Here is a 54,254-nt window from a genome sequence, read left to right on the forward strand (position 1 = left end):
CTGACCCACGACGCGACCACGCTGGCGCCGACGGCCGGGATGCTGGTCTTCGCCGGCTGGACGGTCCTCCTGCTGGGCGGCGCCGCCTACCGGCTCGCGCGGTCCGACGCTTGACGACGCCCACCGCCGGCGCGGCCCTCTGGGTGCCGTGCCGGCGGGTTACCAATCCGGCCAAAAGTAGGCCGACCCCCACGCGACACGTAACCGTTGCTACGAAGCCATGCGGCCGTGACTGTGGTCGGATTGGTCACGATCGGCACAGTCCGCAACGATGAGCAGGTGACGCCCGTGCCCGACGACCCAGCCGCGGTGCCGTCGTGGACCGGATCCCCGCTGGTCGTGCGCCTCACGGCGTACGGTCAGCGGCTGCGGCAGGCCGACCGGCGCCACCCGTGGGTCCTGGCCCTGGCGGTGGTCGCCGCGCTGTTCCTGCTGTTCTGCGTGCCGGACCTGGTCCAGCACGACGACGGGGACGGCCCCGACGAGCTGCGGCTCGCGTTCACCCACCTGCCGGTCGCCGGCACCCTCGCGCTGCAGGCCGGCTTGCTGCTGCCGCTGTTGTGGCGGCGCCGGGCCCCCTCGGTGGCGCTGGCCATGACCGCGGCGGTGTTCGTCGTCCAGTGGTCACTCGGGGTCTTCCTGCGCGCCGACGTCGCCCTGCTCGTCGCGCTCTACAGCGTCACCCTGCACGCCCGGCTGCGGCACCTGCCGTGGGCGGGCGCCGGGGTGGTCGCGCTCCTGCTCCCCGTGGCGGCCCGGGTCTCCCGCGCGGTGTCCGCGGTGTCGTTCTGGGAGGCGCTGTTCTTCCTGCTCACCGCGGTCACCGCGGCCGTCGCGCTCGGGCTGGCCGTCCGGATCCGCCGGGCCCAGCTGGCGAGCCTGCGCGATCGCGCGCGGCAGCTGGAGATCGAGCGGGACCAGCGCAGCAAGCTGGCCGCCGTCACCGAACGCACCCGGATGGCCCGCGAGATGCACGACATCATCGGCCACAACCTGTCGGTCATCATCACCCTGGCCGACGGCGGCGCCTACGCGGCCGACGTCACCCCCGAACGCAGCAAGCAAGCGCTCGAGCTGGTCGGCGACGCCGGGCGGCAGGCGCTGGGGGAGCTGCGGCGCATGCTGGGTGTCCTGCGGGAGAAAGCGGACGCGCCGGAGCTGAACCCGCAACCGGGCATCGGCGACCTCGACGCGTTGTGCACGAGGATCCGCGCCGCCGGACCGGAGATCTTCCTCCGGTCCGGCGGTGAGCTGGACACCCTCGATCGCGGGGTGCAGCTGATGACCTACCGGATCGTCCAGGAGGCGCTCACCAACACGCTCAAGCACGCCGGCCCGCGGACCCGGGTCGACGTCCTGATCGCCGTCGAGGGGCCGGCGCTGCGCATCCGCGTCCAGGACACCGGACCGCCCGACGCCGCTGCGCCGCTCGATCCACCCGCCGAGGAAGGGCACGGGATCGCCGGGATGCGGGAACGCGCGGCCCTGTACGGCGGCACGGTCACCGTCGGACCCACCGCCGGCGGCGGGTGGGTCGTGCAGGCGGTCCTGGATCTCACCCCGATCTCCGTCCCGCCCGGCGGTGCGCTGTGACGACCGTGCTCATCGTCGACGACCAGCCCCTGCAACGGTTCGGCTTCCGGATGCTGCTCGACGCGACGCCGGACACCGAAGTCGTCGGGGAAGCCGCGCACGGGGCCGAAGCGGTGCGCCGGACCGCGGAGCTGCGGCCCGATGTCGTCCTCATGGACATCCGCATGCCCGGCATGGACGGCATCGAAGCCACCCGGCAGATCCTCGCCACCGGCGGCCGGTCCCGCGTCCTCGTCCTGACCACGTTCGACCTGGACGAGTACGCCTACGCCGCGTTGCGCGCCGGAGCGAGCGGGTTCCTCCTCAAGGACGCCCATCCCGAAGAACTGCTCGCCGGTATCAGGGCGGTCGCGGGTGGCGACGCCGTCATCGCCCCGGCATTGACCCGGCGGCTGCTCGACACCTATGCCGAGCGGCTCCCGGACGGCAGCGCCGATCCGCCGTCCCGGACCGATCCTCGCTGGCTGAGCTTGACCGAACGCGAGCAGGAGATCCTGGTCGCCATCGGCAGTGGGTGGACCAACGGCGAGATCGCCGAACGTCTGGTGCTGTCGGAATCCACGGTCAAGACCCACGTCGGCCGGGTGCTGGCGAAGGTGGGTGCCCGGGACCGCGTCCAGGCGGTGATCTTCGCTTACGACCTCGGCTTGACCCGGCCGAATCCGCCGAGCTGACCCTCCATCCCGCGGTCGATCCGGGCGCAGACCAACAACAACGGCGGCTGAGCCCTTCCCGCTATGGTGGTGGTGAACCGGGAAAGGCGGGTGCCATGCGGCCGTATCTCGTGTTCGCGGCCGCGTGCGCACTCGCCTTGGCGGGGTGCTCGGCGGCGACCCCGGGGAGCGGCGCCCCCACGACGTCGGCCGCACCACCGCCGAGCCCGTCGGACACGGCGTCCGCCTCGACAGGGAACCCGGACCCGGCGAAGTTCGCCCCGCAGGTCGTCGCGCGGGCCCGGGAGGCGGGCGTCGATCCGCAGCTGGTGCTGGCGATCCTCTACAACGAGGACTACAAACCGCACGACCCGCAGCTCGAGCGGGCCTGGCAGAACCTCAAGCCGGACGCGGCGTTCGGGGTGGCGAACATGCACCGTGCGACGTTCGACGAGACCCGCCGCGGACGGCCGTTCGCCTCCCGGCAGTGGACGGAGCTGCCCGACGACCCGGATCTCGCCATCGAAGCCGAAGCCTGGTACCTGCACGACCTGACCGCCCAGCTGCCCGCGAAACACAGCGGCCAGTACACGACCGACGAGCTGCTGGCCCTGGGTTACAACGCCGGGCCCGGGAACATGAAGGCGTTCGCCCGCGGCACCAAGCCCGGCGCGCAGGCCCAGACCTACCTGGTGGACCTGCGCGCCGCTTGGGCGAAAGCCGGTGCGGCCGTCGGGAAGCGGTGAGCTCAGCCGATCGCCATCAGCAATGCGGTGAGGGCGGCTCTTTCGCAGGCGATTGCTCGATGTCGGAAAAGAGTTGCTGAATCGAACGCGAGGTTATCGCGAGGTCAGCGTCGACAAAGCAGACTTTTGCCTGACCGCAACGAAGGCGCGGTGAGCAGCGGCTCGGAACGCCCGCCGACGCCGTCGAACGCGGCGGGGTTGCCCGCCTCGTCGGCCGGGACAGGCGCGCCGCCGACGAGGGTCAGGTTCGCGCTGTAGGTCGGGGTGACGCCCGTGACCAGATATCCTTGGGACGCCAGGTCTTCCGCGATCGTCGTGTACTGCGGCGCGGCGAACCCCAAGCCGGGCAGCAGAACCACGACGGGGAACCGCCCGGCCGCGACCGGCGCGTCGGCGACGGAGTGGGCCCGGATCTTGTCGAAGCCGGTCTCGCTCCACGCGAGCGCACCACCGAGGTGCAGACCCGCCCACGCACCCGGGGTGGACGGCGCGGGCGCGGCCCGCGTAGTGCGCGCCGTGTACTAGTTTGCCGGACGTGCCATGCTGAAGCGATGAGTCGGCGTGGTGCGGTCGAAGCGAGTTGGCTGAGCGCCGTCTCGGTTGGTCTGTGGGTGGGCAGCTGGATCATCGTGTGGCACGAGATCTTCCGCTGGCACCACATGACGAAGACCTTGCGGTTCCAGGTGCGGGACATCCCGCCGGGCATACCCGAGCCGAAGCCGGGCCTACCCGTCATCGTGCTGCGGGCGGTGGCGATGTTGTCGCCGATCATCGCGGTCGTCAGCTTCGGCGTTGCGAAACGCCGGGCGAGGCGGGGGAGCGGCGGTTAGTGGCCGTCGCTGTCGGCCTGGGCGATCTCGATGCCGTCGTGGAGGTCGGCCGCGCTGTCGAGGGCGGTCTGAGCCGAGAGACCCGCGATTCCGATGACCAACGCGCTCAGCAGCACCACGGGCAGCAGACCGTGTGCCCCGGTCGTGGGAGTCAGCAGCGCCGATACGCGGCGGGGGACCGGTCCGCCGGTCGCGGCGAGCGCGAACCCGTGGTGCGGGCGGCCGGCGAGGGCGGCCTTGGCCACGGCGTGCGCGACGACCGCCCGGTCGCCGACCCGGTGCGCCGCGGCTTCGTCGGCCCAGCGTTCGAGGGCGAACCCGGCCGCCGCGCACAGCGGGCGCAGCAGTGGGTTCACGGCCGAGGACACCTTCAGCGCCAGCAGGAACAGGTGGTGCCGGGACGCGAGGTGGGCACGCTCGTGCGCCAGCAGAGCGGACCGCTCAGGCGGGTCCAGTGCGGCCAGCATGCCGCTGGACACGGCGATGCGGCCGCCGCGGCCGGGTACGGCGAACGCCACCGCTTCGGCGCCCGACAGCAGCACGACCCCGTCGCGGCCGTGTTCGTCCAGCTCGCGCGAGACGCGGCGGGCCCACCGCACGTACCGGACGATCGTGCGCGCCAGCAGGATCACCACCGCGGCCAGCACCGCGCCACTCGCGATCGACACCGGCACGTCCACGCCGCTCTCCGCCCGGAACGCTTGTGGCGACCAGCTGCCGAGGCTGGCGACCGCGGGGATCAGCGAGAGTCCGGAAAAGGCGAGGAGCGCCAATGCCGCGGTGCTGCCCGCGGCGAGGACCAGGCAGGCGCCGGTGAGCAGCCAGCTCGCCGCACGCGGTGGAAGTCGAGGTTCGACCAGCCGGGCCGCGGGCCACGCCAGCGACGGCAGCAGCAGCGGGATCAGCAGGTCGGTGGTCACTTTTTGCCGCGCAGCAGATCTCGCAGCAGGGCTTCGTCCGAGTCCGACAGCTGCGTCACGAACCGGGCCAGGACGCTGTCGCGGTCGGGCTCGCCGTCGAGGACCTTCGTCATCTTCCGGGCCGCGAGCCCGGCCTCGTCGTCGACAGCGTGGTAGCGGAACGAGCGCCCGTGCTTCTCTCTGGTCGCGACGCCCTTGTCGTGCAGCCGGCTGAGGATCGTCACCACGGTCGTGTACGCGAGGTCGTCCTCGAGCTGTGCCTGGACGTCGGTGGGGGACAGGGGTTCGTCCGAGCCCCACAACACGCTCAGCACCTCGGCCTCGAGTGCGCCGGGCGCGCGTCGCGCCGTGTCCTTCCGCCGGTTCCGCATCCTCCGAATCTACACGGCTGTCGTATCAGCGAAGGGTGAGCACGGCCAGCGCTCCGGCCCCGGCGAGCACGGAGTAGATCGCGAAGGGCGTCAGTGTCCGGGTGTGGAAGTAGCGGGTGAGGAACCGCACGGCAAGATAGGCGCTGACGAACGACGCGAGGCTGCCGACCAGCACCTGGCCGTGGATGCCGGCGCCGAGCGGGCCGAACAGGTCGGGGATCTTGAGCACGCCGGCCGCCAGGATCACCGGGGTCGCGAGCAGGAACGAGAAGCGGGCGGCGTCTTCGTGCGACAGCCCGCGCAGCAACCCGGCGACCATAGTCACGCCGGAGCGGCTGATGCCGGGCAGCAACGCGAGCACCTGCGCGCTGCCGATGAGGACGCCACGGCCGAAGGACATGCGCGACAGCCGTTCGTCGGCGGCGACCTCGGTGTCGGTGGCGGCGCCGGGTGAGTCGGCCGGCACCGGGGTCGCGGCGTTGGCCCGGCGCCGGAGGAGCTCGCCGCCGTACAGGACGACGCCGTTGGCGATCAGGAACGCCGCGGCCGGGATCGGCTTGCCGAGTGCGGTGCGGAACAGGTGTTCCAGCAGTAGACCGCTCACCCCGACCGGGATGGTCGCGAGGACGATCAGCCAGGCGAGCCGCTCGCCGGACGTCTGCACCCGGCGGTGCCGGATCGAGCTGAAGAACCCGCCGATGATCCGGACCCAGTCCCGCCGGAAGAACAGCAGGAGCGCGGCAGCGGTGGCGACGTGCAGGCCCACGATGAACGCCAGATAGGGCGACTCGGGCGTCGACACGCTCAGGTCCTGCGCCCACTTCCCGCCGATCACCGCCGGGAGGAGGACGGAGTGTCCGAGGCTGGAGACCGGGAACAGCTCGGTGACGCCCTGGAAGGCGCCGACGACGATCGCTTCGAAGTAGTCCAGCACGGTGCCTTCCAGGGGATCTCTACGATGATGTAGAAATACTACCCGACTGTAGAAGTTGCGTTACACGGCCACGACCTCCGCGAGCGGCCGGCCGGTCGGTCAGATCGGCCGGCTTCGCCGCTTCGACCAACCTGCGTTCGGGCATGCCGCACTGTCACAGGGAACGGGCAAGCGCCCGACCAATCTGAGTTGGCCGAGCGCTTACCCGGGATCGGTGATCGATTACGCCGCCTGACCGACGGTGGACGACGCAGGAATGCCCAGCAGGATCCGGTACTGCGCCTCGAAAGTCGCCAGCGCGTCGTCGATGTCGTGCCGGGCGACGATGGCCCGGGAAGCTTCGCCCATCCGGGCGCGTGCCTCGGAGCCGGCGGCCAGCTCGGCGATCCAGCGGGAGATCGTGGTGATCGCGCCCGGCTCGAACAGGTAGCCGTTTTCGCCGTGGTGGACCAGGTGGGGCAGGGCGAGCGCGTCGGCGGCGATGACCGGGAGGCCCGCGGCCATCGCTTCCATGGTCGCGAGGCTCTGCAGCTCGGCCGTGCCGGGCATGCAGAACACGGCGGCCTCGGCGTAGCGGTGCACGAGCTCGGCGTCGGAAACGAAGCCGTGGAAGGTCACGCGGTCGGCGATGTCCAGGTCCGCGGCGAGGGTTTCGAGTTCCTGGCGACGCGTGCCGTCGCCGACGAGGTCCGCGCGGACGTGGGGCAGCGGGGCGAGCGCGCGCAGCAGCTGGTCGATGTTCTTCTCCGCGTCGAGGCGCCCGACGAACAAGACCGACATCGGCCGGTCGCCCGAGCGGGCCGGCGCGGCGTAGTGGGCGAGGTCGATGCCGCAGGACACGACCTGGGCCGGCCGGTCGAGGCCGATTCCGGCGAGGACTTCGGCCGCCCGGGGTGTCGGCGTCGTGATGATGCGCGCGTCGCGGTAGACGCGCACGAGGTCCTTCCAGGCCCAGCGGGCGATCGTGTCCTTCACCCGGCGGGGGAACGGGGTGTAGCCGAGGAGGTTGTCCGGCATGAAGTGGTTGGTCGCCATGCCCGGAACGTCGCGGTCGGCCGCCACTTCGAGCAACGCACGCCCGACGCCGAAGTGCGCTTGGACGTGGACGACGTCCGGGTGGACCTGGTCCACGATCTCGCCGACGGCGGCGCGGATGCCACCGGGGGTGCAGAACCGGTAGTCGCGGTGGAACGGGATCGCGCGGGAACGGACGCGGTGGATCGTGTAACCGTCGCGCTGCTCGTCGCGGGCGGGGCCGTCGTCGGACGGGCAGACGACGTGGACGTCGTGGCCGCGGCCGGCGAGCCCGCGGGCCAGGCGCTCGGCGAAGAACGCCGCGCCGTTGATGTTGGGCGGGAACGTGTCGGCGCCGATCAGGACGCGAAGGCCGGTCGGGTGCTCGGGCACGGTTTTCTCCTCGATCTTCGGATGGGCTTGCGGAACGGCACCGGCGAGCACGCGCACACCGGCGAGAGCGACGACCGCGGCGATCGCCGCCGCGGGCTGGGGGACCTCGCCGTAGGCCAGAGCGGCGACGGCGACAGCGGTCAAGGGATCGAGCACCGTCGTCGTGCCGACGACGACGGCGGTGGGCCCGGCGGCGTACGCGCGGTGCAGGACCACGCCGCCGGCGCCGAGCAGTAGCAGAGCCTGCCCGCCGAGCAGCACCGCGGTGGCCAAGGGCTGGGACGCGGCGGCGTGCACGACCGACGAGCCGAGTCCGAAGAGGACGGCCGACGCGGCGGCCAGCGCGGCGCACCCGGCCCGGGCGAACCACGCGAGCGTCGCGATCACGAACCCGGTGACAGCCACGGTTTCGGCCGTCCCCGCGCTGATCGCCACGGCGGGGGCAGCCGAGGCGGCGAGGGCCACGAACCCGGCCACACCCGCCACCACGAGCACGACGGCGGTCACCACCCGGCGGTCGCGGGCACGCCGTCCGAACACCACGGTCAGGACCAGGCTGAACACCCCGAGTGGCTGGACCACCGGAAGCGGAGCCAGCGCCAGCGCGACGACGTGGAGCAGGCTGCCTCCGGTCGCCAGGCCGGTACCCGCCCACCAGCCGGGAGAACGCAGCAGCCGGGCGAGGGTGCGCAGCCCGGGCGTGCCCCCGGCGGCCAGGTCGGTGACCTCGGCGTGCTGCCGGGTCGCGGCCACCGCGAACAACACGGCAGCGACCAGGGCACAGACGATGGCGAGGGCTATCATCGAACGGCCTCCGGCGTCGCGACCGAGGGGTGCTGCGGACCACGGGCCGCGCGCCGCAGGGCGATCGCCATCGTGGCTACGATCAGGAACTCGGCCAGCAGCGCGGCGCGTTCGAGCAGCCCGGCCGGGAGCCAGCTGATCAGCTGCGCCGTGCCGAACGCGGCCGCGGTCACGATGCCGGCGATCGCGCCGCGCCGGAGCGCCGGTGCCGCGGGGTGCCAGCGGGGCTCGGCTCGCAACCGGGTGCTCAACGTCCAGGCCGCGAGCGGCAGGCTGGCGAACAGCACGGCCCCGCCGGCGCGGTGGATCTCGCCCGAGACGGTGGGGTCGGCGGCGCTGAGGCTGCTCCGGAAGAACAGGACCACCAGGAGCCCGGCCGCCCAGAGCAGGAAGAGGGTGCTCACCAGCGGGCCGCGGGGCAGGGCGGCCAGCTGCGCCGCGACCGCGAGCGCGGCCGCGCAGGCGAGCAGCAGCAGGATGGCGACGGTGAAGAGCAGCCGGCCGCCGCGGTGCCAGGCGTAGTCGCTGACCGGGTCGCGCCAGGGGCTGACGTTGCCGGCCAGCCCGAAGGTCAGCCCGGCGATGATCGCCTGCGCGACGGCGGCCATGACCAGCGTCAGCGTCGCCAGTGGCGTGGGCGAAAGCGCGGTCCGTGGGGTCACCCCTCAGACGTTGTCGCCCGTCCATGAGAGTTCGATGAAGATCGCGCTGAGTTTCCTTAAGAAGCGGCCAGCGGGAAGACGAGGTCGAACCGGGCGCCGCCGCCGTCGGCGCGGGAGGCCGAGGCCCGCCCGCCGTGCTGGGTGACGACCTGTTCGACGATGGCCAGCCCCAGCCCGGATCCCGGGAGCGCGCGGGCGGCGTCGGCCCGGTAGAACCGCTCGAACACGTGCGGCAGATCCGCCTCGGGGATACCGGGGCCTTCGTCGTCGACGCGGACGCGGACGGTCTCACGCTCGATCGACATGGTCACCCGCACCCGCCCGCCCGCGGGGGACCACTTCGCGGCGTTGTCGAGCACGTTCAGCACCGCCCGCTCGAGGGCGGCCGGGCGCGCGAGCACGTCGGCATCGGTCAGCTCGGCGCCGAAGGTGATGTTCGGCCATCGCGACCGGGTGCGTTCGACGGCCGCGGTGACGACGTCGGCCAGCGCGAGGTGCTCCTCGGCCTCGCTCGGCCGTTCCCCGGTGGACAGGTCGACCAGCTCGCCGATCAGGGCCGTCAGCTCGACGGCCTGGGTGTCGAGGTCGGCCAGCAACCGGGACCGGTCTTCGGCCGAAAGCTGCCGCTGCGGGTTCGCGTCGGCGTGGATCAGCAGCTCGATGTTGGTGCGCAGGCTCGTCAACGGTGTCCGCAGCTCGTGGCCGGCGTCCTCGACCAGCCGCTGCTGCTCGTCCCGGGAGCGGCTCAGCGCGGAGAGCATGGCGTTGAACGACGTGGCCAACCGTCCGATCTCCCCGGACGCGGTGACGTCGATCGCGGCCGAGAGTTCCTGCGTGCGAGCCACGTTCTCGGCGGCCGCGGAGAGGTCGTCGACCGGCTGGAGCGCCGAGCGGGCGATCGCCCGGCCGACCACCGTGGCGCCGAGCACCCCGGCGGCGGACACCACGAGCAGCCAGAAGCCCAGCCGACCCAAGCTGTCCTCGACGTCTTCGGAGTCCTGGGCGACCTGGACCGTCCCCCCGTCGGAGCGCGAGACCGTCCACATGCGGAATCGGTCGCCTTCGCCGCGGTGGACGTTGGCCGCCCGGCTGTTCGAGAACGGCGCTTCCGGCGGCGGTGGCGGGAGCTCCGGGATCGCGCCCGCGGTTCCGGTGACGGCGCCGGCGGCCGAGCGGAACTGGACGGTCAGGCCGTTGTTGCTCCGGTCGGGCCCGGGCTTCGTGGTGGTGGAACGCAGGGTCGAGAGCGCTTCTTCCGGCGAGGATGCTTTCGCGGCGAGCTGCGCGTAGGACTGCAGCCGGGCGTCGAACTGGTCGTAGAGGTCGGCCCGGGTGATGCCCCAGGAGATCGCCGAGACCGTCATGACGGCGAGCGCGACCGCGGTGGCGACGAGGACGCCGAGCCGGGCCCGCAAGGACAGTTTCTTCCAGCGAGGCCGTTTCACAACGGCTCCTCGCGCAGGACATACCCGACGCCGCGCACGGTGTGCAGCAGCCGCGGGTGGCCGTCGGCTTCCAGCTTGCGGCGCAGGTAGCTGACGTAGACGTCGAGCCCGTTGGACGCGGCCCCGAAGTCGTAGCCCCACACGTGCTCGAACATCACGGACCGGGTGAGCACGATCCGGGGGTGGCGCAGGAACGTCTCCAGCATCGCGAATTCGGTGCGGGTCAGGTGCAGGGCGCGGTCGCCGCGGAACACCTCTCGTGTTGCCGGGTCGAGTGCCACGTCCGCGAAACGCAGCGCGGCGGGAGCAGGCGGCGCGGCCGGCACGGTGTACTCGGTCCGTCGCAGCAGCGCACGGACCCGCGCCAGCAGCTCCTGCAGCGCGAACGGCTTCACCAGGTAGTCGTCGGCGCCCGCGTCGAGGCCGGCCACCCGGTCGCTCACGGCGGTGCGCGCGGTCAGCATCAGCACCGGCACGGTGTTGCCTTCGGCCCGCAGCACCCGGCAGACCTCGATGCCGCCGAGCACCGGCATGGTGACGTCGAGCAGTACGCCGTCGGGGTTCTCGTCGCGGATCAGGGTGAGCCCGGCCGCGCCGTCACCCGCGATCGAGACCGTGTAACCCTCGAACCGCAGCGTTCGCGACAGCGAGTCCTGCACAGCCGTCTCGTCGTCGACGATCACCAAGTGCACCCGGCGTCCCTTCGTCCCGCTACTGATGACACACGGTAACTGTAGTCGAGGTTTTCGCCCGGGCGCCGAACTCTCATTGAAGATTAACGTTCGCGGGCGTCCCGTTCCGATTTCCGCGGTTAGCCTCGGATGAAGTGATTTCGGACCGGAAGAGGAAATGATGAGCGAGAACGCGCCGGGCACCACGGTGCCCGAGGGGATCCGCTGCTCGGATGCGGAACGTGAGCAGGTCCGGGCCGCCCTCTACGCCGCGGCGGGCGAAGGCCGGCTGACGATGGACGAAGTCGAAGAGCGCCTCGGTCGCCTGGAGGCGATCCGCTACCGGCACGAACTGGCGTCGATGACCGCCGATCTGCCCCCATCGGAGGGCGATGCCCCCGTGGGATGGCGCCAGATCATGGCGGCCGCTCGCGCCGCGCTCGCCGCAGATGTCGCGGTGCTGCGCGGTCGGGCGGCCGAACCCGCACCCGGTCGTCGCCGGCTGCTGATCATCGTCACCGTCCTCATCGGACTCCTGATCGCCGCGGCGATCGTCGTGGGCGCGGTCCACGGTTTCGGCGCGGATGGGTTCGACGGGCACGAAATGGGCGCGATCGAGCACGGCCGCGGCGGCTGACCTTGCGCATTCGCGGTCATCGCACCGCTGATGCGCCATGGTCATCCCGCACATCCGACGTGTAGTGAAGCCCGCGGTCGCGCCGTGTCACCCGGTGCGTGAAGTCGCCTCATCGCCGGACGCCGGTGCCTGGCCGCACCTGTTTTCAGGATGTGGACGCGCTGGGCCCGCGGCGACCGGGCACGGAGGATGTCCCTGGCGGAAGGGGTGCGCGATGAAACGGCTGCTCGCTGCTCTCGGACGGGCGTTCACCGGTACCGGCTGGGTGCTGGTGCCGCCGGCCCCGCCGTTCGAACCCGGCTTGGCGGTGCCGATCCCGCGACCGGTGACGGACGTGCCGCGGGTGCCGTTGTCAAAGCGGGAACGGGACACCTTCTGGCACATCGTGTCCGGCTGAGGTCCAGGATCCGGAACCCGGCGGCGGCGTGTTGACCGGGATCGGTTCAAGGTCCGCTGACGCTGGTTGATCTTCACAGACGGTGGGGCCCGTCGGATCGCGTCCAGCGGGGAGGGCTCGCAGGGCCCCGTTGCTCCGGAGCGGGCAGGATGTGGTGCGGGGAGTCGTGCTCGTCGGACGCGCGATCCCGTTCCCGGCCCGAGGATTGGACGCAATTGGGACGCTCGTCGGTGTTCACTTTCCAGTACATCGCCATCGACACGGAGGCTGGTGTCACGCCGGAGGAGTTCGAGACCTTCGTGCGTGGTGAAGGCGTTCACCTGCCCTTGTACCCGGGGTGGCGGTGGACTCTCCTGCGCGGGTTGCGCGGGGAGCGGACCGGGCAGTACCTGATGTTGTACGAGATCGAGAGCGCCGAGCAACGCGACCGCTACGTCACGGCCCGGGGTGAGCAGACCGAACTGGCCCGGGAGTTCTGGGCGCGGCACCCCGAGGCGGACGCGGTGCTGGTGCGATGGCGGCGGCTGGGCACGTTCGGTGAGCTGCCGACGTTGTTCACCGACTACCGGCTGCTGGCCGACAATCCGCGGAGCACGGTCACGCCCGGCCCCCGCTACCGCGACCGCCCGGGGGAGGAGCCCGTCGCCCGGGTCGTCGGGATCCACAACCTGGCGTTGCGCGCCGGGGTGACCGAGGAGATGTTCGACCGTTTCATCGCCGAGAACCACCACCGGATCGACGACTACCCGGACTGGCGGTTCCACGTGCTCAAGGGCGAGCGGGGGAACCGCCTCGACCAGTACGTGATGATGATGGAGATCGCGAGCCTGGACGCGCTGGACGTGTTCTACCCCGAGCCCGACATCGCCACCGGCGAGGCCGCGGAGTTCGCGGCCGCCCACCGCGACACCAAGCAGATGTACGAGGAGTGGAAGCAGCTGGCGTCGTTTTCCGGCTCGCCGCAGATCTACACGGACTACCTCGCCGTCGCGGAGAACCCGGCGTAGCCCCGCACGGGCCCAGGATCAGCTCCTTGATGGCGGAGCCGAATGTGGATCTCGTCGATTCGATGATCCTCGCGGTTGTAGGACGTCTTCTGTCATGCGCTTATGCCGGGGCCACGTGGACGATCACGGCGGTGGCGTTGTCGTCGCCGCCTGCCTTTTCGGTGTCGGCGAGCAGCTCGCGTACCTGTCGGCCCGGGGTAGCCGTCCACTGGAGGACTTCGCTGATCCGGGAGTAGGGGACCTGGTCGGTGAGGCCGTCGCTGCCCAGCAGGAGGATGTCACCGGGGCGCGGGGCGATGTTGAGCACGTCCGGTTCGGGGTGTGCGTTGTGTCCGACGTACCGAGTCAGCTGGTAGCGGGCGGAGTGGGCTTCGGGTGAGTCGAACGGGTACCAGCCGTTGACGGCGCCGAGCCAGGCCATGGTGTGGTCGACGGTCAGTTGCTCCAGCAATCCGTTTCGAAGGCGGTAGCCGCGGGAGTCGCCGATCTGCACGAGCCACAGTCCGGCCGGGGATGCTGCCAGAGCGGTCAGGGTGCAGCCGGTCAGCTGGCCGATCCGTCGGCCGGCTGCGGCGACCTGTACTTGGGCTTCGGCGACAGCGGCCCGGAGTGTCGCGGCGTCGAGGGTGTTGCCGGCTGTGCGGATCCGGTCGATGACGACGTCGACGGTGGTGCGGCCGGCAGTGCGGCTTCCTTCCCCGTCGCCCATGCCGTCGGCCACGACCGCGAGCAAAGGTTCCTGTCCCAGGTGGACGACGTCGAAATTGTCGGAATACCGTCGGCCGACGACACTGCCGGCAGCGGCACGGAACGCGAAGTCGGTCATCCTGACAAGGATGCCAGGAGTGCGTGGACGACGCGTCCGACATCGCCACGGGGCCCGTGAACGGCAAGCGCGGGTCCGAGTTCCCCGGGACCTGACGCGAGACGTCGTGCAGAATCCGTCACGCGTGAAGGAGCTGGGCGGCGTTCCTCGGCAAGGACGGTCTTACACCGCGACCCGGCCGGCCTGGACGAGTAGGGGAGGGATTGAAGTGACACCGGTGACCCCGCTGGCCCCGGCGGACTGGGCGCGGATGCTGATCGCGACGGAGATCGTCTTCGTCAGCGATCTGGCGGGCACCGGCTTCGAGTGGCCGACGACGACCGGGTTCGACGACGGGGCGACGATCGGTGTCCTGCGGGGCGTCCAGCGGAAGCTGGGGAAGGTGGTCCGGCCGTACTACGGGAAACGCCCTGGCTGACGCGGAGTCGGGGAAGTACCTCCTGCTGTGCTGTGGGTACCGGGTGCGCGGCGAGCCGCCAGTCCCGGTGGTTGGGTGAAGCCCTCGTTCGCGCCGTACCTTCTCAGCGACTGGTACTCGAGTCAATGCGACGGCGACCGGGAGCACGAGTTCGGCGTCCGGCTCGAGACGCTGGACAACGCGGGTTGGCGGCTGCGCATCGACCCCGTGGGCACCGATGTGGAGAGCCAGAGGATGCCGAGGTCCGAAGAGGATCTCGGGCCGGGCCGGTGGCTCTGGACGTCGGCGGACGGGGAAAGCTACGAAGCGTCCTGCGACGTACGGTCGTTGGAGGCGTTGCTCGCAGCTTTTCGCACTGTGCGGCGTCTTTCCATCTCGACGCGAGGCCTGATGGATTTCTGTACCGGCGCCCGATGGGTGAACTTGTCGGGCAGCAACGGCATGACTACGACTCGGAACGGCGCGGGATCGAGATCCGGGCACCGCTGAAAGCGGTTGTCGGGAAGGTCTACAAAGGAGGCCGGAAGAGTGATGATCACCACTCGGACGGCCGTCAGCGGCCGCCGATACGGCGGGGCACCTCCCGGCCGAAGAAGGGAAGGACCAAAACCCCTGCGGGCACTCGGTTCGTGGCGCTCCCGACGGGGATCGCGGTGATCTACGAAGAGCTGATGGACAGCCACCGGCAGCCGTTCGTGCTGTGCACCCCGGAGGGGCAACCGTGGCGGCGGTCGAACTCTCCGGATCCGGTTCCGGCGGCCGGCCTGGGACGGGATCGAGGATTGCGCGGGGTCCGGGGGCGTGGGGGCTCGGCCCCCACAGGACACGACGAAGAGAGCCCTGCCTGCGTGTTCCGCAAGCAGGGCTCTCCCGCGATCGAGTGCGCGATACTGGGATTGAACCAGTGACCTCTTCCGTGTCAGGGAAGCGCTCTCCCGCTGAGCTAATCGCGCGAGGTGGAGACGGGATTCGAACCCGTGTACACGGCTTTGCAGGCCGTTGCCTCGCCTCTCGGCCACTCCACCGTGCCAGGCTGCGAGAGCCTACCGAGCGGATGACGGGATTCGAACCCGCGACCCTCACCTTGGCAAGGTGATGCGCTACCAGCTGCGCTACATCCGCACTCCGCAGCTCCAGGAGCTTGAACCCCCGTCGCCGTGGTGTGGAAAAACCATATCGGACCCCGAAAACGGCGCCGACACCGGGGTGTCACTTCGCCGTTGCGGGCTCGTCATCAGGCCAGATCGTGGGGGATCAGGTGGGTGAGCGCGTCGTCGACGTCGACCCACAGGTGCTCGTTGCCCGGGAGCACCACGTCGTAGGTGCGGTCGAGGAAGTCGGCCAGCTCCTGGGCGGACGCCTCGAACATGGCGTGCCCGGACGGCGAGTTCAGCTCGATCAGTACGGACTCGGGGTCCTCGACCGAGGGGCGGATGCGGACGTCCCCGTCACCCGCGTCGGCCAGCAGGCCGTCCGCGAGGAGGTCGCGTGCGTACACCCATTCGACCCAGCCGGCGCGGCCGGTGCGGAACGCGGCGACGACCGCATACGGGTCGCGTGTGTCGTAGCGCAGCTCCACCTTGACCGGAACCGCGGGCGTCCGCGGCGCCAGCAGGTCGAAGACCGCCGTCGAGCGGAGCGTCACGTGATCGTTGCGCATCGTCCTACCCTTCGTCTCCCTTCCCGGCCCGGCCGGCCGAGGGCGTCACCACTGGGACGCATCGGGAGGCCGATTCCGTCGCAGGTGAGCCGCATATCACCCGTACGGGCCCATTGGCTCCCGCTCGCGCCCGTGATCACCCCACGGCGCGCGATCGACCGGCGCGCCCCGTGTGGGCCCACTCCTCCATACTGCGCGGTTTAGCCGCCGGGCGATAGCACCGTCGCACGGATGTCGAACGTGGCGTCGGGCGGCCCCCACCTGCCACAACCCCGGCTAGCTCGGGGTTGTTCGTTCCGTACTCGCCGGTAAGCGGAGTGTGGTCGCCGGAGACCACCCATTTGCAGGCGCCCGGAAGTCGTGCGGTACAGTTCTCCCACCACCGCGAGCGGGCGATTAGCTCAGGGGGAGAGCGCTTCGTTCACACCGAAGAGGTCACTGGTTCGATCCCAGTATCGCCCACGCGAGAGCTGGAAGAGCCCTGTCTGCGGAATGCGCAGACAGGGCTCTCGCTTTTGTGTCCTGTGGGGGCCGAGCCCCCACGCCCCCGCCGGGGGCTCGCCCCCGGACCCCCGCGTGGGTCGGGTTGTGGTGTTGGTCACGGCTTAAGCGGAGTGAACGATCCGTTCGGATCTTCCGTATCTGCTGGCAAGGCTCCTTCCGCCTGTGTCGCCGAGACCTGTGGGATCTGCCTCTGAGGCTTGCCGTTGCGGCGATCTTCTGTCGAACGGACCCTGCGGGAGGCTCGCGTGTGATCTCGGGATGAGACGGTTCGCCGCGGCGCGGCGACTTGTGACGGAAACTTGCGCGTGTGACTATCCGGCGATGAACGTCACGGGCTGATCACCGGGCGTCCGCGTGCCGGCGTCCGCGGCCCGTGCCGGTCCACAGTGGACCAGGGGCCGCCTGGAGTGTCCACAGTAGAGCCGCGAGCCCGGTTCGGCCGTTCGGAAGAGCGTGGGTCCACCCGGGTGCGGGTACTGCTCCATTGGCTACATTCCGTAGTTTTTGCCGGGATACGCCCTATCACGCATCGTCATCTTCTTGTTATCTTGCGGCCATTTTCTGGCGGGAAAGACCCGCTGCATGTGGCTGGAAATCCTTGTAACGATGCTGAGAGGGTCGCCGATACCTTGCCGTGTGAAGCCCTCCGCGGGCACAGCGCGAGCTTTCAGCCGTGGTGACTGTACGAAATCACTGCCGGTGACACAGCGTGCTTGCGGACGTCATTCGATCCTTGTCCCGGGAGGACAGATGGAAGAGTCGGTGCGGCCGTCCTACACGGTGAGCCAGCCACCGCCGCGCATCGACCTCCAGGCCATTCCCCGCCCCGCCCCGCGGGACGGCAAGCCGGCCGAGGTGGCCGGAACGCCGGCCCCCAAGGCACTGCCGGCGGCCTGGGAAGCGAGATACAGAGCCTGGGTCATCGGCAGCGATGTGTTCATCACGCTGCTGGTGATCGCGATCAGCGCGTTCGTCATCGATCGCGTTGCCCCGCACGACATGCACGCCTTCGGCACGATCCTCGCCGTCTTCGTCTCGCTGCCGGTCAGCCGGGCGTGGAGCTCGCGAGTGCTCGGCGAAGGCGCTGAGGAGTACCGCACGCTGGGCCGCGGCTTCATCACCGCGGCCGTCCTGGTCGCGCTGGGCGGCTTGCTGTTCGGCGCGCTCGAGGTCCAGGTCTGGGTGTTCGTCGTCGTCCCCGCGATCGCGCTCGTCGCGTTCCCACAGCGGTACCTGCTGCGCCAGGTGCTGCACCGCAAGCGCGCCAAGGGACTCTGCCTGCTGCCGGTGATGGCGGCCGGCAGCCCGGAGACCGTCGCCGACCTGATCGCGCGCACCAAGTCCGAGGTCCACGTCGGCTGGCGCGTCGAGGCGGCCTGCACGTTCACCGGCCACGGCGCCGACCGCGACAGCGGGGAGATCGACGGCGTCCCGGTGGTCGGGAGGCTGGAAGAACTCTCGCGGTACGTGCGGCGCGGCGGGTACCGGGTCGTGGCGATCACCGCGGACCAGTATTGGACGCCGAAGCGGTTGCAGCGCCTGGCCTGGGACATGGAGGGCACCGGCGCGGAGATGGTCGTGGCGCCCGTGCTGATGGAGGTCGCGGGGCCCCGGCTCAACGTCACCGGCGTGCTGGGGATGCCGCTGCTGCGGGTCACGGCCCCGATGTTCACCGGCGGCCGCCGCGTGGTGAAGGAGATCGTGGACCGCGCGGGCTCGGCGTTCCTGCTGACCATGCTCTCCCCGCTGCTGCTCGTGATCGCGCTGGCGATCAAGCTCAACGACCGCGGCCCGGTGATCTACCGCCAGCAGCGCGTGGGCCGCGACGGCGCGACGTTCACCATGCTGAAGTTCCGCACGATGGTCACCAACGCCGACGAAATCCGGAAGACCCTCGCCCAGGACAACGAGGGAGCGGGTCCGCTCTTCAAGATGAAGCGCGATCCGCGGATCACCCGCGTGGGTGGTTTCCTCCGTCGATATTCGCTCGACGAGGTGCCCCAGCTGTTCAACGTCGTGTCCGGGAAGATGTCGCTCGTCGGCCCGCGTCCGCCGCTGCCGGAGGAGACCGCGCAGTACGCGCCGGACGCCCGCCGCCGGCTCCTGGTGAAGCCGGGCCTGACCGGGCTCTGGCAGGTGAGCGGGCGCAGCGACCTCACGTGGGCGGAGAGCATCCGGCTCGACCTGCGGTACGTGGAGGACTGGTCGCTGGCGCTCGACCTGGTGATCCTCTGGAAGACCTTCCGCGCGGTGATGGGCGGTCAGGGCGCCTACTGACCCGTCCGACGAGCCGCGCACGCGCACCACGGCCGCCGATCCCCGTCGAGGGGGTCGGCGGCCGTGTTCGTGCCCGGGGTACCCGGTCGGGTGACGGCTCGTCGCGGGGCGCGTTCCCGCTGTGATCCACACAACTGGTTGAACGCGAAATAGTTCAACGCTCAACTGGGTTGGACCGGGTACCTGACCAACGGAAGGAACCCAGCCCGATGACCACCTTTGCCGAGCAGACCGAGGCCCTCCAGGTTCCCGCGGACGTCCAGAACCTCCTGTTCCGCGAGGCGCGCACGGCCAACAGTTTCAGCTCCGAGCCGGTGACCGAGGAGCAGGTCCGCGCGATCTACGACCTCGTCAAGTGGGCCCCCACGTCGATGAACACCCAGCCGCTGCGCGCGCTGGTGCTCCGGACCGCCGAGGCGAAGGCCCGCCTGCTGCCGCACATGGCCCCGGGCAACCGGGACAAGACCGAGGCCGCGCCACTGACCGTCGTGCTCGCCGCCGACGTCGACTTCCACGAGAACATCCCCCAGGTGTTCCCGCACGCCCCGCAGGTGAAGGACAACTTCTCCGACGAGCAGGGCCGCGTCGAGTTCAGCAAGCTCAACTCGCTGCTGCAGGTCGGCTACTTCATCATCGGCGTCCGCGCCGCCGGCCTGGCCGCCGGGCCGATGACCGGCTTCGACGCCCAGGGTGTCGACGACGAGTTCTTCGCGGACAAGAAGTGGCGCTCGCTGGTCGTCGTCAACGTCGGCAAGCCGGGCGAGAACCCCTGGTTCGACCGCCTGCCGCGGCTGGACTTCGAGCAGGTCGTCGAAACCCTCTGACGCCCTGGTCCCCGATCGGGCAGGCCGCTTCCGGACCCGGAGGTGGCCTGTCCGGCGTTCGCGGACGCGCGTGAGGCCCGCGCGAGCCGACGACTAGCATCGTCGGAGTCATCTCCGTCACCCCAGTCCGAGGAGCCATCGTGTCGCAGTCGCCCCCCGTTTCCCCCGTGGCCACCTCCCGCGTGGTGGTACCGGCGGGCACTACGGCGGGCGCGGCGGTCCGCGAGGCCGGCCTGCCGACCAAGGGGCCGGACACGGTCGTCGTCGTGCGCGACGCCGAGGGCAAGCTGCGCGACCTCGCCTGGGCGCCGGAAACCGACGCCGAGGTCGAGCCGGTCGCCGCGAACACCGAGGACGGCCGCAGCGTCATCCGCCATTCGGCGGCCCACGTGCTCGCCCAGGCCGTGCAGCAGCAGTTCCCGGACGCCAAGCTGGGCATCGGCCCGCCGGTGAAAGACGGTTTCTACTACGACTTCGCCGTCGACACTCCGTTCACCCCGGAGGACCTGCAGGCGCTCGAAAAGCGCATGAAGCAGATCGTGAAGGGCGCCCAGCAGTTCTCGCGGCGCGTTTTCGACTCCGTCGACGAGGCGAAGAAGGAACTGGCTGACGAGCCGTTCAAGCTCGAACTGGTCGACCTCAAGTCCGAAGTGGACACCTCCGAGGTGATGGAGGTCGGCGAGGGCGAGCTGACCATCTACGACAATCTCGACCCGCGCACCAAGGAACGTGTCTGGAGTGACCTCTGCCGCGGTCCGCACGTGCCGACCACGAAGTTCATCCCCGCGTTCAAGCTGACCCGCGTCGCCGCCGCGTACTGGCGGGGGAGCGAGAAGAACCCGCAGCTGCAGCGGATCTACGGCACCGCCTGGGAGTCGGCCGAGGCGCAGGACGCCTACCTCGAGCGCATCGCCGAGGCCGAGCGCCGCGACCACCGCAAGCTCGGCGCCGAGCTGGACCTGTTCTCCTTCCCCGAGGAGATCGGCTCCGGCCTGCCCGTGTTCCACCCCAAGGGCGGCATCATCCGCCGGGAGCTGGAGAACTACTCGCGCCGCCGCCACGAGGAGGCCGGCTACGAGTTCGTGAACACCCCGCACATCAGCAAGGGCGAGCTGTTCCACACCTCCGGCCACCTGCCCTACTACGCGGACACGATGTTCCCGCCGGTGCAGTTCGACGAGGAGAACTACTACCTCAAGGCCATGAACTGCCCGATGCACAACCTGATCTTCCGCTCGCGCGGGCGGTCCTACCGGGAGCTGCCGCTGCGGCTGTTCGAGTTCGGCACCGTCTACCGCTACGAGAAGTCGGGTGTCGTGCACGGCCTCACCCGCGTGCGCGGCCTGACGATGGACGACTCGCACATCTACTGCACCAAGGAGCAGATGCCGGGCGAGCTCCGGTCGCTGCTGAAGTTCGTGCTGGACCTGCTGGCCGACTACGGCCTTTCCGACTTCTACCTCGAGCTGTCCACCCGCGGCGACTCCGACAAGTTCATCGGCGAGGACTGGGAGTGGGAGGAGGCCACCGAGACGCTGCGGCAGGCCGCCGTCGACTCCGGCCTCGAGCTGGTCCCGGACCCGGGCGGCGCGGCCTTCTACGGCCCCAAGATCTCGGTCCAGGCCAAGGACGCCATCGGCCGCACCTGGCAGATGTCGACCATCCAGCTGGACTTCAACCAGAACAAGCGGTTCGAGCTCGAATACACCGCGCCGGACGGCACGCGCCAGACGCCGGTGATGATCCACCGCGCGCTGTTCGGCTCGATCGAGCGGTTCTTCGGCGTGCTGACCGAGCACTACGCGGGCGCGTTCCCGGCGTGGCTCGCGCCGGTGCAGGTGGTCGGCATCCCGATCACCGCCGACCAGGTCGGATTCCTGCAGGACGTCGAGAAGGCGTTGCGCGCCCAGGGGATCCGCGCGGAGGTCGACGCCAGCGACGACCGGATGCAGAAGAAGATCCGCACGCACACGACGCAGAAGGTGCCCTTCATGCTGCTGGCCGGCGCGAAGGACGTCGAGGCGGGCGCGGTGTCGTTCCGCTTCCGCGACGGCGGGCAGATCAACGGCGTGCCGGTGGCCGACGCCGTCGCCGCCATCGCCGGCTGGATCGAGCGCCGCGAAAACGCGTCGCCGTCGGCCGAAGCGCTGGAGACGGTCGTTCGGTGAGTGAAGGTCCCGAGCTCGTCGAGCAGCAGGGCGCCGGGGTCCAGGACGCGTTCCACCGCCTCTGGACCCCGCACCGGATGGCCTACATCAAGGGCCAGGACAAGCCGGACGACGACGAGGACACCGGCTGCCCGTTCTGCCGGATCCCGTCCCTGGACGACAAAACGGGGCTGATCGTCGCGCGCGGCGAGACGGTGTACGCGGTGCTGAACCTGTACCCGTACAACCCCGGGCACCTGATGGTGGTGCCGTACCGGCACGTCGCGGACTACACCGAGCTGACCGTCGAAGAGACGCGCGAGGTCGCGGAGTTCACCCAGCACGCGATGAAGGTGATCCGCGCGGTGTCCGGTGCGCACGGGTTCAACATCGGCCTCAACCAGGGCGTGATCGCGGGCGCGGGCATCGCGGCGCACCTGCACCAGCACCTGGTGCCGCGCTGGGGCGGCGACGCGAACTTCATGCCGGTGATCGGCCAGACGAAGGTGCTGCCGCAATTGCTGGGCGAAACGCGGGACCTGCTCTCCGACGCTTGGTGAAACGCTCGAATGCCGTAACCGGCAAACCGTAATTGAGTGTTCAACCGAGGGTATGATGGGCGTATGTCCGAAACCCGATGGCTCAGCGACGACGAGCAGCGCGTCTGGCGTGAGTTCAACGCGGCCACCCGCATGCTCAGCGCGCACCTCGAGGGTCAGCTGCAGCACGACTCGGGCATGCCGCACACCTACTACGAAGTCCTGGTCGCGCTCTCGGAAGCGCCCGGCCGCCGGCTGCGGATGAGTGAGCTCGCCGACGCGCGCCAGGCGTCCCGAAGCCGCCTCTCGCACGCCGTCGCGCGCCTGGAAGCCAACGGCTGGGTGCGCCGCGAAGCCTGCCCGACCGACAAGCGCGGCGCCTGGGCGGTGCTGACGGACGCCGGCTTCACGGCGCTCGAAGCGGCCGCGCCCGGGCACGTCGAGGCCGTCCGTGAGAGCCTCTTCGATCCGCTGACGCCGGAGCAGGTCGCCGCGCTCGGCGAGATCAGCGCCGCGATCCGGCAGCGCCTCTCGCCCAAGTGCGCCGCCGCGCAGGCCGCCGAAGAGGCGCGGGAGTACTCCGGCGAGGTCGTCCGGCTGCCGAAATCGGGCTGAGCCGGGGCGGCGCGTCGGGTTCACCGGGGCGGGTCGATAGGCTGCCCTCGCCCACCCGATCCTCGTAGCCAGGTGTCTCAGACGAACCGATGCTCAATATCTTCGCGCGTGCCTCCGTTTCCCGCGTCACCGATCCGATCGGCCAGGCGCTGGTCCGCGTCGGGCTGACCCCGAACGCGATGACCGTGATCGGCACCGCCGGCGCGGTCATCAGCGCTCTCGCCTTCTTCCCGAACGGCTACCTGCTCTGGGGCACCTTCACGGTGTGGGGCTTCGCCATGCTCGACCTCCTCGACGGCGCCATGGCCCGCGCCCGCGGCTACGGCACCCCGTTCGGCGCGGTGCTCGACGCCACCTGCGACAGGCTGGTCGACGGCGCCCTGTTCGCCGCGATCGCGTGGTGGTGCTTCGTCGTCGACGACAACCACCCGGCGGCCGCCGCGGCACTGCTGTGCCTGGTCCTCGCCCAGGTCATCTCCTACGTCAAGGCCCGCGCCGACGCCTCCGGCCTGCCGGTCGACGGCGGGCTCGTCGAACGCGCCGAGCGGCTGATCATCGCCCTGGTCGGCACCGGCCTGCACGGCTTCGGCATCCCGTACACCGTGGACGTGACGCTCTGGCTGCTGGCCGTCCTGTCGGTCATCACCCTGCTGCAGCGCTTCGCCGGCGTCGCGAAGGCGGCCCGCGAGGCCGCCGCCGGGGAGCAGCGCGCATGACCCGGCTGTCGGAACGGCTGAGCGCCTTCGGCTACGCCGCCGGGTGGCGGCTGGCCGGCTGGCTGCCCGCCGGGTTCGGCAGCACGGTGTTCTCGCTCGGCGCCGACCTCGCCGTCCGCCGCGACGCCGGCGGTGTGCGGCAGCTGCGCACCAACCTCGCCCGCGTCGTCCCGCAGGCGGACGAGGTCGAGATGGACGAGCTGACCCGGCGCGCGATGCGCTCGTACGCCCGGTACTGGCACGAGACCTTCCGGCTGCCGTCGATGGACCAGAAGGCGGTCAGCGAGAAGGTCGCGGCCTCCATCACCGGCGTCGAGAACCTCGACGCGGCGCTGGCCGAGGGCAACGGCGCGGTGATGGCGCTGCCGCACAGCGGCAACTGGGACATCGCCGGCGTCTGGCTGGCCGACTACCTCGGCGGGTTCACCACCGTCGCCGAGCGCCTGAAGCCCGAGTCGCTCTACCGCCGGTTCGTCGAGTACCGCGAGTCGCTCGGGTTCGAGATCGTGCCGCTGACCGGCGACAGCTCGGCGATGCGCGTGTTGCTGAAGCGGCTGCGGGAGAACAAGGCCGTCTGCCTGGTCGGCGACCGCGACCTCACCACCAGCGGCATCCCGGTGAAGTTCTTCGGCGAGCAGGCCCGCTTCCCGGGCGGCCCGGCGCGGCTGGCCGCCACGACCGGCGCGGCGCTGATCCCGGCCGGCTGCTGGTTCACCGAGGACGGCTGGCAGATCCGCCTGCACCCGCGCATCCGCGTCACCGCGCGCGCCGAGGTCGCGGCCGCCACCCAGGCCCTCGCGGACATCTTCGCCGGCGACATCGCCGCGCACCCGGCCGACTGGCACATGGTCCAGAAGTTCTGGCCGGCCGACCTCGAGGGCGACGAGCGGGTCGACCTGGAAGAAGCGAGCTGAGACGTGGCCACGCGTCCGATGCGGGTCGGGATCGTCTGCCCCTACTCCTTCGACGTGCCCGGCGGGGTCCAGGGGCACGTGATCGACCTGACGAAGGCGCTGCTCGCGCGCGGGCACCAAGTGTCCGTGCTGGCCCCCGCCGACGACGACGCCGACCTGCCGGAGTTCGTGCACCCGGCCGGCAAGGCGCTCGGCATCCGGTACAACGGCTCGGTCGCGCGGCTGCAGTTCGGCCCGGTGTCCTACGCCCGGGTGCGCCGCTGGATCCGCGACGGCGACTTCGACGTCCTGCACCTGCACGAGCCCGCCGCGCCGAGCCTTTCGCTGCTGGCGCTGCTCATCGCGGACGGCCCGATCGTCGCGACGTTCCACACCGCGACCACGCGCTCGCGCACGCTGTCGGCGTTCCAGCCGGTGCTGCGGCCGCTGCTGGAGAAGATCACCGCGCGGATCGCGGTGTCCGCGCTGGCCCGCCGGGTGCAGGTGGAGCACGCCGGCGGGGACGCCGTGGAGATCCCCAACGGCGTCGACGTCGAGTTCTTCTCCTCGGCGACGCCGCTGCCGGGCTACCCGCGGGCCGGCGGGACGGTCGGCTTCGTCGGCCGGTTCGGCGAGCCTCGCAAGGGGATGGGCGTCCTCCTGGAGGCACTGCGGCGGATCCTGCCGGAGTTCGAGGACCTGCGGCTGGTCGTGGTCGGCCGCGGTGACGAGGACCAGCTGCGCCGCGACGCCGGTCCCGAGCTGGCGCCGCACCTGGAGCTGCTCGGCCAGGCCGCCGACGACGTGAAGGCCCAGGCGCTGCGCAGCGTCGACGTCTACTGCGCGCCCAACACCGGCGGCGAGAGCTTCGGGATGATCCTCACCGAGGCGATGGCGGCGGGGACCCCGGTGCTGGCCAGCGGTCTCGACTCGTTCCGTCGGGTGCTCGACGACGGTCACGCCGGGATGCTCGTCGACACCGGTGACCCGGCGGCGCTCGCGGACGGGCTGCGCGAGCTGCTCGGCGACCCGGCGCGGCGGGCGTCGCTGGCCGCGGCGGCGGGGGAGCGGGTGACGATGTTCGACTGGTCGGTGGTGGCCACGCAGGTGCTGCGCGTCTACGAGACGGCCGTCGCCGCCGACCCGCGGCGCGTCGCGGCGCCGGAGCGGGAGCCGGCCCGATGAGCGTGCTCGGCTGGCTGCTCCCGGTCTTGGCGCTGGTCGTCGTGCTGGGCGGGCTCTTCCTGGTGGCGACGGCGAACCGGCTCGACCGGCTGCACGTCCGGATGGACGCGGGCTGGGCGGCGCTCGACGCGGCACTGGCCCGCCGCGCGGTCGTGGCTCGCGCCGTCGCGGTGGTGCTGGGCGACACGGGACTGCGGACGCTCGCCGAGCGTGCCGAAGCGGCCCCTCGGCCCGACCGCGAGGGCGAGGAGAACGAGCTGACGCTGCGGCTGAGCCGCGTCGACCGGGCGGGTCTGCCGGCCGAGCTGGCCGAGGAACTGACGGACGCCGAGCACCGGGTGGTGATCGCCCGGCGCGTCCACAACGACGCCGTGCGCGACACGCTGCGGCTGCGGCGGCGGCGGAAGGTGCGGTACTTCCGGCTGGCGGGCACCGCGCCGCTGCCGGAGTACTTCGAATTCGCCGAACCGGAGGTCTGACGTGTGGTGGGTGGTCGTCGAGGAGCAGAGCGGCGGCGGTGACGCGCGCACCTGGAACGTCACGAAGACGAAGCCGGGGGGCGGGGACCGGGAGCACGCCGACGAGGTGGCGCGGCGGGTGGCGTTCGAGCACCGGCCGGTGCACCCGGCGTCGGTCAAGGAGCGGAAGGTCCTGCGGGTCGGCGACGGCTACCTCGTGATCGCGACCGGCCGCACCGCGACGTTCCACTTCCGCGTCACGCTCGGCGAGACCGTGGCGGAGCCGGCATGAGCTGGTGGGTGGTCGTCGAAGAGCAGCGCGGGAGCGGTGACGGCCGGAACTGGTCGCTGTCGGAGACGTTCCGCTACGACGACCAGGCGACCGCCGAGGCCGAGGCGCTGCGGCTCGCGCGGGAGTACGAGCCCGCCCACCCGTGGTCCCCGAAGGCGCGGAAGGTCCTGCGCGGCCCCGGCGGCTACCTGGTGATCGTGGAAGGCCAGATGTCGAGGTTCCACTTCCGGCTCAGCGTGCTCGAAGAGATCTGAAACCTTTTGCCGGCCGCCCGCGTCGGACCGGGCATGAGTCCGACGTGGTGGGTGGTCATCGAAGAGCAGGGCGGCATGGGCGACGGCCGGGGCTGGGGCGTCGCGGAGGCGACGCCGTACCCGGACCGCGACAGCGCGTACGACGACGCCTACCTGCTCGCCAAGCAGCACCGCCCGCCGCGGCCGTCGTCGCCGCAGAACCGGCTCGTGCTGCGCGTGACCGACGGGTACCTGGTGCTCGTGAAGGGCAAGACCGACCTGTGGCAGTTCCGCGTGACTGTCGGCGAGCAGGCCTGACAGACTGGGCGCATGACGGAGCCCGATGCTTGCGAGGTCGCCCACGGCACGGTCGCGGTCGATCCGGCCGTGCGGACGCTGGTCGCCGTGTTCGCGTCGCCGGTGTCGCGGTACCTGCTGAAGTTCGCGAAGGACCTCGGCTACCACGTCGCGCTGTTCGAACCGGACGCCGCGCGCGCCACCGACGGGCCCGACGGGATCGAAGCGGACACCACGCTGCCGCCGCTGGACGCCTCGGCGGACGTCGTCGTCACCGACCACCACCGGCCCGAACTGGGCGACGTGCTGAAGGCCGCGCTCGACGGGAACCCGCGCTGGATCGGCGTGCTCGGCAACCCGCGGCACCCCGGCCCGCACGTGTCCGCGCTGCAGGGCCTGGGCGTGGCGGAGGCCGACATCGCCCGGGTGCACCGGCCGGTGGGGCTCAACATCGGCTCGCGCACGCCGCCGGAGATCGCGATCGCGACCCTGGCGGGCCTGCTCGCCGACCGGAACGACCGCCCGGGCGGCTTCGACTTCTGACGCCGGTCGTGAGTGAGAAACAGGGTTAGAACACTGTTTCTCACTCACGACCGGTCAGTGGACCGCCATCCCTTCCGGCATCGGCTCGAACCTCGCGTGGCGGCGGGTGAACGTCGCCGTGCCGGAGCTCATCGAGCGCAGGTCGATCAGGTAGCGCAGCAGCTCCGTCGCCGGGACCTCCGCCCGGATCACCGTCCGCCCGCCTTCGCCGGCTTCGGTGCCCAGGACGCGGCCGCGGCGCGAGGACAGATCGCCCAGCACCGTGCCGAGGTGCTCGTCCGGCAGCCGGATCGCCACTTCCTCCAACGGCTCCAGCATCGTGATGTGCCCGTTCGCCGCGGCCTCCCGCAGCGCGAGCGCGCCCGCGGTCTGGAACGCCGCGTCCGACGAGTCGACGCTGTGCGCCTTGCCGTCGACCAGCGTCACCTTCACGTCGACCACCGGGTGGCCGTCGGCCAGCCCGCGCTGGAGCTGGGCCCGCACGCCCTTCTCCACGCTCGGGATGAACTGGTGCGGTACCGAGCCGCCGACGACCTTGTCGACGAACTGGAACCCGCCGCCGCGGGGCAGCGGCTCGACCTCGATGTCGCAGACCGCGAACTGGCCGTGCCCGCCGGACTGCTTGACGTGCCGCCCGTGTCCCTTGGCCGGCTTGGCGAAGGTCGCGCGCAGGCTGATCTTCACCGGTTCGGTGTCGACGTCCGCGCCGCCCGCCCGCAGCCGCGAGAGGACGACGTCCGCGTGGGCCTCGCCCATGCACCACAGCACCAGCTGGTTGGTCTCGGCGTTGCGGTCCAGCCGCAGCGTCGGGTCGCCGGCGACCAGGCGGGACAGGTTGCGGGCGAGGGTGTCTTCGTCGCTGCGGGTCTTCGCGACGACCGCCACCGGCAGCAGCGGCTCGGGCATCGCCCACGGTTCCATCAGCAGCGGTTCTTCCGGGGAGGAGACGGTGTCGCCGGTCTCCGCGGAGCCGACCTTCGTCAGCGCGCAGAGGTCGCCCGCGACGCAGTAGGGCACTTCGCGCAGGTTCGCGCCGAGCGGGGAGTAGAGGTGGGCGACGCGCTCGTCGGCGTCGTGGTCCTCGTGCCCGCGTTCGGTCAGGCCGTGCCCGGACACGTGCACCGGCCGCTCCGGCCGCAGCGTCCCGGAGAAGACCCGGACGAGCGACACCCGGCCGACGTAGGAGTCGACGGCCGTCCGGACGACCTCCGCGGCGAGGGGGCCCTCGGGGTCGGCGGTGATGGCGGTGTGCGCCTCACCGTCCGGCGTCGTGACGTCGGGGGGCTCGTGCTCCAGGGGGGAGGGGAACGCCCGGACGATCCCGTCGAGCACCTCGGCCAGGCCGATCCCGCTGGTCGCGCAGACCGGGATGACCGGGTGGAACGATCCGCGCGCGACGGCGGTCTCGAGATCGGCGATCAGGGTCTCCTCGGCGATCTCCTCGCCACCGAGGTAGCGCTCCATCAGGGACTCGTCCTCGCTCTCGGCGATGATCCCTTCGATGAGCTCGTTGCGGGCCTCGGCCATCCGCTCGAGGTCGGCCGGGTCGGGCGCGCCGATCTTCGGCGGGTGCCCGCCGGAGTAGTCGAAGTACCGCTGGGTGATCAGCCCGACGAGGCCGTCGCCGGCGGGCAGGTACAGCGGCAGGACGCCGGCGCCGAACGCGGCCTGGCAGGCGGCGATCTCGGCCATCGCGTCGGCCCGGTGGTGGTCGAGCCGCGAGACGACGACCGCGCGCGGCATCCCGACCGCCGCGCACTCTTCCCACACCGCGACCGTCGCCGCGTCGACGCCTTCGGCGGCGCAGACGACGAACAGTGCCGCGTCGGCCGCGCGCAGCCCCGCCCGCAGCTCCCCGACGAAGTCGGCGTACCCGGGCGTGTCGATCAGGTTGATCTTGTGGCCCTGGTGCAGCACCGGCGCGACCGAGAGGCCGACCGAACGCTGCTGGCGGACCGCCGCGGGGTCGTGGTCGCACACCGTCGTCCCCTCGACCACCGAACCCGCGCGCGGGACGGTGCCGGACGCCGCGAGGAGGGCCTCCGTGAGGGTCGTCTTCCCGGAGCCGGACGGGCCGACGAGCACGACGTTGCGGACCTTCGCGGGGTCGTTCACAGCGACGGCGGCCCCGGTGTCGGCGTTCTTGGCCTGTTTGTCTGCCATGACGACTCCTCGGCGAACGGCTCGTGTACGGGATGTGTCCTCGATCACACACCCGCTACCCTGGTCACGGCAAGGCAGGGCTTCCCGGACCAGCCGAATGCCCGGGGGAGCACGGGGCAGGGGGAGAGCGTGGACAGGCGGACTTTCTTGCGGGTTTCCGGAGCGGTGCCGGTGGCGGGCCTGGCGGGGTGGCCTCCGCCGGACGATTGGGAGCGGCTGCGGCGACGGCTTTCCGGGCCGCTGTTCCGGCCGGGCGACCCGGGTTATCCGGAGGTCAAGCAGGGCTTCTTCACGATGTACGACGACCGGATGCCGGCGGCCGTCGTCGGCGCCGCGCGCGTCGAGGACGTCCAGGCGGCCGTCGCTTTCGCCGCGCGGCACCGCTTGCCGGTGGCGGCCCGCGGCGGCGGGCACAGCTATCCCGGCTACTCCACTGTGGACGGCGGGATCGTCGTGGACCTCAGCGGGTTCTCGGGCATCGAAGCGCGGCCGGACGGCCGTGCGGTGATCGGGGCCGGCGCCCGGCTGGGCCCGATCGCGACGACGCTCGCCGCGGCCGGGCGGGTGCTGCCGGCGGGCAGCTGCGGCACGGTCGGCATCGCCGGGCTCGCCCTCGGCGGCGGCGTCGGCGTGCTCGACCGGAAATACGGGCTGACGTGCGACCACCTGGAGGCGGCGCGGATCGTCACGGCCGACGGCCGGGTGCGTACGGTGTCGGCCACCGCCGAGCCGGACCTCTTCTGGGCGCTGCGCGGCGGCGGTGGCGGGAACTTCGGGATCGTCACGGGCTTCACCTTCCGGACGGTGCCGGTCGTCGACGTCGCCACCTTCGCCCTCGAGTTCCCGCCTGCCGCCGGAGCCGCGTTGCTCGCCGCCTGGCAGGAGTGGCAGCCGGTGGCGCCGGACGAGCTGTGGTCGGGGATGGGACTGGCCTGGAACGAAGCCACGCTCGGCGGTACCTTCCTCGGCCCGCGGGCGCGGATGCACGCGCTCCTCGAAGACCTCGTCCGCCGCGTCGGCACCGCGCCGACCGTGTGGAACGAGGGCGTCCAGGACCACCTGAGCGCGATGCGGTCGTTCGACGACCAGGAGTCCCGGCCGTCGGCGGCCGCGGACCGGGGGACCTACATCGGTACGTCGCGGATGCTCACCCGGCCGCTCGCCGACCCGGGCGCGGTCGTCGACGTGCTCACCCGCGACCGGGGCGTGCGCACGATCGTCGACTCGGGCGGGGGCGCCATCGCGCGGGTGGGCGCCCGCGAGACCGCCTTCCCGTACCGGACGGCGCTCGCCAGCCTCCAGTTCCTGCACGGCGCGGCACCGGAGGAAGGCGGCGAGGCCGGCGCGCGGCGCTCGCTCGCGGCCGTGCGCGACGGGCTCGGACCGGAGTTCGGCACCACCGGCTACGTCAACTACCTCGACCCAGAGATGCCGGACTGGGCCGAGGCGTACTACGGACCGAACCTGCCGAGGCTGCGTGCTGTCGCCCGAAAGTATGACCCGCGAGGAATTTTCGCCTTCCCGCAAGGACTTTCGGTGCCCCACTCGACTGTCCACATCGGAAAGACTTAAACTGCGCGGAACCCGGAGCGGAGAGGCGGCGCGTGCTCGACCTGGCATTCTCCACAGAGGACCTGGCGCACACCCGGTTCGCGTTCTCCCCGGCGTGGGAGGTCGTGGCGAGCGTCCGCGTCCTGAACCAGCCGGGGGAGCACGCCCTGCACCTGCCGTGGGTCAAGCGCGCCACCGCGGCGATCCGGGAAGCCGGGCTGGACATCGGGCTGCTGCGCGACCTCGTCCCGCTGCGGCACCTGCCCGGGTTCCTGGCCGGCACGCCGTCGACGCCGCTGCCGGAGCTCGCCGACGAGCTCGCCGACCTGCGTGACGTGCCCGCCCGGGTCGTCCGGCGCGAGCTGGACGCGATGGCCGGGCCGCGCACGCCCGCGCTGAACCGCTTCCACCGCGACCCCGAGGCCGGTCTCGACCGGCTCGCGACGCTGATGGAGACGTACTGGGGCCTGGTGCTCGCCCCGGACTGGCCGCGGATCCGCGCGCTGCTCGAGGCCGACGTGCTGTACCGGTCGCGGCTGCTGGCCCAGGGCGGCGCCGCCGAGCTGTTCAACGACCTCACCCCGCTCGTCCGCTGGCAGGGCGGGACGCTCACGGTCGCCCACCGCCACCTCCACGCGGCGGTGCCGCTCGACGGGCGCGGCCTGGTGCTGGTGCCTTCGGCGTTCGTCTGGCCGCGGGTGTTCTCCAAGACCGACCCGCGGTGGCAGCCGGTGCTGCGCTACCCGCCGCGCGGGATCGCCACGCTCTGGGAGACCGGCACCGCCGTCGCTCCCGGCGCGCTGGCCGCCGTGGTGGGCCGCGGCCGGGCCATGCTGCTGACCGAGCTGACCGCGCCGGCGTCCACCGCCGAGCTGGCTCGCCGGACTCGGCTCAGCGCCGGGGCCGTGTCGCAGCACCTCGGCATCCTGAAGGCCGCGGGCCTGGTCAGCGGGCATCGTGCCGGACGTCACGTGCTGTACGCACGCACCCGCGCTGCGGAAGTCCTGGTCGCGGGGGTGCCGGAAGTGGACTCCTGAGATAGCCGCGAACTGGCCTGCTTGAAGGGTCCACCGCCGACCTACGCTCGGAGTCGTCACCCCCTGTTCTCCTTGTGGAAAGGCCCCGTCGTGTCCGAGCAGCAGACCACCTCCAGTGGCACCGTCCAGTCCGTCACCGGCACCGCCAAGGTGAAGCGCGGCATGGCCGAGATGCTCAAGGGCGGCGTGATCATGGACGTGGTCACCGCCGAGCAGGCCAAGATCGCCGAAGACGCCGGCGCGGTCGCGGTGATGGCGCTGGAGCGCGTGCCCGCCGACATCCGCGCCCAGGGCGGCGTGGCGCGGATGAGCGACCCCGACCTGATCGACGGCATCATCGAAGCCGTCTCGATCCCGGTGATGGCGAAGGCCCGCATCGGCCACTTCGTCGAGGCGCAGGTGCTGCAGTCCCTCGGGGTCGACTACGTGGACGAGTCCGAGGTGCTCACCCCGGCCGACTACGCCAACCACATCGACAAGTGGGCGTTCACCGTCCCCTTCGTCTGCGGCGCGACCAACCTCGGCGAGGCCCTGCGCCGCATCACCGAGGGCGCGGCGATGATCCGCTCCAAGGGCGAGGCCGGCACCGGTGACGTCTCCAACGCCACCACGCACATGCGGCAGATCCGCGGCGAGATCCGGAAGCTGACTTCGCTGCCCGAGGACGAGCTGTTCGTCGCGGCCAAGGAACTGCAGGCGCCGTACGAGCTGGTTCGCGAGGTGGCGCAGGCCGGCAAGCTGCCGGTGGTGCTGTTCACGGCAGGTGGCATCGCCACCCCGGCCGACGCGGCGATGATGATGCAGCTCGGCGCCGAGGGCGTGTTCGTCGGCTCCGGCATCTTCAAGTCCGGCAACCCGGCCCAGCGCGCGGCGGCGATCGTCAAGGCGACGACGTTCCACGACGACCCCGACGTCCTCGCGAAGATCTCGCGCGGCTTGGGCGAGGCCATGGTCGGCATCAACGTCGAGGAGCTCCCGGAGCCGCACCGCCTCGCCGAGCGCGGCTGGTAACGCCACCTCGGTCGCACTGGAGAGGCGCCGTTCACGGGGCCTCTCCAGTGCGCCGGGATGCGGTCTACACCGTCATGGTGTGGTGCGCCGCGAGGTAGGTGACGAGGTTGCCGGGCCGATACGGCGGCTGCTTGTTCTTGTGGCGGTCCACCGCGGTGGACGCGGCGAACTCGGACCGCGGATCCACCGTGCCGATGGGGCGAACCATCGAGCCGAACAAGCCGAAGAACCCGGTGAGCGAATCGTGCAGGTCGCCGAGGGGTTTGCCGGGGTACAAGCCGGTGAGGGCACCCGGTTCGAAGGCGAGGCCGCAGTGGTGCGCCCGGTCGGTCATCCAGCGCAGGGCGAGGTCGGAGAGGTCGGACACCGGATGCCCGCCGCCGACGTCGGAGTGATCCCCGGCGAACCAGACTTGTTCGCGCTCCTGGTCGGCCTCCGACGGCTTCCAGACCGCCGGTGCGAACGACGGCCGGTGCTCGTCCACGGCCAGGGCCTGGAAGGCCGACTGCACGATCGAGGACAGTTGCGTGTCGTGGAACTGCCACCGCCGGTTCAGCAGGTTGAGCAGGCGGCCGCCGCTGAGCGGGATGCCCAGCGCGCCGACGGTGTCCCAGACCCCGATGAACCGGATGGGGGTCCGGTCTTCGTGGGCGTGTTCCCGGCGGAACTTCTTGGGCTCCGGGCTCTCCGGGGTGGTCGAAGGGTCCCGGTCGCGATAAAGCCGGTAGGCCTCTTTGATGAGGCCCACGTTCTCGAGGCGCAGGACGCCGCAGTTCCGGATGAATCCCACGGTACTGCGAGCGGTGAACGCGCCGCGGCTGAAGCCGAAGAAGAAGAGTTCGTCGCCGGGTTCGTAGTTTCTCACGACGAACTCGTAGGCATCCCGTACCTTGGCCGAGAGGCCCGCGCCGAACGCGCCACCGGTGAGGTGGTCCCACAGGTTCGTCCCGGTGCCGACGCCGTCGCCGTGGTAGGCGATCTGGCGTGTGCCAACGGAGTCCGCCGCGGCGACGGCGTTCTTGACCTTCGCCACGTTCGTGGGATTCGGCTGGCCGAGTTTGTTCCAGGTGCCGTCGCAGCAGATCACCAGACGTTTCGTCATGTTTCCTCCCGGCGCCGGATCATCTTGAGTCGCACCTGGACAGTGGGTGTCGCGCGCGGGAAAATACAAAACCCGCCATGGTTTCCCGATTTCCGGATCGACGTTCGCGCGGTGATTTCTCCTCGCCGGGGAAGTCCGTATCACGGCCGCCGGCGGGCGCTCCGTCCTGGCGGAGGTGTCATCATGTGGACTGTCGGATTTTGGAAAGACGCGTTCGAACGTTCGGTCCGGACCGCCGCACAGGCGGGGGCGTCGATGTTCGTCGCGGCCGGGTCGGGGCTGCTCGACATGCACTGGCTCACGTTCTTCTCCACCGTGGGCACGGCGACGGTGCTGTCGCTGCTGATGTCGATCGGCGGCGTGATCAAGACTCCGGACGGGACCGCGGCCCTGTACCCGAAGAACAAGAGCGACGAGAAGCCGCCGGCGGCCGACGCGGTTCCGGCGACGTCGTCGAGTTCGTGACGCCGGGCAGGCGAGCCCGCCAGAACTCCGACCCGGGGAACCGGCGCTCCCAGCCGTAGATCTCCGAATAGCGGGCGAAGTAGTCGGCCGCCATGCCGTCGACCAGCGCGAGGTAGTGCGCTCGGTCGCCATCGGTCAAGGCGTCCGCCGCGGCCGTCGCCATGCGCAACGCGCAAGTCACCCCACCGGACGAAAGCGGATCCGTCGCGAAGGCGGCGTCCCCGACCGCCAGCCAGCCCGGTCCGGCCGCGCCGGGCCGCAGCCGATGGCCGGCGGCGGTGACCACCCGGACGGGGCTCCCCGCCCGGCCGCGGACGAACTGCCGGACGTGGGTCGTGGCCGCCAGCGCCGCGAGCCGGCCGGCGGCCCCGTCGGGCGTCTCGATCGGCCCGTACCTCGCGGGGTCGAGGAGAAGCTCCCCGGCCTCGATCCCGGGGCGGAGCGCCCCGCCGACGCAGTTTTCCAGCGCGGCCTTGTCCATGCCGTCGGGCGTGAAATGCTTGGACACCGGTGGTCCGTCCACCCACGCCGCGTTCCAGGACCCGTCCGTTTTCCCGGCCGTCACCCAGTCCCGCACCCGCTGTTTCTGGGTCGGGTCAGTGGCAGGTCCAGCGCGCCGCCCCGGCCGGACGCGAGCCGCGGCATGTGCTTCTCCCCGGCGAACTGCTCGACGAACTTGAGTATCGTCGGCGCGAGCGTGTGGCTCAGGCTCGTCGAAGGCCTGCCGTCGGTGCGTGAGCCGGCGGCGCTGCCGGGCTGGGTGGCGACCGTCACCCGCCGGGAATGCCTGCGGTTCCTGCGGGAGCAGCAGCGGACGCAGCTCGTGCCCGACGACGGCGGGCTCGCCGACGAGGCAGCTCCGGATGCCGATGCCGAGCTGCTGAAGCAGGAGCGGTTCATCGCGCTGCGCCAAGCGTTCGCCGAGCTGCCGTCCCGCTGCCGGGAGCTGCTGACCCTCCTGTTCCACGATCCGCGGCTGCCCTACGCCGAGATTTCGGAGAGACTGGACATGCCGGTCGGGGGGATCGGCCCGTCCCGCTCGCGGTGCATCGCCGCGCTCCGCCGCAGCCGGGCATTGGCGTCGTTCGTCGGTGCCGAGGAAGCGTGAAGGCCATGGCGGATCACTGGAGGGGCGAGGAAGAGCTGCTCGCCGAGCTGGGCGAGGCGGTCCGTTCCGCGCGGGAGGTGCCTGCCCGGTTCGTCGAGGCGGGCAAGGCCGCGTTCTCGTGGCGCGATCTCGACGCCGAATTCGCCACTCTTTCCTACGACTCCGTCGCCGCCGCGGGGCCGACGGGGGTGCGCGCCGACGCGGCACCCTTGCGAGCGCTCACCTTTTCCGGCCGCGACTTCACGATCGAGCTCGAGGTCGGCTCCGGCGATCTGCACGGACAGGTCGTCCCCGCGCAGCCGGGCGAGCTCGACGTCGAAACCCGGGACGGGACCGTCCTGACCGTGCCGGTCGACGACGTCGGCTGGTTCGCCGTCCGGCCCAAGCCGGCGGGACGGTTCCGGCTGCGCCTGCGCACCGGGTCGGGACACGTCGTGCTCACGGACTGGACGACGGTCTAGCCGTTCCGCCACGTATCACGGCAGCGGTTCCTCCCACCGTTCGACAACGGCGTGAACAGTGCCGGAAACGGAGGAGGAAACGTGACTGTGGAAGAGAAGAAGCACCCGGCCGAGGGGGAGAAGCGGAAAGACCGCGGGGATTGTTCCGGCTGTGGCGGCGGATGCGAGGAGCCGACCCCGGGCGAATGCGGCGGCCCCGCACCGGTTCCCTGGCTGCCCTACGACCGGGCGCAGTACTTCTACGAGGGCCGGGTGTTCGCCCTCGACCGGTTCGACCAGGGCCGGCTGGAGATCAGGATCACTTATCAGCACGCGCTCAGCCTGGTCGGCAGGCAGCAGGGGCCGCTGCTGTACACGGTGACCCTGCTGCCCGGTGAATCGGTGGAGGTTTCCGAATTCGACCGGTATCGCCGGGTGCGAGCCGCGGAGCAGCGGCTGTCGGTGCATTCGTCGTTCCGGCAGACGATGAGCGCGCTGTCCGAGACCAGCAGGTTCTCGTCGGCCTCGGCGTACACGAACAGCCTGGTGGACATCCGCACGCGGGCCGACACGTCGGTCTCCGCGGGCGGTGGGCTCGCCGGCTTCTTCGGCGCACCTCAGGTACGCGGTGAATTCGGGGTCGCCACCGAGACGACCGTCGCCAGTGGTGCGTCGGTGCGGACGGCGAGTTCCCAGTTCACCCAGAACGCGATCACCGCGGCCCAGTCCACCGAGGCGGAGCGGTCGGTCGTGGTCTCCACCTTCGACGAAGCCGACAACCAGACCACGACGCGCCGGACCCTCCGCAACGAGAACCCCTGCTACGCGGTCACTTACTACGTGCGGCGGGTCCTCGAGGTGTACTCCGCGTCGAGCCGGGTCGAGTCGATCGAGTGGCGCATCGGCGACACGCCGTGGCGGTCCATCGAGGACAGGGCGGCGGAAGTCGAGCGCGCGATGAAGGGCCTCGGCGACGTCCTGCCGCGGCCGTTCGAGGAGGCCACGGACGCCCGGCAGGTGACCCTCCCGACGGACGGCCTGCTGTACGAGGCGGAACTGGCTCACTGCTCCTCGTGCGATCCGATGCGCGAGGCGCGACTGCGGATCGAGACGGAGGAGGCCCGGATCCGGAACCGCAGGGCCTGCCTGGAGGCGGAACTGCTGACGCATCCGGCGCAGGAGCCCGCCTGACGGTCCGGCCGGGTGGTCGCGGGTGGCGGGCGGCCCGGAGCTAGATGTACTCGGAGATCTCGACGCCGTAGGTACCCGGCTCGAGGGCTTCGAAGATGTGCGGGACGTCGCCCGGGTAGGAGATGTAGTCGCCGGGGTTCAGCTCCTCCGGCGCCTCCAGGACGCCCACCCGGGCGCGTCCCGCGCACAGGACGATGTGCTCCATCACGCCGGTCATGTGCGGGTCGGACCGTCGCGGCGTGCCGGGTTCCGCCCGGATGAGGTACATGTCCCGCCGCGCGGACGGGGGACAGGCCGACAGCAGCGTGCACGCGTAGTCGGCGTGCTCGGCGAAGACGGTCGGGCCCTTGCCGGCCCGGATGACGCGGACCTTCGGCCGCTCCGGCTCCACCAGCCGGGAGAACGGCACGTCGAGGGCGACGCCGAGCGCCCACAGCGTCTCGACGCTGGGGTTGCCGGTGCCGGACTCGAGCTGGGACAGCGTCGACTTGGCCAGGCCCGCGCGGCGCGCGACCTCCGTCAGGGACAAGCCCGCGCGGGTGCGTTCCCGGCGCAGGGACGCCGCGATGATCTCCAGCGGCGCGCCCGTCGTTTCCTGCGACATAGCCGTTCGCTCCATCGGTCGTTCTGTTCGCCTTGACGAACACGGGTGCCTGTGTTCACCATAGAACACATGCGTTCGATATGGCGAACACTCGATCGGGGCCTCGCCCGCGACATCGGCCTGGTCTGCCTGGCCGATTGTCTCGTGGGGGTCTCCTACGGTGCCATCGCGGTGAGCTCGGGCTTCCCGTTCTGGCTGCCGATGCTGATGTCGTTGCTGGTCTTCGCCGGCGCGTCGCAGTTCATGTTCATCGGGATCGTCGCCGCGGGCGGCAACCCGTTCGCGGCGGTGCTGGCCGGGCTGCTGGCCAACGCGCGGCACCTGCCGTTCGGCTTCGCGATCGGCGACGTCCTGGGCAAGCGGTGGCCCGCCCGGCTGGCCGGCAGCCACCTGATGATCGACGAGTCGGTGGCGTTCGCGCTGGCCCAGCGCGAGGCCGGCCGCCGCCGCGCGGCGTACTGGGCGTGCGGGATCGGGCTGTTCGCCTGCTGGAACGTCGGCGTGGTCGCCGGCGCGTTCGCGGGGACGGCGATCAGCGACACCGACGTGTTCGGCCTCGACGCGGCGTTCCCGGCGGTGCTGCTGGCCCTGGTGCTGCCGTCCCTGCGTGACCGGTCCGCCCGGCTGCCGGTGCTGGTGGGGGTGGTGGTCGCCCTGGCCGCGACGCCGTTCCTGCCCGCCGGGCTCCCGGTGCTGCTGGCGCTGGCGGGCGTCGTCGTGGGTGTCCTGGCGAAGGAACCCGAACTGGCGGAGGTGCGCTGATGGACGGGGTGGAGCTGCTGGTCGGCACGGCGGTGCTGGCGCTGGGAACGTTCGCGTTCCGGTTCGCCGGCCCGGTGCTGCGCAGCCGGGTGAAGCTGTCCCCGCGCGCGGAAAAGCTGATGGCGCTGGCGGCGGTGGTGCTACTGGCGGCGCTGGTGGCGGTGAGCGCGTTGACGGAGGGCCACGGGTTCGCCGGGTTCGCGCGGCCGGCGGGGGTGCTGGTCGCGGGGGTGCTGGCGTGGCGGAAGGCACCGTTCGTGCTGGTGGTGGTGGCCGCGGCGGCGACAGCTGCGCTGCTGAGGCTGGCTGGGGTGCCCTGACGGCTCGGCTCCGGACCGCGCTGACGTGCACAAGAAGGCATCACGCGTGACCCGGCGGGCATCACCTGTGATCGGACGGGCATCACTCGTGTTTGAGGGGGCATCGCGGTGATGCCCCCTCGATCACGAGTGATGCCTCTCGGCACACGGGTGCTGACCGGGGCTGACCTGCCGGGACGGCGGCGGGGGAGTGCGTCTAGGCTGGTGGGAAGGTCTTTCGGGAGGTCGGGTGTCGTCGGAGCCGGTCATCGGTGTGCTCGCCATGCAGGGTGCCGTGCGCGAGCACGTCGCCATGCTGGCCGAAGCCGGCGCGCGGGCCGTGCCGGTGCGGCGCGCCGCCGAGCTGTCCGAAGTGGACGGTCTGGTGCTGCCCGGTGGCGAATCGACCGCGATGTCGAAGCTGCTCGAGACGTTCGAGCTGCTGGAACCGCTCAGAGCGCGGATCGCCGGGGGCATGCCCGCCTTCGGCTCGTGCGCCGGGATGATCCTGCTCGCGCGGCAGACCCTCGACGGGCGGCCGGACCAGCAGCAGCTCGGCGGGCTCGACGTCGTCGTCCGGCGCAACGCCTTCGGCAGGCAGGTCGACTCCTTCGAGGCGGACCTCGACTTCGCCGAGGTGGACGACGGGCCGGTGCACGCGGTGTTCATCCGGGCCCCGTGGGTCGAGAAGGCCGGTGACGGCGTCGAGGTGCTGGCCACGGTCAGCGGCGTGCCCGGCGGGGAAGACGACACCGCTAGGATCGTCGCGGTCCGGCAGGGGGCGGTGCTGGCGACCGCGTTCCACCCGGAACTGACGCCCGACGTGCGGGTGCACCGGTTGTTCGTCGACCTCGTGCGACAGGCTGCTTGAGACGCGGTGCCCGGCCGGGGTACGGAACAGATGGAGGAGAGATGAGCGGCCACTCCAAGTGGGCCACCACGAAGCACAAGAAGGCCAACCTCGACGCGAAGCGCGGCAAGCTCTTCGCGCGGTTGATCAAGAACATCGAGGTGGCCGCGCGGACGGGCACCGGTGGTGGCGACCCGGATGGCAACCCCACGCTCTACGACGCCATCCAGAAGGCGAAGAAGAACTCCGTCCCGCAGGACAACATCGAGCGGGCCCGCAAGCGCGGCGCCGGTGAAGAGGCGGGCGGCGCCGACTGGCAGAACATCACGTACGAGGGCTACGGCCCCAACGGCGTGGCGGTGCTGATCGAGTGCCTCACCGACAACAAGAACCGCGCCGCGATGGAGGTCCGCACCGCGCTCACGCGCAACAACGGCTCCCTCGCCGACCCGGGGTCGGTCGCCTACATGTTCACCCGCAAGGGCGTCGTGATCATGCCGAAGGGTGACGCCAGCGAGGACGACGTCCTCATGGCGGTCCTCGACGCGGGCGCCGAAGAGGTCAACGACCTCGACGAGAGCTTCGAGATCGTCTCGGAGGGCGGCGACCTGGTGCCGGTGCGCAAGGCGCTGCAGGAGGCCGGGTTCGAGTACGAGTCGGCGGAGCTGACGTTCCTCCCGTCGGTCAGCGTCCCCCTGGACGCGGACGGCGCGAAGAAGGTCTTCAAGCTGATCGACGCCCTCGAAGACTGCGACGACGTCCAGAACGTCTACGCGAACTTCGACGTTTCGGACGAGGTGCTCGCCGAAGTCGGCTGACGCCGGGTTCGGATTCGCGCGAAGGCCGCCAGGGGGCATGGTCCCCGTGGCGGCCTTCGCGCTGTCCGGCCGCGGCGAACGTCCGCGCTCGCCGAAGTCGGTCGAGTTTTCCCCGTCACCGCAACGCTTTCGTGCCCGGGCCGGAAATTTTCCGGCCCGGGCACTGGGCTCTCGCGGAGTCGTCAGGCAGAATGTGCGCCGTGACCTCGACGACCCCCGCCACCTCCGCCGACCTCGCCGCCGATCTGACGGAGGAAGAACAGCGCCTGGTCGCCTGGATCGAGGGGCAGGCCAAGGAACGCGGCAACGCGGTCATCACGGTCGCGGGCGACGACGAGGGCGCCGGCTACTGCTTCACCGCCTGCGCGTGGGCGCTGCACAACGTGCCCGAGGCCGTCGTGGTCGGGCTGCCCGACCAGATGGGCTCCGTCCTGCTCGACGCCTACGTCGACCGCGCGGCCAACGGCGAGATCTTCGAGGTCGGCAAGCGCTACGACGACTTCTTCGAAGGCGTCCCGGTCGTCCTCGAGCGCGTGCACAAGGGGCACTACCCCGAGTACTTCGGCACGGCGTTCCTCATCTACCCCGACGGCGACTTCCCGGCGCTGCAGCTGATCGTCGCGACGCCGGAGGGCAAGTTCCCGTGGCACCCGGACGCCCCCGAGGGCTTCGCCAGGTGGCAGCTGGTGCTCACCGGCAGCGGCGACCCCGAAAGCTGGACCCCCGGCGTCGACGGCCCCTAGAACTTCCGCAGGTCGGCGGCCGCTTCCGGGTAGCGCGAGGCAAGCTCCGAGGCGGGCGCGAACTCCACGCAGCCGTCCGTGTAGGGCGGCACCACGACCGTGCCCAGCAGGCTCCACGCACCGAGGGTGACCGTGGCCTGCCAGGTCCCCGCGGGCACGACGACCTGTGGCCGCTCGCCGGCCGCGACGTCCGTGCCGAGCACCGGCCGCTCGACCGAGCCGTCCGGGTGCAGCAGGAGCATCGCGGCGGGCGCGCCCGCGTGGTGGGCGTAGACCTCGACGCGGTCCAGCCGGTGCGGCGCCGAGAACTCCGGCGCGACGAGCAGATAGTAGATCGCGGACCCGGTCTCGGAGCGCCAGCTCTGCGCCCACCGCCCGCCTTCGACGGGGAGCGGCTCGAGGCCCAGGTGGGTGACGAAATCCGACGGCTCCGGCATGTCACCCATCCTGCCGCAGGTGCGCCCAGTAGCCTGCTAGCTCGAACTGGTGTTCGCGGCGGGAGGGAAAACGGGTGCGGGTGCTCGGGGTCGACCCCGGTCTGACCAGGTGCGGCCTGGGGGTGGTCGACGGCGGCAAGGGCCGCGCGGTCCGCTGCGTCGCCGTCGGCGTCGTGCGGACGCCGCCCGACGCGGATCTGGCGCACCGGCTGCTCGGCATCTCCGACGAGGTCGAGCGGTGGATGGACAAGTACCGGCCGGAGGCCGTCGCGGTCGAGCGCGTCTTCGCCCAGCACAACGTCCGGACGGCGATGGGCACCGCGCAGGCGGGCGGGGTCGTCGCGCTGGCCGCCGCGCGCCGGGGACTGCCCGTCGTCTTCCACACGCCGAGCGAGGTGAAGGCCGCGGTCAGCGGGTCGGGCCGGGCGGACAAGGCGCAGGTCACCGCCATGGTGATGCGCCTGCTCAACCTCGAGGTCGCCCCGCACCCCGCCGACGCCGCGGACGCTCTCGCGCTGGCCATCTGCCACCTCTGGCGCGAGCCGATGCGCGCCCGGCTCGCCGAAGCCGAGGCGCGCGCGGCCGAGATGGCCCGCACCCACAAGGCCCGCCTGGCCGCGGCCGCGAAGCAGGCTTCGGCGAACAAGCAAGCCACGATGACCAAGACGAAGAAGCCTGGAGCAGCACGATGATCTCGTCGGTACGCGGGGAAGTCCTTTCGGTCGCTTTGGACCACGTCGTGGTCGAGGTCGGCGGAGTGGGCTTCGCCGTGCAGGCCACCCCGGCGACGCTGGCCACGCTGCGCCGCGGTGAGGAGGTGCGGCTGCACACCGCGCTGGTCGTGCGCGAGGACTCGCTGACGCTGTTCGGGTTCGCCGACGCCGACGCGCGGGAGCTGTTCGGCCTGCTGCAGACGGTGTCCGGGATCGGGCCGCGGCTCGCGCTCGCCACCCTCGCCGTGCTCGACCCGGACAAGCTGCGGGGCGCGCTGGTCGAAGGCAACATCACCGTGCTCACCTCGGTGCCCGGCATCGGCCGCAAGGGCGCCGAGCGGCTCACCCTCGAGCTGCGCGACAAGGTCACCGCGCTCGGCTCCGGCGACGCGCCGTCGGTCACCGCGCCCGGCGCGCTGCGGGCCGAGGTCGTCGAAGCGCTGGCCGGGCTCGGGTTCCCGGCCAAGCAGGCCGAGCAGGCCGTCGACAAGGTCCTCGCCGACGGTGACGGCCACACGACGGCGAGCGTGCTGCGGGCTTCGCTGGCCACCCTCGGCCGGAAGCGGTAGGCGCGGCCGTGGAGTATGAAGCCGTGGAGGAAGACGAAGCCCTCTCGGCGTGGGCCCAGACCGGCGACGGGGACGTCGAAGGCACGCTGCGGCCCCGCAAGCTCGACGAGTTCGTCGGCCAGCCGCGCGTGCGCGAGCAGCTGGAGCTGGTGCTGGAGAGCGCGCGCCGCCGCGGCGTGCCGCCCGACCACGTCCTGCTGTCCGGGCCGCCGGGGCTCGGCAAGACGTCGATGGCGATGATCGTCGCCGCCGAGCTGGGCGCGGCCATCCGGATCACCTCCGGCCCGGCGCTCGAACGGGCCGGCGACCTCGCCGCGATGCTGTCCAACCTCGCGCCCGGCGACGTCCTGTTCATCGACGAGATCCACCGGATCGCCCGCCCCGCCGAGGAGATGCTCTACCTGGCGATGGAGGACTTCCGGGTCGACGTCGTCGTCGGCAAGGGGCCGGGCGCGACCAGCATCCCGCTGGAGATCGCGCCGTTCACGCTGGTCGGGGCGACCACGCGCTCGGGATCGCTGACCGGGCCGCTGCGCGACCGGTTCGGCTTCACCGGCCAGATGGAGTTCTACACCGACACCGAGCTGGAGCTGGTCGTCCGCCGCGCCGCGACGATCCTCGACATCCCGATCGACCGCGACGGCTGCCAGGAGATCGCCGGCCGCTCGCGCGGCACGCCCCGGATCGCGAACCGGCTGCTGCGGCGCGTCCGCGACTACGCCGAGGTCCGCGCGGACGGCAAGGTGACGGTCGAGGTCGCCCGCGCCGCGCTGGCCGTCTACGACGTCGACGAGCTGGGCCTCGACCGGCTCGACCGGGCCGTGCTCACCGCGCTGACCAGGTCGTTCGGCGGCGGGCCGGTCGGCATCTCGACATTGGCGGTCGCGGTGGGGGAGGAAGCGACCACGGTGGAAGAGGTGTGCGAGCCCTACCTGGTGCGCGCCGGTATGCTCGCCCGCACCCCGCGGGGCCGGGTCGCCACGGCGGCAGCCTGGGAGCACCTCGGCATGGTGCCGCCCGCCGACCACCCGGGGCGCCCCGACCCGGGCGGGCTCTCGCCGTTCGAGCAGGACTGAGCGGCCGGAACCGGCGGGTGGGTGCTGGCGTCCGCGCTGGTACCTGGCACACTTGACAGGAGCACATACCCAAAAACCGGACATTTCGGCTGGGCCCGAGAGTCCGTCGAACGGAGAATCATGCAACAGCTATTGCTGCCCCTGCTGCTCGTGCTCGTCCTCGCCGTGCCGCTGGTGATGAGCACGCGCAAGCAGAAGAAGCAGCAGGCCGCGCAGCAGGACCTGCAGAGCAGCCTGTCGGCCGGTGACCGCGTGATGACCACGTCGGGTCTTTACGGCACCGTCGCCGACGCCTCCGGCGACAACACGATCGACATCGAGATCGCCCCCGGCGTCGTCACCACCTGGCTGCGGCTCGCGGTCCGCGAGAAGGTCGAGCCGGTCGTCGAGACCGAAGAGGACTCCGCCGACGAGGTCGTCGAAGCGCCCGCCGAGGAGTCGATCATCGAGTCGGGCTCGGGCATCAAGGACGACGAGCCGCAGACCACCGCTCAGGTGGCGCCGCCGTTGGAGCACGGCAAGAAGTAACCCCCGCGGCACCCTGGGCTGGCCGCGGAAACGCCCGACGAAAGTCGGTGTGGCCTCGCACGCCGGGCTCACGCAGCACCGAGTAGTGTCTCGGTGCTGCGTGCGTGTCCGCCGTCATACCCGTGCCCGGGAGTGAATCGCACACAGTCCCTCCCGGTAACCCTCCGGGCGGGCACCGCAACTTTGGGGTCCACCCCGTCCGAGGAGACCGAAGCACCGTGGCAGCTTCAGCCGGGCATCTCCGCCCGGGACGCTATCTCGCCCTGTTCGCCTTGATCGTGATCGTGCTGTACGCGCTGGTGTTCCTCACCGGCAACCACAAGCCGACCCCGAAGCTGGGCATCGACCTGCAGGGCGGCACCCGCGTCACGCTCACCGCCCGCACCCCCGACGGCGGTCAGCCGACCCGGGAGTCCCTGAACCAGGCCCGCCAGATCATCGAACGGCGCGTCAACGGGATCGGCGTCGGCGGTACCGAGGTCCTCCTGGACGGCAACAACGTCGTCATCACCGTCCCCGGCGAGCAGGGCGACCAGGCGAAGAACCTGGGCAAGACCGCGAAGCTGGGCTTCCGGAAGGTCGTCGCGAACGCGACGCAGCCGGTCGTGCCGCCGCAGGCCACGCCGCCGCCGGCCACCGGCGCGCCGACGGGGACACCGACGGGGGCCCCGAGCAGCTCGGCCCCGCCGTCCTCCGGCGCTCCGAAGGCCAGCTCCAGCGCCCCGCCGTCGAGCCCGGCCGCCGGTGGTGGCGGTGCCCCCGCCGCGGCGCCCGCGCAGCAGCAGAGCACCACGCCGGCCCCGCCGACCAGCAGCACCACGCCGCCGCCCGCGTCGAGCCAGGCTCCCGCACCGTCGGACGGCTCGGTGGACGCGGAGACGGCGAAGGAGATCCAGGCCGCGAAGGCGCTGCGCCAGGACCCGAAGCTGATCGGCGCCGACGGCCAGCCGAACCAGGAGCTCGTCACGAAGGCGATGGCGGCGCTGACCTGCGCGCCCAACGCCAAGGACCCCCTCGAGGGCAACGACGACCCGAAGCTGCCGCTGGTCGCCTGCGGTGACCACGACACGTACAAGTACCTGCTGGAGCCGGAGTTCCTGCCGGGCACCGAGATCGCCGACGCGAACTCGGCCTACGACTCGCAGCGCGGCCAGTGGACGGTGAACCTCAGCTTCAAGAGCGAGGGCACCAAGATCTGGGCCGACTTCACGTCGAAGAACGTCAACCAGCAGGCCGCGTTCGTCCTCGACACGCAGGTCGTGTCCGCGCCGAACATCCAGGTCGCGATCCTCGACGGCAACACCCAGATCACCGGCAAGTTCACGCAGTCCGAGGCGAAGGACCTCTCGGACATCCTGAAGTACGGCTCGCTGCCGCTGTCGTTCGCTTCCTCGGACGCGACCACGGTGTCGGCGACCCTCGGCCTGGCCTCGCTGCAGGCCGGCCTGATCGCCGGCGGCATCGGCCTGCTGGTGGTCTTCATCTACTGCCTGTTCTACTACCGGCTGCTCGGCGTGCTGACCATCCTGTCGCTGGTCCTGTCCGGCGCGCTGGTGTTCGCGGTGCTGGTGCTGCTCGGCCGCTGGATCGGCTACACGCTGGACCTCGCGGGCATCGCCGGCCTGATCATCGCCATCGGGATCACGGCGGACTCGTTCGTCATCTACTTCGAACGACTCAAAGACGAGATCCGGGAGGGCCGGACGTTCCGGTCCGCGGTGCCACGCGGCTGGGTCCGCGCCCGGCGCACCATCCTGGCCTCCGACGGCGTGAGCTTCCTGGCCGCCGCCATCCTGTACATCATCGCGGTTGGCGACGTGCAGGGCTTCGCGTTCACCCTCGGCATGTCCACGGTGCTCGACCTCGTCGTCGTGTACCTGGTGACGCACCCGCTGGTGGCCATCGTGTCCACGTCGAAATCGACGTTCCTGTCCAATCCGAAGAACCTGGGGCTCGGCGCCGTGCAGCAAGTGGGTTCGCAGCGTAAGAAGTCGACCACGGTCGGCCGCGCGAACGTGAAGGAGGCCTGACGTGGGGGTCGAAGAACTGGGCACGGACGCCGACGGCGACGCCAAGGTGGCGGCCAAGCCCGGCAAGAAGGAAAGCATCTTCCACCGGCTCTACGTCGGCACGGGTGCGTTCGACGTCGTCGGCAAGCGCAAGCGCTGGTACCTCTTCTTCGGTGCGCTGGTGCTGGTGTGCCTCGCGTCGATGGTCTTCCGCGGCTTCAACATCGGCATCGAGTTCGAGGGCGGCACGCAGATCCAGATGCCCGCCACCGGCGTCCACGGCGTGATCAGCGAGGACCAGGCCAAGGAGTCGTTCCAGAAGGCCCTCGGCCGCCCGGCCGCCGAGACGCAGAAGGTCGGCAGCGGCGCGTCGTCGACGATCCAGATCCGCACCGACACGCTGGACGCGGCCGACGTCGCGAAGGTCAAGCAGGGCCTGTTCCAGGACCTGGGCCCGATCGGCAGCAACAAGCAGCCGAGCGTGCAGGCCATCAGTGACAGCGCGGTGAGCGCGTCGTGGGGCGGGGAGATCTCGCAGAAGGCACTGCTCGCGCTCGCGGTGTTCCTCGTCGCGGTCGTCATCTTCCTGGCGATCTACTTCGACCCGCGGATGGCCGTGGCGGCGCTGGTTTCGCTGCTGCACGACATCCTGGTCACCGCCGGCGTGTACTCGCTGGTCGGCTTCGAGGTCACCCCGGCGACCGTGATCGGCCTGCTGACGATCCTCGGGTTCTCGCTGTACGACACGGTGGTGGTGTTCGACAAGGTCCGCGAGAACACGCGCGGCCTGCTCGGCCTGACCCGTCGCACGTACGCCGAAGCGGCGAACCTGGCGCTGAACCAGACCCTGATGCGGTCGTTCAACACGGCGTTCATCGCGCTGTTGCCGATCCTGGGCCTGCTGATCGTCGGGTACGTCCTGCTCGGCTCGGGCACGCTGCAGGACCTGGCGCTGGTGCAGCTGACCGGCACCCTGGTCGGCGTCCTGTCGTCGGTGGCCTTGGCGACGCCGCTGCTGGTCGACTTCAAGATGCGCGACCCGAAGTACGCACAGCAGGCCGAGCGCGTTCGCCAGCGTCGCGTCACCCAGGAGCGCAAGGCGGCCGCGGGCGAGGACTTCGACGCCTCGGACGACGACGCCCTGGCGAAGGAGCTGCGCAAGGAAAAGGCGTACGCGGCCGCGGCCAGCGTCCCCGCCCGGATCCAGAAGCAGCGCCCGTCCGGCAAGCCCGCGGGCAAGCGGAAGCGCTGACGTGCACCTGGACGACGCCCTCGGCCTGATCGCCGAGGTGCCGGACTTCCCCGAGCCCGGCGTGCTGTTCCGCGACCTGAGCCCGCTGTTCGCGGACGCGGGCGCGTTCAAGGCGGTGACCGACGCGCTGGCGGGCACCCTCGACGATGGCGTCGAGGCGCTCGCCGGCGTGGAGGCTCGCGGGTTCCTCCTCGCCGCGGCCGTCGGGTACGCCCGCGGCCTCGGCGTGGTGCTGATCCGCAAGCCCGGCAAGCTCCCGCAGGTGGCGGGCCGGGTGGACTACGCGCTGGAGTACGGCACGGCGACGGTCGAGCTCCCGGCGGGCGTGGTCCGGCCGGGCCAGCGCATCGCGATCCTCGACGACGTCCTGGCGACGGGCGGCACGGTCGCGGCGACGGGCAAGCTCCTGGAGGACGCGGGAGCCGTCGTCGACAGCGTGTCGGTGGTCCTGGAACTGGCGGCGCTGCGAGGCCGTGACGTGCTGGCGAACCGGAAGATCCACTCACTCCAGGTCTGCTGACCGGGTTTCCCTTCCTTGAGGGCACCGTCGTGACGCAAAAGTCACGACGGTGCCCTCAAGACTTCCAACACGCCGGGCGAATGGGTGAACCCGCTGGTCGGAGCCCTGACATCCCCCTGAACGGGCGCACCCGAGAGGGCCGCGAGGCGCAACGGCTACCCTGGTGGTTCGAAGGCCGCACGAGCAGCAGGAGGTGCGGGTGAGCCAGGAGCTCGACGCCGCGGTGCCCCCGAAAGAGGGCGCCCCGCAGAACGGGCAGGCGGCGGCCCAGCCGCCGAGGCCGAACGGTGCGGCGCCGAACCCGTCCGCGACCCGGCGGGTCCGGGCGCGTCTCGCCCGGCGGATCACCGCGCAGCGCGCCGCCCCGGTCAAGCAGGTCCTCGAACCTCTGGCCGTCATCCACCGCGAGCTCCACCCCAACGCCGACCTCGGGCTGCTGCAGCGCGCCTACGACGTCGCCGAGGAACTGCACCGGAACCAGCGGCGCAAGTCCGGCGACCCGTACATCACCCACCCGCTCGCCGTCGCGACCATCCTCGCCGAGCTGGGCATGGACACCACGACCCTCGTCGCCGCGCTGCTGCACGACACGGTCGAGGACACCGGCTACGCCGTCGAGAGCCTGAAGGCCGACTTCGGCGAGAAGGTCGCCGAGCTCGTCGACGGCGTCACGAAGCTGGACAAGGTCAAGCTCGGGACCTCCGCCGAGGCCGAGACCATCCGCAAGATGGTCATCGCGATGGCCAAGGACCCGCGGGTGCTGGTCATCAAGCTCGCCGACCGGCTGCACAACATGCGCACCATGCGCTTCCTGCCGCCGGAGAAGCAGGCCCGCAAGGCCCGCGAAACGCTCGAAGTGCTCGCCCCGCTCGCGCACCGGCTCGGCATGGCCACGGTCAAGTGGGAGCTCGAAGACCTCGCGTTCGCCATTCTGCAGCCCAAGAAGTACGACGAGATCGTGCGCCTGGTCGCCGACCGCGCGCCCTCGCGCGACATCTACCTGCGCTCGGTCATCACCGACCTGACCAGCAACCTCGTGTCGTCGCGGATCACCGCGAAGGTCGAGGGCCGGCCGAAGCACTATTACTCGATCCACCAGAAGATGATCGTCCGCGGCCGCGACCTGGACGACATCCACGACCTCGTCGGCGTGCGGATCCTGGTCGAGGACGTCCGCGACTGCTACGCCGCCATGGGTGTCGTGCACGCCCTGTGGCAGCCGGTTCCCGGCCGCTTCAAGGACTACATCGCGCAGCCGCGGTTCGGCGTCTACCAGTCGTTGCACACCACGGTGATCGGCCCGGACGGCAAGCCCCTCGAGGTGCAGATCCGCACCTACGAGATGCACCGCACCGCCGAGTACGGCATCGCGGCGCACTGGCGCTACAAGGAAACCAAGGGCACGCACAACGGCAACGCCGTGGACGTCGACGAGATGGCGTGGATGCGCCAGCTCCTCGACTGGCAGCGCGAGGCGGCGGACCCGGGCGACTTCCTCGAGTCCCTGCGCTACGAGCTGGCCTCGCGCGAGATCTTCGTGTTCACGCCGAAGGGCGACGTGATCACGCTGCCGGTGGAGTCGACGCCGGTCGACTTCGCCTACGCCGTGCACACCGAGGTCGGGCACCGCTGCATCGGTGCCCGCGTCAACGGCCGCCTGGTCGCGCTGGAACGCAAGCTGGAGAACGGCGAAGTCGTCGAGATCTTCACCTCGAAGGCGGAGAACGCGGGGCCGTCGCGGGACTGGCTGCAGTTCGCCGGCTCGCCGAAGGCCCGCGCGAAGATCCGGCAGTGGTTCGCCAAGGAACGCCGCGACGAGGCGATCGAAGGCGGCAAGGAAGCCATCACCAAGGAGATCCGCAAGGTCGGCCTGCCGATCCAGCGGCTCGTGTCCGCGGAGTCGATGGGCGCCGTCGCCACCGAACTGCGCCACGCCGACATCTCGTCGCTGTACGCGGCGGTCGGCGAGGGCCACACCAGCGCGAAGCACGTCGTGCAGCGGCTGGTGGCGCTCATCGGCGGGGTCGACGCGGCGGAGGAGGAGCTCGCCGAGCGCGCGACGCCGTCCACCGTCACCCGGCGCCGCGGCTCCAACGACGTCGGCGTGGTGGTCAAGGGCGCCAGCGACGTCTGGGCCAAGCTCGCCCGCTGCTGCACCCCGGTGCCGGGCGACGAGATCCTCGGCTTCGTGACCCGCGGCGGCGGCGTTTCGGTGCACCGCACCGACTGCACGAACGCGGGCGACCTGCAGTCCCAGCCCGAGCGGCTGGTCGAGGTCGAGTGGGCGCCGTCGGCGTCCTCGGTGTTCCTGGTGGCCATCCAGGTCGAGGCGCTCGACCGGCACCGGCTGCTCTCGGACGTGACCAAGGTGCTGGCCGACGAAAAGGTCAACATCCTCTCGGCGTCGGTGACGACCTCGCGCGACCGCGTCGCGGTCAGCCGGTTCTCGTTCGAGATGGGCGACCCGAAGCACCTCGGCCACGTCCTCAAGGTGGTCCGCGGCGTGGAAGGCGTCTACGACGTCTACCGCGTGACGTCGGCTTCTTAAGGCGTCCACGACCCGTCGACCGCGACGCCGGCGGCACCGGCGATCCGGTCACGCGACTCCAGCAGCCGGACGCGCAGGGCCGGCAGGTCGACGCCGAGCAGCTTTCCGTCGCGCTTGACCGCCCGGCCGGCGACGAAGACGCTGTCCACCAGGCCGGGATGACCGGCGGCGACGATCGTGCGGACGGGGTCGCCGACGGGGAAGACCGAGAGGTCCTCGGCGTCGAGCAGGACGAGGTCGGCGTCGCGGCCGACGGCGAGGCGGCCGCCGTTGCGCCCGCAGGCCCGGGCGCCGTCCACCGTGGCGAACTCGAGGACGTCGCGAGCCGTGACGCCGCCGCGCTCGACGGCCAGTGCCGTGCGCATGGCGCCGAACAGGTCGCCGCCGGCGGACAGGCAGTCGTCGACCGACAGCGTCGGGCGGAGGCCGGCGGCGAGCGCCCGGCCGGTCACCGGCGGTGCGAAGCCCATCTTCAGCTCGACGTCCGGGCTGACCGACACCGAACACCCCGCCTCGGCCAGCATCACGAGCTGGTCGTCGGACAGGTCGTTGCCGTGCACGACGGTCGTGCGCTCGTCGAGCAGCCCGCGGTCTCGCATCCCGGCGATCGGCCGGTCGCCGTGCGGCCAGCCGCCGGTGCCGTGGACGTGCGTGCTCACCCGCAGCCCGAGTTCCCGCGCCAGCGCGACATCCGCGGCGGTCTCGTCCATTGTGGACACCACCGGGCCGCGCAGGCCGAGTGCCATGTCGTCGCCCGGCAGCAGGGCCCGCACCCGCCGGATCTCCGGCGCGATGTCCGGCCCGTCGGCGCCGTAGCAGAAGATCGAGTGGCCGGGTGCGTCGTGCAGCCCGGCGATCGCGGCGTCGGCGTTCTCCGGGTGGAGGGCGCAGTGAAACCAGTCGAGCATGGTCGTGACGCCGGAGTTCAGCGCTTCGAGGCGGCCGAGGAGGTTGCCCAGGTAGACGTCGTCGGTCCGGTAGTGCGGTTTGAGCGTGCCGTGCGCGGCGACGCGGTACTGGTCGAACGTCCAGTCCGCCCCGAGGCCGCGGAACGCCGTCTGCCAGGTGTGCCGGTGCGTGTCGACGAACCCGGGCAGCACGATCTTCCCCGTCGCGTCGACGATCTCGGCGTCGGCGATCTCGGCGTCGGCGTCGAGCGTGGCGCCGATGGCGGCGATCCGGCCGTCCTCGATGAGCACGTCGCCACGGGGAAGGTCCCCGAGCGCCGGATCCATGCTGACCACCATGCCGCCGCGCAGCAGTGTCTTCATCGGTCTCCTCCAAGAGTTGACGCGTCAACTCTGTATGCTACTCCCATGTTGGAGCCGGCGGAGTGGGCGTTCTGGGACACCTGGATGCGCGCGCAGCGGCTGCTCGCCCGGGAGCTCGACCGCGGCCTGCAGCGCGACTGCGGCATTTCGAAGGCCGAGTTCAGCGTCCTGATGACGCTGCGGAAGCCGATGCGCGTCGGCGAACTGGCCGACGCGCTCGACTGGGAGAAGAGCCGCGTCGCACACCTGCTGACCCGGATGGAGAACCGCGGCCTGGTGGCGCGGACCGAGGACGGCGCCACCGGCCGTCGCACCGGCGTCGAGCTGACCGCCGAAGGACGCCGGACCGCGGAGAGCGCCACCCGGGCTCACGGCGCCAACATCCGCCGGCTCGTCCTCGACCGCCTCGCGCCCGAGCAGGCCGCGGCCATCCGGGCCTGGAGCGAGCAGCTGATCGAGCCCGGCTAGAACAGCGCCGCGACCAGGGCGACGAGTGGCGGTACGGCCTGCGCGAGCGCGCCGCCGCGGCCGCTGCCGCGGGGCCGGCTGAGCGCGAGCAGGTCGGACACGCCGAGGGCGACCCCGGCCAGCGCCATGAACGCGCAGCAGTAGAGCACCAGTGCACGCCCGGCATCGACGTTGCCCGTGTGCAGCAGGACCAGCCCGGTGATCGGGCCGGCGGCCAGGAACAGGTTGTAGAACCCGACGTTGAACGACCACAGCCGGGTGGCCGGCAGGTTCTCCGCCGGGATGCGGAAGATGTCCCGGTGCACGCCCGGCCGTTCGAACAGCACGACCTCCCACGTGAACGCGAGCAGGTGCACGAGCGCCGCGATCCCGGCGAAGACCTGGACGACGGCGTTCACGGCCGCACCAGCTCGACGCCGTGCCGGCTCGCGACTTCCGGGACCTGGTCCGGCGCGGCCCGGTCGACGTCGCGGAAGAAGCGCCCCATCGCGGCGGTCAGGCTGACGGCGAGGAACTGCGCCGACGGCGTGTGAACGGTGAAGGTGTTGACCGCGCCCGCCGGGATGCTGATCGACGCGCCGGGGCCGAGGTCGTGCAGCTCGCCGTCGACGTAGACCGTGATGCGCCCGTGCAGCACGTAGAAGCTCTTCGCCCACGGCTCGGCGTGCGGCGGGACCGACGGCCCGCGGGACGCGTCGACCTCGAACAGCTCGTAGGCGCCGCCGGTGTGCTCGGCGCCGACCTTGACGGTGATCCTCGCGTCCTTCGCATCGAGTTCCGGGCCTTCGCCCGGCGCACTGAAATGGGTCATGCCGCCGAGGCTAGGAACGCGCCGCGGGCCGGACCATCCCGGGAATGTGGGATACCCGGGACGCCGGGCGCGGCGCATACTGCGTCCATGTGGGAGGGCCGGGCGCAGGGCGTGCGGCGGGACATCGCCGCGCTCGCGACGGCGGGCCTCGGGGTCGCCGAGCTGCACGCCGCCGCCATCGAGCTGGTCGAGCGCGTGGTGCCGACGGAGCTGACGTGCTGGGCGTCGCTGGACCCGGACACCGCCGTGATCAGCTCGATGACCAGCGGGCGGGCCCGGATCCCGGGGGAGTACGAGCCGCTGCTGGCGACCTACGAGTACGACGGCGCCCAGCCCCACACGTTCGCCGAGCTGGCCGCCCGGCCGGTGCCGGTGGCCCGGCTCTCGGACCTGCCACGCCGCGA

General features: G+C 71.3%; 63 protein-coding genes and 4 tRNA genes (2 of these 67 running past the window's edge). 46 read left to right on the forward strand and 21 right to left on the reverse strand.

All coding sequences use genetic code 11. From position 1 onward, the window contains the following. From AA23TX_RS47180 to AA23TX_RS47195, 4 genes are all read left to right on the forward strand, one after another. Positions 1–114 carry the end of an ABC-2 transporter permease family protein gene (locus AA23TX_RS47180; RefSeq protein WP_155549572.1) on the forward strand. It extends 720 nt beyond the left edge of the window, so 114 of the gene's 834 nt are visible here — the last part of the coding sequence; its start codon lies beyond the left edge, outside the window; the stop codon is at positions 112–114. 174 nt (positions 115–288) lie between these two features. Continuing rightward, entirely contained in the window at positions 289–1,593 is a 1,305-nt protein-coding gene (locus AA23TX_RS47185) for a sensor histidine kinase (protein ID WP_196425942.1), read from the forward strand. After that, entirely contained in the window at positions 1,590–2,267 is a 678-nt protein-coding gene (locus tag AA23TX_RS47190; protein WP_155549573.1) for a response regulator, read from the forward strand. Before AA23TX_RS47185 ends, AA23TX_RS47190 begins: the two co-directional genes overlap by 4 nt. A 95-nt stretch (positions 2,268–2,362) precedes the next feature. Next, positions 2,363–2,992 carry a transglycosylase SLT domain-containing protein gene (locus AA23TX_RS47195; RefSeq protein WP_155549574.1) on the forward strand — a complete coding sequence of 210 codons (630 nt, stop codon included), beginning with the start codon at positions 2,363–2,365 and terminating at the stop codon, positions 2,990–2,992. 104 nt (positions 2,993–3,096) lie between these two features. Here AA23TX_RS47195 and AA23TX_RS50650 read toward each other — a convergent pair whose 3' ends face one another. Then, on the reverse strand, positions 3,097–3,351 hold the full coding sequence (locus AA23TX_RS50650; RefSeq protein WP_230863118.1) for a hypothetical protein: 255 nt from the start codon (positions 3,349–3,351) through the stop codon (positions 3,097–3,099). 192 nt (positions 3,352–3,543) lie between these two features. Between AA23TX_RS50650 and AA23TX_RS47205 the strand changes: the two genes are divergently transcribed. Then, positions 3,544–3,822, forward strand: coding sequence for a hypothetical protein (locus AA23TX_RS47205; RefSeq protein WP_155549575.1), 279 nt, complete (start codon positions 3,544–3,546; stop codon positions 3,820–3,822). Here AA23TX_RS47205 and AA23TX_RS47210 read toward each other — a convergent pair. From AA23TX_RS47210 to AA23TX_RS47240, 7 genes are all read right to left on the reverse strand, one after another. Next, positions 3,819–4,742 (reverse strand): M56 family metallopeptidase, encoded by a 924-nt coding sequence (locus AA23TX_RS47210; RefSeq protein ID WP_155549576.1) that lies wholly within the window; start codon positions 4,740–4,742, stop codon positions 3,819–3,821. The genes AA23TX_RS47205 and AA23TX_RS47210 overlap by 4 nt on opposite strands. After that, positions 4,739–5,113 carry a BlaI/MecI/CopY family transcriptional regulator gene (locus tag AA23TX_RS47215; protein WP_155549577.1) on the reverse strand — a complete coding sequence of 125 codons (375 nt, stop codon included), beginning with the start codon at positions 5,111–5,113 and terminating at the stop codon, positions 4,739–4,741. The genes AA23TX_RS47210 and AA23TX_RS47215 overlap by 4 nt, the downstream gene beginning before the upstream one ends. Before the next feature lie 25 nt (positions 5,114–5,138). Next, positions 5,139–6,047: an undecaprenyl-diphosphate phosphatase gene (locus AA23TX_RS47220; RefSeq protein ID WP_155549578.1), complete on the reverse strand. Its 909-nt coding sequence runs from the start codon at positions 6,045–6,047 to the stop codon at positions 5,139–5,141. A 222-nt stretch (positions 6,048–6,269) separates the two neighbouring features. Further along, positions 6,270–8,258, reverse strand: a complete 1,989-nt coding sequence (locus tag AA23TX_RS47225) for a glycosyltransferase family 4 protein (protein WP_155549579.1) — start codon at positions 8,256–8,258, stop codon at positions 6,270–6,272. Continuing rightward, positions 8,255–8,920, reverse strand: a complete 666-nt coding sequence (locus tag AA23TX_RS47230) for a DUF998 domain-containing protein (protein ID WP_230863119.1) — start codon at positions 8,918–8,920, stop codon at positions 8,255–8,257. Before AA23TX_RS47230 ends, AA23TX_RS47225 begins: the two co-directional genes overlap by 4 nt. Before the next feature lie 56 nt (positions 8,921–8,976). Continuing rightward, positions 8,977–10,365: a HAMP domain-containing sensor histidine kinase gene (locus AA23TX_RS47235; RefSeq protein ID WP_155549580.1), complete on the reverse strand. Its 1,389-nt coding sequence runs from the start codon at positions 10,363–10,365 to the stop codon at positions 8,977–8,979. Next, positions 10,362–11,057 carry a response regulator transcription factor gene (locus AA23TX_RS47240; protein WP_155549581.1) on the reverse strand — a complete coding sequence of 232 codons (696 nt, stop codon included), beginning with the start codon at positions 11,055–11,057 and terminating at the stop codon, positions 10,362–10,364. The genes AA23TX_RS47235 and AA23TX_RS47240 overlap by 4 nt, the downstream gene beginning before the upstream one ends. 160 nt (positions 11,058–11,217) lie before the next feature. On the opposite strand from AA23TX_RS47240, the gene AA23TX_RS47245 reads away from it, so the two are divergent. The 3 genes from AA23TX_RS47245 to AA23TX_RS47255 all read left to right on the forward strand — a co-directional run bounded on the left by AA23TX_RS47245 (position 11,218) and on the right by AA23TX_RS47255 (position 13,077). Further along, positions 11,218–11,673, forward strand: a complete 456-nt coding sequence (locus AA23TX_RS47245) for a DUF1707 SHOCT-like domain-containing protein (RefSeq protein ID WP_155549582.1) — start codon at positions 11,218–11,220, stop codon at positions 11,671–11,673. 214 nt (positions 11,674–11,887) lie between these two features. Continuing rightward, entirely contained in the window at positions 11,888–12,070 is a 183-nt protein-coding gene (locus AA23TX_RS47250; RefSeq protein ID WP_155549583.1) for a hypothetical protein, read from the forward strand. Positions 12,071–12,300: 230 nt separating this feature from the next. Beyond that, on the forward strand, positions 12,301–13,077 hold the full coding sequence (locus tag AA23TX_RS47255) for a hypothetical protein (protein ID WP_230863120.1): 777 nt from the start codon (positions 12,301–12,303) through the stop codon (positions 13,075–13,077). Between the two features lie 100 nt (positions 13,078–13,177). On the opposite strand, the gene AA23TX_RS47260 is transcribed toward AA23TX_RS47255, so the two are convergent. Beyond that, complete coding sequence (locus tag AA23TX_RS47260; RefSeq protein WP_155549585.1) at positions 13,178–13,903, reverse strand: PP2C family protein-serine/threonine phosphatase; 726 nt, start codon at positions 13,901–13,903, stop codon at positions 13,178–13,180. Between the two features lie 208 nt (positions 13,904–14,111). Between AA23TX_RS47260 and AA23TX_RS47265 the strand changes: the two genes are divergently transcribed. Both AA23TX_RS47265 and AA23TX_RS50655 read left to right on the forward strand, forming a co-directional pair. Continuing rightward, the gene (locus AA23TX_RS47265) at positions 14,112–14,321 is read left to right on the forward strand and encodes a hypothetical protein (protein ID WP_155549586.1); all 210 of its coding nucleotides are present in this window, start codon (positions 14,112–14,114) and stop codon (positions 14,319–14,321) included. A 75-nt stretch (positions 14,322–14,396) separates the two neighbouring features. Next, positions 14,397–14,810, forward strand: a complete 414-nt coding sequence (locus tag AA23TX_RS50655) for an Imm53 family immunity protein (RefSeq protein WP_230863121.1) — start codon at positions 14,397–14,399, stop codon at positions 14,808–14,810. Between the two features lie 392 nt (positions 14,811–15,202). On the opposite strand, the gene AA23TX_RS47280 is transcribed toward AA23TX_RS50655, so the two are convergent. From AA23TX_RS47280 to AA23TX_RS47295, 4 genes are all read right to left on the reverse strand, one after another. Then, positions 15,203–15,274, reverse strand: a tRNA-Val gene (locus AA23TX_RS47280). Between the two features lies 1 nt (position 15,275). Continuing rightward, a tRNA-Cys gene (locus AA23TX_RS47285) sits at positions 15,276–15,346 on the reverse strand. A 24-nt stretch (positions 15,347–15,370) separates the two neighbouring features. Beyond that, positions 15,371–15,443, reverse strand: a tRNA-Gly gene (locus AA23TX_RS47290). Between the two features lie 112 nt (positions 15,444–15,555). Continuing rightward, positions 15,556–15,981 (reverse strand): SsgA family sporulation/cell division regulator, encoded by a 426-nt coding sequence (locus AA23TX_RS47295; protein WP_033293569.1) that lies wholly within the window; start codon positions 15,979–15,981, stop codon positions 15,556–15,558. Positions 15,982–16,371: 390 nt separating this feature from the next. Between AA23TX_RS47295 and AA23TX_RS47300 the strand changes: the two genes are divergently transcribed. From AA23TX_RS47300 to AA23TX_RS47365, 14 genes are all read left to right on the forward strand, one after another. Next, positions 16,372–16,443: transfer RNA gene (locus AA23TX_RS47300), tRNA-Val, on the forward strand. A gap of 792 nt (positions 16,444–17,235) precedes the next feature. Beyond that, entirely contained in the window at positions 17,236–18,762 is a 1,527-nt protein-coding gene (locus AA23TX_RS47305; RefSeq protein ID WP_196425943.1) for a sugar transferase, read from the forward strand. A gap of 209 nt (positions 18,763–18,971) precedes the next feature. Continuing rightward, a complete protein-coding gene (locus tag AA23TX_RS47310; RefSeq protein ID WP_155549587.1) occupies positions 18,972–19,586 on the forward strand; it encodes a malonic semialdehyde reductase in 615 nt (204 codons plus the stop codon). A gap of 140 nt (positions 19,587–19,726) precedes the next feature. After that, a complete protein-coding gene (thrS, locus tag AA23TX_RS47315; protein WP_155549588.1) occupies positions 19,727–21,754 on the forward strand; it encodes a threonine--tRNA ligase in 2,028 nt (675 codons plus the stop codon). Beyond that, positions 21,751–22,293, forward strand: coding sequence for an HIT family protein (locus AA23TX_RS47320; protein WP_155549589.1), 543 nt, complete (start codon positions 21,751–21,753; stop codon positions 22,291–22,293). The genes thrS and AA23TX_RS47320 overlap by 4 nt, the downstream gene beginning before the upstream one ends. 63 nt (positions 22,294–22,356) lie before the next feature. Next, positions 22,357–22,887 carry a MarR family winged helix-turn-helix transcriptional regulator gene (locus AA23TX_RS47325; RefSeq protein WP_155549590.1) on the forward strand — a complete coding sequence of 177 codons (531 nt, stop codon included), beginning with the start codon at positions 22,357–22,359 and terminating at the stop codon, positions 22,885–22,887. Positions 22,888–22,976: 89 nt separating this feature from the next. After that, complete coding sequence (pgsA, locus tag AA23TX_RS47330; protein WP_155549591.1) at positions 22,977–23,603, forward strand: phosphatidylinositol phosphate synthase; 627 nt, start codon at positions 22,977–22,979, stop codon at positions 23,601–23,603. Continuing rightward, positions 23,600–24,517: a phosphatidylinositol mannoside acyltransferase gene (locus AA23TX_RS47335; protein WP_155549592.1), complete on the forward strand. Its 918-nt coding sequence runs from the start codon at positions 23,600–23,602 to the stop codon at positions 24,515–24,517. The genes pgsA and AA23TX_RS47335 overlap by 4 nt, the downstream gene beginning before the upstream one ends. Before the next feature lie 18 nt (positions 24,518–24,535). Continuing rightward, entirely contained in the window at positions 24,536–25,681 is a 1,146-nt protein-coding gene (locus tag AA23TX_RS47340; RefSeq protein WP_155549924.1) for a glycosyltransferase family 4 protein, read from the forward strand. Beyond that, on the forward strand, positions 25,678–26,160 hold the full coding sequence (locus AA23TX_RS47345) for an NUDIX hydrolase (protein ID WP_155549593.1): 483 nt from the start codon (positions 25,678–25,680) through the stop codon (positions 26,158–26,160). The genes AA23TX_RS47340 and AA23TX_RS47345 overlap by 4 nt, the downstream gene beginning before the upstream one ends. A gap of 1 nt (position 26,161) precedes the next feature. After that, positions 26,162–26,431 carry a hypothetical protein gene (locus AA23TX_RS47350; protein ID WP_155549594.1) on the forward strand — a complete coding sequence of 90 codons (270 nt, stop codon included), beginning with the start codon at positions 26,162–26,164 and terminating at the stop codon, positions 26,429–26,431. Then, the gene (locus AA23TX_RS47355; protein ID WP_155549595.1) at positions 26,428–26,685 is read left to right on the forward strand and encodes a hypothetical protein; all 258 of its coding nucleotides are present in this window, start codon (positions 26,428–26,430) and stop codon (positions 26,683–26,685) included. Before AA23TX_RS47350 ends, AA23TX_RS47355 begins: the two co-directional genes overlap by 4 nt. Positions 26,686–26,718: 33 nt before the next feature. Further along, complete coding sequence (locus AA23TX_RS47360; protein ID WP_155549596.1) at positions 26,719–26,982, forward strand: hypothetical protein; 264 nt, start codon at positions 26,719–26,721, stop codon at positions 26,980–26,982. 12 nt (positions 26,983–26,994) lie between these two features. Next, on the forward strand, positions 26,995–27,504 hold the full coding sequence (locus AA23TX_RS47365) for an XdhC family protein (protein WP_155549597.1): 510 nt from the start codon (positions 26,995–26,997) through the stop codon (positions 27,502–27,504). 54 nt (positions 27,505–27,558) lie between these two features. Here the strand turns inward: AA23TX_RS47365 and AA23TX_RS47370 are convergent, their stop codons facing one another. Continuing rightward, positions 27,559–29,667, reverse strand: coding sequence for an elongation factor G-like protein EF-G2 (locus tag AA23TX_RS47370; RefSeq protein ID WP_155549598.1), 2,109 nt, complete (start codon positions 29,665–29,667; stop codon positions 27,559–27,561). Between the two features lie 129 nt (positions 29,668–29,796). Here AA23TX_RS47370 and AA23TX_RS47375 point away from each other — a divergent pair, with 129 nt between their 5' ends. The 3 genes from AA23TX_RS47375 (at position 29,797) to pdxS (ending at position 33,266) form a co-directional block, all read left to right on the forward strand. Next, complete coding sequence (locus AA23TX_RS47375) at positions 29,797–31,239, forward strand: FAD-binding oxidoreductase (RefSeq protein WP_155549599.1); 1,443 nt, start codon at positions 29,797–29,799, stop codon at positions 31,237–31,239. Positions 31,240–31,271: 32 nt separating this feature from the next. Continuing rightward, positions 31,272–32,255: a DUF5937 family protein gene (locus AA23TX_RS47380; RefSeq protein WP_155549600.1), complete on the forward strand. Its 984-nt coding sequence runs from the start codon at positions 31,272–31,274 to the stop codon at positions 32,253–32,255. Between the two features lie 90 nt (positions 32,256–32,345). Then, positions 32,346–33,266 (forward strand): pyridoxal 5'-phosphate synthase lyase subunit PdxS, encoded by a 921-nt coding sequence (gene pdxS, locus AA23TX_RS47385; protein WP_196425944.1) that lies wholly within the window; start codon positions 32,346–32,348, stop codon positions 33,264–33,266. Positions 33,267–33,330: 64 nt separating this feature from the next. Here pdxS and AA23TX_RS47390 read toward each other — a convergent pair whose 3' ends face one another. After that, on the reverse strand, positions 33,331–34,368 hold the full coding sequence (locus AA23TX_RS47390) for a T6SS phospholipase effector Tle1-like catalytic domain-containing protein (protein ID WP_155549602.1): 1,038 nt from the start codon (positions 34,366–34,368) through the stop codon (positions 33,331–33,333). A gap of 183 nt (positions 34,369–34,551) precedes the next feature. Here AA23TX_RS47390 and AA23TX_RS47395 point away from each other — a divergent pair, with 183 nt between their 5' ends. After that, complete coding sequence (locus AA23TX_RS47395) at positions 34,552–34,833, forward strand: holin (protein WP_155549603.1); 282 nt, start codon at positions 34,552–34,554, stop codon at positions 34,831–34,833. Here AA23TX_RS47395 and AA23TX_RS49900 read toward each other — a convergent pair. Next, positions 34,733–35,644 (reverse strand): NAD(P)/FAD-dependent oxidoreductase, encoded by a 912-nt coding sequence (locus AA23TX_RS49900; RefSeq protein ID WP_277875503.1) that lies wholly within the window; start codon positions 35,642–35,644, stop codon positions 34,733–34,735. The genes AA23TX_RS47395 and AA23TX_RS49900 overlap by 101 nt on opposite strands. On the opposite strand from AA23TX_RS49900, the gene AA23TX_RS49905 reads away from it, so the two are divergent. The 3 genes from AA23TX_RS49905 (at position 35,531) to AA23TX_RS47415 (ending at position 37,572) form a co-directional block, all read left to right on the forward strand. Further along, positions 35,531–35,941, forward strand: coding sequence for an RNA polymerase sigma factor (locus tag AA23TX_RS49905; protein ID WP_196425946.1), 411 nt, complete (start codon positions 35,531–35,533; stop codon positions 35,939–35,941). The two genes, AA23TX_RS49900 and AA23TX_RS49905, sit on opposite strands and share 114 nt — an antisense overlap. A gap of 5 nt (positions 35,942–35,946) precedes the next feature. After that, positions 35,947–36,402 carry a hypothetical protein gene (locus AA23TX_RS47410; protein WP_155549606.1) on the forward strand — a complete coding sequence of 152 codons (456 nt, stop codon included), beginning with the start codon at positions 35,947–35,949 and terminating at the stop codon, positions 36,400–36,402. Between the two features lie 81 nt (positions 36,403–36,483). Then, positions 36,484–37,572 (forward strand): hypothetical protein, encoded by a 1,089-nt coding sequence (locus tag AA23TX_RS47415; protein ID WP_155549607.1) that lies wholly within the window; start codon positions 36,484–36,486, stop codon positions 37,570–37,572. Positions 37,573–37,612: 40 nt separating this feature from the next. On the opposite strand, the gene AA23TX_RS47420 is transcribed toward AA23TX_RS47415, so the two are convergent. Next, a complete protein-coding gene (locus AA23TX_RS47420; RefSeq protein ID WP_155549608.1) occupies positions 37,613–38,176 on the reverse strand; it encodes a helix-turn-helix domain-containing protein in 564 nt (187 codons plus the stop codon). 69 nt (positions 38,177–38,245) lie between these two features. On the opposite strand from AA23TX_RS47420, the gene AA23TX_RS47425 reads away from it, so the two are divergent. The 5 genes from AA23TX_RS47425 to AA23TX_RS47445 all read left to right on the forward strand — a co-directional run bounded on the left by AA23TX_RS47425 (position 38,246) and on the right by AA23TX_RS47445 (position 41,648). Further along, positions 38,246–38,938: an AzlC family ABC transporter permease gene (locus AA23TX_RS47425; protein ID WP_155549609.1), complete on the forward strand. Its 693-nt coding sequence runs from the start codon at positions 38,246–38,248 to the stop codon at positions 38,936–38,938. Then, on the forward strand, positions 38,938–39,258 hold the full coding sequence (locus AA23TX_RS47430; protein WP_155549610.1) for an AzlD domain-containing protein: 321 nt from the start codon (positions 38,938–38,940) through the stop codon (positions 39,256–39,258). The genes AA23TX_RS47425 and AA23TX_RS47430 overlap by 1 nt, the downstream gene beginning before the upstream one ends. 229 nt (positions 39,259–39,487) lie before the next feature. Next, positions 39,488–40,108, forward strand: coding sequence for a pyridoxal 5'-phosphate synthase glutaminase subunit PdxT (pdxT, locus tag AA23TX_RS47435; RefSeq protein WP_155549611.1), 621 nt, complete (start codon positions 39,488–39,490; stop codon positions 40,106–40,108). 41 nt (positions 40,109–40,149) lie between these two features. After that, positions 40,150–40,905 (forward strand): YebC/PmpR family DNA-binding transcriptional regulator, encoded by a 756-nt coding sequence (locus tag AA23TX_RS47440; RefSeq protein ID WP_155549612.1) that lies wholly within the window; start codon positions 40,150–40,152, stop codon positions 40,903–40,905. A 191-nt stretch (positions 40,906–41,096) separates the two neighbouring features. Further along, positions 41,097–41,648, forward strand: a complete 552-nt coding sequence (locus AA23TX_RS47445; protein ID WP_196425947.1) for a DUF4262 domain-containing protein — start codon at positions 41,097–41,099, stop codon at positions 41,646–41,648. Here AA23TX_RS47445 and AA23TX_RS47450 read toward each other — a convergent pair. Continuing rightward, on the reverse strand, positions 41,645–42,085 hold the full coding sequence (locus tag AA23TX_RS47450; RefSeq protein ID WP_155549614.1) for a cupin domain-containing protein: 441 nt from the start codon (positions 42,083–42,085) through the stop codon (positions 41,645–41,647). The genes AA23TX_RS47445 and AA23TX_RS47450 overlap by 4 nt on opposite strands. Positions 42,086–42,159: 74 nt before the next feature. Here AA23TX_RS47450 and ruvC point away from each other — a divergent pair, with 74 nt between their 5' ends. The 8 genes from ruvC to AA23TX_RS47490 all read left to right on the forward strand — a co-directional run bounded on the left by ruvC (position 42,160) and on the right by AA23TX_RS47490 (position 51,300). Next, entirely contained in the window at positions 42,160–42,777 is a 618-nt protein-coding gene (ruvC, locus tag AA23TX_RS47455) for a crossover junction endodeoxyribonuclease RuvC (RefSeq protein WP_155549615.1), read from the forward strand. Continuing rightward, complete coding sequence (ruvA, locus tag AA23TX_RS47460) at positions 42,774–43,367, forward strand: Holliday junction branch migration protein RuvA (RefSeq protein WP_155549616.1); 594 nt, start codon at positions 42,774–42,776, stop codon at positions 43,365–43,367. Before ruvC ends, ruvA begins: the two co-directional genes overlap by 4 nt. 8 nt (positions 43,368–43,375) lie before the next feature. Continuing rightward, a complete protein-coding gene (gene ruvB / locus AA23TX_RS47465; RefSeq protein WP_196425948.1) occupies positions 43,376–44,443 on the forward strand; it encodes a Holliday junction branch migration DNA helicase RuvB in 1,068 nt (355 codons plus the stop codon). Positions 44,444–44,563: 120 nt separating this feature from the next. After that, a complete protein-coding gene (yajC, locus tag AA23TX_RS47470; RefSeq protein ID WP_196425949.1) occupies positions 44,564–44,971 on the forward strand; it encodes a preprotein translocase subunit YajC in 408 nt (135 codons plus the stop codon). Between the two features lie 218 nt (positions 44,972–45,189). Beyond that, positions 45,190–47,001, forward strand: coding sequence for a protein translocase subunit SecD (secD, locus tag AA23TX_RS47475; RefSeq protein ID WP_196425950.1), 1,812 nt, complete (start codon positions 45,190–45,192; stop codon positions 46,999–47,001). A 1-nt stretch (position 47,002) separates the two neighbouring features. Beyond that, positions 47,003–48,232 carry a protein translocase subunit SecF gene (gene secF, locus AA23TX_RS47480; RefSeq protein ID WP_155549618.1) on the forward strand — a complete coding sequence of 410 codons (1,230 nt, stop codon included), beginning with the start codon at positions 47,003–47,005 and terminating at the stop codon, positions 48,230–48,232. A gap of 1 nt (position 48,233) precedes the next feature. After that, positions 48,234–48,752 (forward strand): adenine phosphoribosyltransferase, encoded by a 519-nt coding sequence (locus AA23TX_RS47485; protein ID WP_155549619.1) that lies wholly within the window; start codon positions 48,234–48,236, stop codon positions 48,750–48,752. A gap of 199 nt (positions 48,753–48,951) precedes the next feature. Next, the gene (locus tag AA23TX_RS47490) at positions 48,952–51,300 is read left to right on the forward strand and encodes a RelA/SpoT family protein (RefSeq protein ID WP_155549620.1); all 2,349 of its coding nucleotides are present in this window, start codon (positions 48,952–48,954) and stop codon (positions 51,298–51,300) included. Here AA23TX_RS47490 and AA23TX_RS47495 read toward each other — a convergent pair. Beyond that, positions 51,297–52,571, reverse strand: coding sequence for an amidohydrolase family protein (locus AA23TX_RS47495; RefSeq protein WP_155549621.1), 1,275 nt, complete (start codon positions 52,569–52,571; stop codon positions 51,297–51,299). The two genes, AA23TX_RS47490 and AA23TX_RS47495, sit on opposite strands and share 4 nt — an antisense overlap. A 45-nt stretch (positions 52,572–52,616) precedes the next feature. Here AA23TX_RS47495 and AA23TX_RS47500 point away from each other — a divergent pair, with 45 nt between their 5' ends. Then, complete coding sequence (locus AA23TX_RS47500; protein WP_155549622.1) at positions 52,617–53,039, forward strand: MarR family winged helix-turn-helix transcriptional regulator; 423 nt, start codon at positions 52,617–52,619, stop codon at positions 53,037–53,039. On the opposite strand, the gene AA23TX_RS47505 is transcribed toward AA23TX_RS47500, so the two are convergent. Both AA23TX_RS47505 and AA23TX_RS47510 read right to left on the reverse strand, forming a co-directional pair. Further along, positions 53,036–53,437, reverse strand: a complete 402-nt coding sequence (locus AA23TX_RS47505; RefSeq protein WP_155549623.1) for a DUF1304 domain-containing protein — start codon at positions 53,435–53,437, stop codon at positions 53,036–53,038. The genes AA23TX_RS47500 and AA23TX_RS47505 overlap by 4 nt on opposite strands. Next, positions 53,434–53,850, reverse strand: coding sequence for a cupin domain-containing protein (locus tag AA23TX_RS47510; RefSeq protein WP_196425951.1), 417 nt, complete (start codon positions 53,848–53,850; stop codon positions 53,434–53,436). The genes AA23TX_RS47505 and AA23TX_RS47510 overlap by 4 nt, the downstream gene beginning before the upstream one ends. A gap of 87 nt (positions 53,851–53,937) precedes the next feature. Between AA23TX_RS47510 and AA23TX_RS47515 the strand changes: the two genes are divergently transcribed. After that, positions 53,938–54,254 carry the start of a helix-turn-helix transcriptional regulator gene (locus AA23TX_RS47515; RefSeq protein ID WP_155549625.1) on the forward strand. The gene runs 706 nt beyond the window's last position, so 317 of the gene's 1,023 nt are visible here — the first part of the coding sequence; its start codon is at positions 53,938–53,940; its stop codon lies off the right edge, out of view.

It is taken from the genome of Amycolatopsis camponoti, from assembly GCF_902497555.1.
GTDB classification, from domain to species: domain Bacteria; phylum Actinomycetota; class Actinomycetes; order Mycobacteriales; family Pseudonocardiaceae; genus Amycolatopsis; species Amycolatopsis camponoti.

Excerpts from the sequence above, each read along its gene's own strand:
- AA23TX_RS47510 (WP_196425951.1), bottom strand. The coding sequence starts at position 53,850 with ATGACCCATTTCAGTGCGCCGGGCGAAGGCCCGGAACTCGATGCGAAG.
- yajC (WP_196425949.1), top strand. The coding sequence starts at position 44,564 with ATGCAACAGCTATTGCTGCCCCTGCTGCTCGTGCTCGTCCTCGCCGTG.
- AA23TX_RS47445 (WP_196425947.1), top strand. The coding sequence starts at position 41,097 with ATGTGCGCCGTGACCTCGACGACCCCCGCCACCTCCGCCGACCTCGCC.
- AA23TX_RS47420 (WP_155549608.1), bottom strand. The coding sequence starts at position 38,176 with ATGTCGCAGGAAACGACGGGCGCGCCGCTGGAGATCATCGCGGCGTCC.
- AA23TX_RS47305 (WP_196425943.1), top strand. The coding sequence starts at position 17,236 with ATGGAAGAGTCGGTGCGGCCGTCCTACACGGTGAGCCAGCCACCGCCG.
- AA23TX_RS47260 (WP_155549585.1), bottom strand. The coding sequence starts at position 13,903 with ATGACCGACTTCGCGTTCCGTGCCGCTGCCGGCAGTGTCGTCGGCCGA.
- AA23TX_RS47245 (WP_155549582.1), top strand. The coding sequence starts at position 11,218 with ATGAGCGAGAACGCGCCGGGCACCACGGTGCCCGAGGGGATCCGCTGC.
- AA23TX_RS47425 (WP_155549609.1), top strand. The coding sequence starts at position 38,246 with ATGCGTTCGATATGGCGAACACTCGATCGGGGCCTCGCCCGCGACATC.
- AA23TX_RS47410 (WP_155549606.1), top strand. The coding sequence starts at position 35,947 with ATGGCGGATCACTGGAGGGGCGAGGAAGAGCTGCTCGCCGAGCTGGGC.
- AA23TX_RS47495 (WP_155549621.1), bottom strand. The coding sequence starts at position 52,571 with ATGAAGACACTGCTGCGCGGCGGCATGGTGGTCAGCATGGATCCGGCG.
- AA23TX_RS47325 (WP_155549590.1), top strand. The coding sequence starts at position 22,357 with ATGTCCGAAACCCGATGGCTCAGCGACGACGAGCAGCGCGTCTGGCGT.
- AA23TX_RS47440 (WP_155549612.1), top strand. The coding sequence starts at position 40,150 with ATGAGCGGCCACTCCAAGTGGGCCACCACGAAGCACAAGAAGGCCAAC.
- AA23TX_RS47335 (WP_155549592.1), top strand. The coding sequence starts at position 23,600 with ATGACCCGGCTGTCGGAACGGCTGAGCGCCTTCGGCTACGCCGCCGGG.
- AA23TX_RS47430 (WP_155549610.1), top strand. The coding sequence starts at position 38,938 with ATGGACGGGGTGGAGCTGCTGGTCGGCACGGCGGTGCTGGCGCTGGGA.
- AA23TX_RS47370 (WP_155549598.1), bottom strand. The coding sequence starts at position 29,667 with ATGGCAGACAAACAGGCCAAGAACGCCGACACCGGGGCCGCCGTCGCT.
- AA23TX_RS47360 (WP_155549596.1), top strand. The coding sequence starts at position 26,719 with ATGAGTCCGACGTGGTGGGTGGTCATCGAAGAGCAGGGCGGCATGGGC.
- AA23TX_RS47250 (WP_155549583.1), top strand. The coding sequence starts at position 11,888 with ATGAAACGGCTGCTCGCTGCTCTCGGACGGGCGTTCACCGGTACCGGC.
- AA23TX_RS47340 (WP_155549924.1), top strand. The coding sequence starts at position 24,536 with ATGCGGGTCGGGATCGTCTGCCCCTACTCCTTCGACGTGCCCGGCGGG.
- AA23TX_RS47205 (WP_155549575.1), top strand. The coding sequence starts at position 3,544 with ATGAGTCGGCGTGGTGCGGTCGAAGCGAGTTGGCTGAGCGCCGTCTCG.
- AA23TX_RS47195 (WP_155549574.1), top strand. The coding sequence starts at position 2,363 with ATGCGGCCGTATCTCGTGTTCGCGGCCGCGTGCGCACTCGCCTTGGCG.
- AA23TX_RS47345 (WP_155549593.1), top strand. The coding sequence starts at position 25,678 with ATGAGCGTGCTCGGCTGGCTGCTCCCGGTCTTGGCGCTGGTCGTCGTG.
- AA23TX_RS47390 (WP_155549602.1), bottom strand. The coding sequence starts at position 34,368 with ATGACGAAACGTCTGGTGATCTGCTGCGACGGCACCTGGAACAAACTC.
- AA23TX_RS47355 (WP_155549595.1), top strand. The coding sequence starts at position 26,428 with ATGAGCTGGTGGGTGGTCGTCGAAGAGCAGCGCGGGAGCGGTGACGGC.
- AA23TX_RS47365 (WP_155549597.1), top strand. The coding sequence starts at position 26,995 with ATGACGGAGCCCGATGCTTGCGAGGTCGCCCACGGCACGGTCGCGGTC.
- AA23TX_RS47295 (WP_033293569.1), bottom strand. The coding sequence starts at position 15,981 with ATGCGCAACGATCACGTGACGCTCCGCTCGACGGCGGTCTTCGACCTG.
- pgsA (WP_155549591.1), top strand. The coding sequence starts at position 22,977 with ATGCTCAATATCTTCGCGCGTGCCTCCGTTTCCCGCGTCACCGATCCG.
- AA23TX_RS47310 (WP_155549587.1), top strand. The coding sequence starts at position 18,972 with ATGACCACCTTTGCCGAGCAGACCGAGGCCCTCCAGGTTCCCGCGGAC.
- ruvA (WP_155549616.1), top strand. The coding sequence starts at position 42,774 with ATGATCTCGTCGGTACGCGGGGAAGTCCTTTCGGTCGCTTTGGACCAC.
- AA23TX_RS47395 (WP_155549603.1), top strand. The coding sequence starts at position 34,552 with ATGTGGACTGTCGGATTTTGGAAAGACGCGTTCGAACGTTCGGTCCGG.
- AA23TX_RS47215 (WP_155549577.1), bottom strand. The coding sequence starts at position 5,113 with ATGCGGAACCGGCGGAAGGACACGGCGCGACGCGCGCCCGGCGCACTC.
- AA23TX_RS47450 (WP_155549614.1), bottom strand. The coding sequence starts at position 42,085 with ATGCCGGAGCCGTCGGATTTCGTCACCCACCTGGGCCTCGAGCCGCTC.
- AA23TX_RS47225 (WP_155549579.1), bottom strand. The coding sequence starts at position 8,258 with ATGATAGCCCTCGCCATCGTCTGTGCCCTGGTCGCTGCCGTGTTGTTC.
- AA23TX_RS47500 (WP_155549622.1), top strand. The coding sequence starts at position 52,617 with ATGTTGGAGCCGGCGGAGTGGGCGTTCTGGGACACCTGGATGCGCGCG.